Source organism: Thermoactinomyces sp. CICC 10521 (genome assembly GCF_016055135.1).
In the GTDB taxonomy this organism is placed as follows: Bacteria; Bacillota; Bacilli; order Thermoactinomycetales; family Thermoactinomycetaceae; genus Thermoactinomyces_A; species Thermoactinomyces_A daqus.
On the sequence record NZ_JAECVZ010000005.1, the window covers coordinates 1 to 57,113 of the forward strand.

Consider the following 57,113-nt stretch of genomic DNA (forward strand, 5'->3'; position numbering starts at 1 on the left):
TGGTATTGAGCCATTGTGAAACCCTCCTTGTTTGGGAATGTTTGCCAACTACTATTCTAACCGAGGAATTTCACCATGGCTCAATTATTTTTCGCAGCTGCCATTTTTACACAATTATACGGACTTAACTCTGCTTTGATCCTTTTACGTTTCCATCATAGTCAAAGTTATAAAGTAAAATAACTGAATTCGCTTCCTGGTCCAGATGCTCACCGCAAATCCCGATAAATTCAGGAATTATTTTTTCATCATATGAAAAGCTCTTAAGAATAACTCGCAAATCCCTCGATGGTTCATTGTGAAACTCTACTTCTCTAAAATCGTCATCGTAATATTCAATGTTAAAATCCTTCCCGAATTCCGAATTGACCAAATTCCCGTCTTCCGTATAACTTTGCATCACATAGTTTTCGAGTTCTTCAAACGAACTTAAGTTACCAATAAACAATGATACATATCCTTCCTTCTCCAAAGAATGTTCCTCCTTGGCTTTCCTGCTATTTGAAATAAATGCCAAAACAAAAAAAGGGCGATATGGGTCGCCCGGGGAATATAATTATTCAGAATCAGTGGTTTCCAGCAAAACCCGTTTGAAATCCTCATACATATCAAACGCTTCTTTCAATACTTCCCTTAAATCATCGTAATTGCGGAATCCGGCTGCTCTGAAACGTTCGTCTGTACCATCCAATAACTGCTTTAACCAGTTCCATGGATCACCAATCAGTAACTCTCCATTCTTCCAAACTGCCCAGATAAACTCCAAAAGTGCATATCTGAGAGAAATATTGAATTTAAATTGAAAAGGAGGGTATTCCTCTACAATTTGAAAGAAATTTTCCCTTTTGTCATATCGGGCCGGATAACCTAATTCAGTAAATATCCTCAAAGCTTTATCATTATCATAATCAAATTCTTCGTCAAAGTCATATTTCGCAGAAATGTTTTTGTACCTGTTAATAAAATCAATCTTCTCCAATGCTGCTCTGATCTCCGGTGGTAATTGCATTTCTGGTGAGACCTGCACGATTTATTCCTCCCTGAACCTTATTTCAATGCCATATTTACTTTTGGCCAAATCACAAGCAGTCTCTTGGCGGCTTTCCTTCTTTTGATTTACGCGCGAGATTTTTTTCATATGCCGACTAAGGAGTTTTATAACCAGCATCATCAGCAACAGCTGTTCGCTGAGTAACAGTTGTTTTGATCCGTTCATAAAGAGATGGAAAACCCCGGATATCATGGACATTACCTGCTCTACAATGGCTCCCGAGACAAAGCAATTCCGATCAAAGCCAGTATGAAAGGAATAAGTAAAAATTCGCTGTCGTTCATTTTTGACAAAATACCCGCTTTCCGGATCAGTTGTGCTTTCCTTAACCTCTTTAATTTCAATGTCCGTTTTGGGAGTCAATATCTTTTTTCCATAAGCCAATCAATTCTGGATGATTTCATCCTCAAGTTGCTCTTGGTAGGTTCGGGCCTGCGCTCGAACCAGCTTCTTAACATATTTCTTTTTATTTGCATTGGCTTTCACATGTATTGAATCAATAAAGATGACTTCTGGATTGACAAAACCATGATTCATAGCTTCTTGTAAAATGTGATTAAAAATCATTTCAAATAGATCCGTGTCTTGAAAGCGAACGGACTTAATTCTTTCCGAACTGAAAAATGGGGGATTTTTTCTGTGAGTCCATAACCAAGAAACCAACGATAAGCCACATTGGTTTCAATCTCCTTAATGGTTTGGCTCATGGATCGAATGCCAAATAAATATTGGATCAATGCCATTTTAATTAAGAAGACTGATCAACACTGGGTCTCCCATTGTCAAGGCAATAATAGTCTTCAACAAGGTCATAGATAAAGTCAAAATCAAGCTGTCTTCAATCTTTCGAACCTAATGGTCCGCAGGTACTAAAAATCATCTAATGTGATGATCTCAAGTTGGTTTCGACTGCCTTTTCCATGTTTAGATAACAAAAGGAATCCCCCATTTTATAATTTTCTACTAATATGATTCGAAAAAAAGCTTGTCGACCTGTCTGCGATAACAGACTTCGCCGACAAACTTCTGTATTTTAATCTACCAGGAAGTCATTACTCATAACGACTTCCTGCAAATAAAATTGTAGCAACAAAATTCCAATCAATACCCTCTGTGAAATCTTCGCTTGGGTCAGTAATTAGTCCATCCACATCTTCAACCCATGATGCGATCCCATTTAAATAATCTTCAAGGCTTGTATTTACCCAATCATTTGAGTTTTGTTTTAAATCTTTTACCAAAAGAGAAATAAACTTTATAAAATCATCCTTATTCTCAACCTTCTCTAACATATCCTGAATCCCCAATGTTAACTCCTCCTATTTAATAACTTGCGTCGAGCCATCTCCAATTTTTAGTACAACAGATTTACCGTCCACTTTTGTAGTGAATTTCCATGCATCTTTGTAAACCTCGTCTTTTGAAACCCACTGAACTGGAATCTCTTTAATACCTGCAAGTCTTGCTGCCGCTAGCCTTCTATGGTCTAGTGTCCATATGTTACCTTTTCCATCTTGCCAAACCCTTATAGGTGGAAGTTCAAATATCTTAGAAGGGTCTTGAGAGAATGTCTTGGCGTTATTCAGTACTGTATAATCACCGGTTTTATTACTAACAGTACTCTGCATAAATCTGATATCTCTTGGGTTAAGTATTGCTTTACTGTTTGCAACGTTCTCATTTACCCCACCAAACTCATCTTCAATTCTCTTAATTCCTTCTTTACGCGCTTTAGCAAAATCAAATTTAAATTTCGTAGGTTTACCCGTCCCCTTACCCTCGCCTTTAGAAGGAAACTTCTGCAACCACGCACCGAATTCAGTATCTCCAACGGTTATTTTACCAAAACCAATGGTTGGGATTTTCATTCCCGATGCGTCTATACGCCTACCTCAAGTTTCGGGATCGGAATTTCATTGATTTTGGAAAGGATCGGGCCTGTATGGTTAGAAATGGACCAGCCCGTAAGTGCAAAGAATCCACCAAAGACGGTCGCAACAAACGTATTTCGGAGATTCACCTTCCCGGTCTTAAACCAATCAAAAAGAGATTGACCTGCCCCGCCGCCTGCTGCTCCACCCAGAATTTTGGGAAAGGCTTCTCTTAACAAGGAAATCCTTGAACCAAGCCAGGAAACAAAGCCCGATCCGGCAACACTTGAGGATACCCAGGAGCCGATAGCTCCCCCAATGCCTCCGGACAAACCTCCAAAAAACATATCTGAGAGCATTTCTGTTCCAAAAAAATCATTTCCTGAAAGCCAGGAAAAAAGACCACTGATGACAATACCGGCCAGAATCCCTTCTCCCAGCGTTTCTCCTGAGATTACGAGCGCACCAAGCACGAATTCGCTACCAAAAACAATCAAGAGCACAGCCGCAATGGCCAACACGATGATCCCGACCGTTAATCCAATGGTGACGATATTATCCTTAATCCAATTCCATGCAGAAGACAACCCATCTACAACGACTTTTGTGATCTGGCCACAGACCTTACATATCCAGTCCCATGATTCGGAACAGAATTCTTTTGTTTTATTCCAGGCAATGGAGACGGTTTCCTTCGTCCAATTCCATGCTTTTGTAAACCAATTCCCGGATCCGTGCTCTTTTTCCTCTTGGGAAGTTGAAGTGTCGGGAGTCTCTTTCGTTGGTGGCGGCCCTTGCTTGACCTTGTCAAAATGATCATTTACGTGAGGAATGTTAAAACTGTTCCCATCGGCTAAAGCTGAGCCGCCCCCCCAAAATACCCACACAAACAAATGCTAATAGAAAAATAATAAATATTTTTTATTAAATAATTTTCTCAAGTCTATCCCCCCATTCGTTTTGTATTTTTGTATAGTAATTTTTTATGTCAATAGTTAAATAGTAGAAAACAGTTGTTCCTGCAGCACCATAATCATTGACAGTCGTCCAAAACGTAACCGACGATTGATTAGCCAGCATCAACATGGTTGTGCTTATCCATATTCATTGAAGCTTCAAGTTAATCGCAAACACTTTTGTGTTCCTGGCTTGTAGAGCTGAATCTCCATGATAATGAGGTGGCATCTGAGCCGGCTTGAATTGCTTGAAAACTTGCTTTTTTATGGAGGCGCTCTGATTAAAAAGCGGAGAGTGTGTCAAGATAGACTCACAACTCCGCTCTCCATCCCCCGCTCATCGAACTGAGGCACCTGAGGCTTGAGAAACTGTCATCATTCGTTGTTCATTTATAATACCAGGAAACAAGCTAAACCTCTTTTAGCCAATCTCTTTGTCTGAGACAAATCATTCCCAAAACTTCCGGTCCAGTGTCCGGTACTGAATCGCCTCGGCGATGTGTTCCATTTGAATCATTTCGTTACCGGCCAAGTCAGCAATGGTACGGGCCACCTTGAGGATGCGGTCATGGGCCCGGGCGCTTAAGCCAAGGGTGTCGAATGCTTGCTTCAGGATCTGACGGGAGGGAGCATCCAGCCGGCAATAGCGGCTTATATCGTCCGGGCTCATGCTGCTGTTGGAGATCCCTCCCCTCCCTTTGTACCGTTCCCGTTGAATCTCGCGCGCCTGGTTTACACGTTTGCGTATTTCTGCCGAGGATTCTCCTCTGACCGGGGATGACAACGTCTTATAATCCACTTTGGGCACTTCGATGTGAATGTCGATGCGGTCAAGCAGCGGACCGGAAATTTTGGAGCGGTACCGGCCCACCTGATGCGGTGTACAGGTGCAGGAGCGGTCTTCTTCATAACCAAAGTAACCGCAAGGACACGGATTCATCGAAGCCACCAGCATGAACTCCGCAGGAAATGTAAAGACAGCACGGGCCCGCCCAACGGTTACTTCGTGATCCTCCAGCGGTTGGCGCAGCACCTCCAGCGCAGACTTCGAAAACTCGGGCAACTCGTCCAGAAACAGCACACCGCGATGGGCAAGGCTGACTTCACCCGGTTTCGGAATTGCCCCACCCCCGACCAGCCCTGCCTGGGATATGGTGGCCCCGGTCAGCCGTAAGTCCGGCAATACTGCAAATTTTGGTGACTTCCAATGCCTCTTGCAAGCTCATATTGGGTAAAATGGAGGGAATTCTGCGTGCCAGCATCGTTTTTCCCGATCCCGGCGGTCCGATGAGCAAAAGATTATGACCGCCGGCCGCCGCCACTTCCATCGCCCGTTTCACATGGGCTTGTCCCTGCACATCGGCAAAATCATGCGGAAACGAACTTTCTTCCTGCTCCTTGGTTTGCGGTTGCCAATCCGGCTGCCACTCCCCGCGGAAAAATCGGATCGCCTGCTGCAACGATTCAACCGGCAGTACCCTCATTCCGTCGACCAAAGCCCCTTCCTCGCTGTTGGCCAGCGGCAACATCACTTGTTCGATTCCCGCTTCCTTCGCCGCCATCACCATCGGCAAAATTCCGTTGAGCGGCCTCAATGAACCGTCCAAGGCCAATTCACCGACGAGCAACATGCGATCCATGGAAACTTCCGGTTTTAACTGTTCACTGGCGATCAGCACACCAATGGCAATCGCCAGATCAAAACCTGAACCTTCTTTCTTTATATCTGCAGGAGCCAAATTCGTAGTAATCCGTTGCAACGGGAAGCTGACACCGCTGTTTTTTACGGCTGCCCGAACGCGGTCCCTCGCTTCCCTGACTGCCGAATCCGGCAATCCGACAATTTCAAAAGCCGGCAGACCGTTGCTTATGTCGACTTCCACTTCCACGATCAGTCCGTCAATGCCAAATACACTGGCACTTACCATTTTTGCGTACATCTTTATTCCCCCGGAAATATTTGGATACTTCCTTTTTTCGTGCTCTCTCGACAATCTCCTTCTGCTTTTCCGGGATTGTTCAGCACCATCTCCAAAGAAACCCTTGCAATCAGAATTTCCTGTGCTAAAATTATCTATCAATTAGAAAAATAGCAAAGGATGTAGTCATATGGGAAAAGTAAAAATTGAGGATATTATTATTGCCCATCAAACATTGAAAGAAGTGTTAAATAAAACACCTCTGGAGAAAAACACGTTACTCTCGGAGCAATATGGCTGCAATCTTTACCTGAAACGGGAAGATCAGCAAGTGATTCGCTCCTTTAAAATCCGCGGCGCTTATCATACGATTTGCCGCTTGTCCAGCGAGGAGCTGGGACGGGGCGTTGTCTGTGCCAGTGCAGGCAATCATGCACAAGGGGTGGCCTATTCCTGCCACATGCTGAAAATCAGGGGCAAAATATTTATGCCGACGACGACACCCAGACAGAAGATTTCCCAGGTTAAACATTACGGAGGTGAATATGTCGAGATCATTTTGACGGGAGACACCTTTGATGACTCTTTTAACCAGGCGGTCGCGTGCGCCACAGAGGAAAATATGGCCTTTATTCACCCGTTTGACGATTACCGGACGATTGTGGGGCAGGGCACGATCGGGATTGAAATTTTGAACGACATGAATCAGCCTCCCGATTATGTGTTTGTGGCGATAGGCGGTGGCGGACTTGCGGCGGGGGTCAGTTCCTACATAAAAAGCGTAAATCCGGATACAAAAGTGATCGGGGTCGAACCGGAAGGGGCCGCCGGAATGAAGCAATCCTTTGCAGCGGGCGAAGTGGTTCCGCTGGCACAGATCAACCCGTTCGTCGATGGGGCAGCCGTGCAAAAGGTCGGCAATTTAACTTTTAAAATTTGCCAGGAACATGTGGATGACATTGTCGCGGTCCCTGAAGGAAAGGTATGTAGCACCATCCTTCATCTTTACAACCGCCATGCGATTGTGGCAGAACCTGCGGGTGCATTATCCATTGCCGCACTCGATTTTTATAAAGATAAAATCCGGGGAAAAAACGTGGTCTGCATTGTCAGCGGTGGCAATAATGATATCGAACGCATGCAGGAGATCAAAGAACGCTCCTTGATCTATGAAGGGCTCAAGCATTATTTCATCATCAATTTTCCGCAGCGCGCCGGTGCATTACGCGAATTTTTAGATGATGTGCTGGGGGAGAACGATGATATTACCCGCTTTGAGTACACGAAGAAAAATAACAAAGATAACGGCCCGGCCCTGGTGGGAATCGAATTGAAACATCGGGAAGATTATGCCCCTTTGATTGAACGGATGAATAACAAGGGAATCTCCTATCTGGAGATCAATAAAGACGAACAATTGTTCCACCTGTTGATCTGAAAAAGAGCACCTCAAACGCAGAGGTGCTTCAGCTTGTTTCCTTCTTGCCGCTTGTTCCCGGCTCCTTCGTCGCAAAAATTCCGGCAGAAAAACACCCATCCTCTTCACCAGAGTACGGCGTTTCCGATTTCCGCCCGCTTTCCGAATTGGAAGTGCTTCTGTCATGAGCGCCGGTTGCGGTTGATTCTGATCTTCCTCGGCTCTTTTCCCGGAACTTTTGGAACCGTGATCAGCAAGACGCCGTTTTCATAATCGGCCGTGATGTGATCGAGATTGGCATCTTCCGGAAGTGTCACCGTCCGGTGGAAAGAACCGTATCTTCGTTCGGAGATGTACATTCGTTCGCCTTGTTTTCTCTCTTCCTGTGTACGTTCCCCTTTAATCGTCAGTTGACGTCCATGTACTTCAATCTCAACGTCCTTTTCCTCAATTCCGGGCATTTCCGCCTCAATTTGATATTGGTTCCCGTCATCTTTCATATTGATCGCCGGCATCATCGCCATGGGATGCGTCCAGGCAGGGTTCTCAAAAAAGCGTTCAAACGCCCGGTTTATTTCGGAATGGATCTGTGCCAACGGATAAGCGAACGGATCGGGGAAACCTCCACGGTCTCCGTAGCGCTCAAGTTTTCCCATCCTTTTTCCCTCCTTACATCCTTGATCTTCTCTACTATTCATAGTGTGCAATTTCTGTAAAAAAGTTATTCCCAAAAAAGGGATTAAACAAAAACAAACATCACCTTTCGGGGCGAGGGAAGAAAAACCAAATCAATTCAGGAGCGGAGACCAGCAGGAACCCGGGAGAGTCAGGTGAGCGCCGTCATGCTGCGGCAAAACACTTTCACAAAAAAAGACAACCTCTCCTGCCGGAAAAGAGGTTGTCTTCCTTCAAAAAGCTCCTTCAATATGATCGATTTGCAGCGGCAACAACTCCCGGTTCAACAGGACGGAGACGACGTCAAAACGCACCGGCATGTGCCCCAGCTGCTTCCGTTGAATGTACTGAATGGCCAAACGCCGCACTTTCTGTTGCTTGCGCACATCTACCGACTGAAAACCGTAACCGTATTTTCCGCCACAAGTCGTGCGAACTTCCACGATCACCAATTGTCCGTCCTTTTGCGTGATCAAATCCAATTCCCCAAGGCGGCTGGCCCAATTGCGCTCCACAATCTCATATCCTTTATCCCGCAACATGTCCGCAGCCAGCTTTTCCCCCATCCGCCCTACTTCCTTGCGCCGGTCTTTCATCTTTCCTCCCCGGCCATGGCCAGCGTCATCTCATTTTCCGTAAACCATTCACGAACCGGGGCAAAACTGCGGCGATGTAACGGAGTCGGTCCCCATTTCCTGAGTGCCTCCAGATGCTCCGGGGTTCCATACCCCATGTTTTGGTCAAAACCGTATTCCGGATATTTTCGGGCCGCTTCAATCATCCATTCATCCCTGGTCGTTTTGGCAATGACGGAGGCGGCGGCAATCGAATGGCTGAGAGCGTCTCCCTTGACAATTCTCTGCTGATTGATGGAAATGCTGGGAATGGTCACGGCATCGGCCAAAATTATTTCCGGCACCGGTTCCAATTGCCGAATCGCCGTCCGCATCGCTTCATATGTCGCCTGCAAAATATTATGCCGGTCTATGTACGCGACATCGACCAACCCGATGCCGATTGCAATCGCTTTCTGCTCGATCCGTTGTTTTAACACATTTCGTTCTTTTGCCGTCAGCTGTTTTGAATCATTTAAACCTTCCACGGGAAAATCGGCCGGCAAAATCACGGCAGCGGCAACAACCGGACCAGCCAACGGTCCCCTGCCCGCTTCATCCACCCCGGCAATCCATTTTATCCCCCGGGCGCGGCATTCGCGCTCATATTTCCACATCGCATCCAACCGTGCGCGTTCTTTTTCTCTTCGTTCTTGTTCTTTTATGTAGGAACGAGCGAGTTGACGCACACCCGCCCGTGAATCTTGCAACAGGGCTTCAAGCTCCGCTCCGGAAATCGTCTCTTGGGATTTCAGCCAAGCCTTAATCTCCGCTATCGTTCCCTTCATCCGTTTCCTCCTTTTTCTGCAGGTCTTCCGGCAACTCCAACGTAATCTGCCCAAGCCGTCCCGAACGCAGGTCATTCAGGAGAATCTCCGCTACTTTTTCATAGTCGATCTCTCCTCCGCGAATCAGACAACCCCGTTTCCTTCCGATCATCTCCATCAGTTGGACGCCATCCGCAGCGGAAACTTCGTTCAGGTTATAACGTTTGCGCAGTGCTTCCGGATAACGCTCTTTTAAAAAGCGGATGGTATAAAGTGCGACATCTTCCAGAGGCAAGATCTCCTCTTTGATCGCACCGCTGGCGGCCAGGCGGTAACCCACTTCGGGATCATCGAACTTGGGCCACAAAATCCCCGGGGTATCGAGTAATTCCAAGGTTTTTCCCACCCGAATCCATTGTTGCGCCTTGGTTACTCCGGGGCGGTCGCCCGTCACCGTCGCAGTTCGACTGGCCAGACGATTAATCAGCGAAGATTTGCCGACATTGGGAATCCCCACCACCATCGCACGAAATTTTCGCGACTGAATTCCTTTTTTCTCCCTCTGCGCAAACAGGGGCGCCAGCAGACGCTCACTGGCGGGAATGATTTGCTTCACCCCTTTTCCCGTCTGTGCGTCAATCGGCAAAACAGTCAAACCCCGCTCCCGAAAATAATCGATCCAGCGCCCGGTCGCCTTCTCATCCGCCAAATCGCTTTTTGTGAACAGAATTAGCCGCGGTTTTTGTTTGAGAATCTCATCCATCATCGGGTTTCGGCTCGAGAGAGGCAAGCGGCCGTCCAATAATTCGAAGACGATATCCACCAGCTTCAATTTTTCTTCCACTTGCCTGCGCGCTTTCGCCATATGCCCCGGAAACCATTGAATCGTCAACTGTCAGTCACCTTCTTCATTCTACAGACCCGATATTCCCGCTGCATGAACCAGGTTTTCGTAAAGGAGAAAAGAGCTTGATATCACAATCCGGAGCGGATGGTTTCAAGCTCTTTCTGCAGCAGTCTGTTATTTGATTTTTACCATAAAAACTGGATGTGATCAAATGGATAGTAAACAAACTCCGCCCGACCGACGATCTTCGAGATCGGAACAGGGCCGATATCCCTGCTGTCCTTGCTGTTGATGCGATTGTCTCCCATCACAAACACATCGCCGGGAGGCACTTTTACCTGATCAAAATCAAGTGTCCGGTTATCTTCGGATATGTAGGGTTCATTGATCATTTTGCCGTTAATGAAAATTTTATTGTTCTTTGCCTCGATTGTCTCTCCTGGCAGGGCGATCACGCGTTTGATAAAATCCTGCTGTTCCGGGGCGTGAAACACAACCACCTCACCCCGGTGCGGTTCACGAAAGTCGTAGATCAATTTATCCACCATCACCAAATCGCCCGTAAACAAGGTATCCTGCATGGAAGGGCCGGAAACATTAAACGGTTCAAACACAAACATGCGAATGAGAACGGCTAAAATCAGCGCCAGCAAAATTGCTTTTGCCCAATCCAATATTTTCTTTTTGCCGTTTTTCTGATCCGGTTGCAGGGACTGTTCTGAACGAGGGACAAATTCATCCATTTGCTTCCCTCCACTTGGCAGAAACATAGATAGATGCGAAGAAAGGGCTTGAACCCGTCCAAGCCCTTCAAACCCAATGGTATATTAGTGAATTTCCTTAATGCGCGCTGCTTTACCGCGAAGTTTACGCAGATAGTACAGTTTCGCACGGCGAACTTTACCGCGGCGGATCACTTCGATTTTTTCAATGCGCGGCGAATGCAACGGGAATGTACGTTCAACCCCTACACCATAGGAAATCTTGCGCACGGTAAACGTCTCGGAAATGCCCCCGCCACGACGTTGGATCACAACGCCTTCAAATACCTGAATACGTTCGCGTTGTCCCTCTTTTACTCTCACGTGCACACGAAGAGTGTCCCCGGCACGGAATTGGGGGATATCTTTTTTCAATTGTTCTTCCGTAATTTCACGAATGATCGGACGCATGCCTCACAAACCCCCTTTCTCATCAAGAATCTTCAACTCCGCATTTCTCCGCACTTCACGGGCGGATAGACGGAGAATATTGTAACACACGACCTGATTGAATACAATTACTGTTCATGGGAATACTTACGCTCCAATTCCCGCAAAAATGCGCGATCCTCTTCCGTCAGAGCCGCCGTTCTCAACAGATCCGGCCGCCGCTGCCATGTGCGAAGCAAGGATTGCTCACGCCGCCATTGTTCAATCCGGGCATGATGGCCGGATAACAGAACATCCGGTACTTTCATTCCCCGAAATTCAGGCGGGCGGGTATATTGCGGATATTCGAGCAAACCGCTGGAAAAGGAATCATCCACAGCCGAGGATTCATTGCCCAGCACACCGGAAATCAAGCGGCTGACGCTGTCCATGAGCACCATGGCCGGCAATTCGCCGCCAGTCAGAACATAATCGCCAATCGAGATCTCATCCGTCACCAGGTGTTGGCGGATCCGCTCATCATAACCTTCGTAATGGCCGCAGAGCAGAACGAGATGAGAATGGCGTGCCAGCTCCTCCGCCTTTGCCTGGGTGAAAGGCACACCCTGTGGCGACATCAGGATTACAGGTGGACGTTCATCAACTTGTGCGAGAATATCATCAACGGCAGCAAACAGCGGTTCCGGCTTCAACACCATCCCCCCGCCGCCTCCGTAAGGGGTATCATCAACCGTGCGGTGTTTATCGGTTGCATATTCCCGGAAGTTGATGAGATTGGTTGCGATCAATCCTTTTTCATGTGCTCGTTTGATGATGCTCGATTGCAAGAAGCCGGTAAACATCTCCGGAAAAAGGGTGAGCACGTCAAAACGGATCTTTGCCACATTAATCCAATCCTTCCATCCACTGAATAGTAATCTGTTGCCGCTGGAGGTCTACATCCTTCACGATCGGCTCAATATAGGGGAGCAAAATCTCCTTATCCTGATCATCAGAACGAACAACCCACACATCGTTGGCCGGCAGAGGCAAAATTTCTTTAACCTTGCCGATCTTCCTGCCTTCCGTGGTGATTACCTCACATCCGATGATCTGGTGAAAGTAGAACTCGCCTTCCTCTTCGTTGAGCGGAGCCAAGTCCTCTTTTGGAACGACCAGCCGGCTGTTTTTGTAAACTTCAGCCTCGTTAATGCTGTTCCACTCCTGAAACTTCACCAGCAGTGCGGATTTATGCGGACGGCTTTTTTCCACAGTCAGCGGCAAAGGCTCATTAAGATCAGACCGGAGGAGCAACAGCCGATTCCCTGGAGCAAAACGCAGCTCGGGAAAGTCGGTATCGCACAGAACGCGAACTTCACCGCGAATACCGTGGGTTCCGACGATACGGCCCACATTCAAGTACCCGGAGCCGAAATCCCCGCCTTTTCTGTGATTCAAACGATTTTCACCCATACGCGTTGCTTCTCCTTCCATGCTGTTGCCCTTACAACCGTGCGAATCGCTCTGATCACCCGGCCTTGTCGCCCGATCACTTTACCCAAATCCTCTTTCGCCACCGACAGCTCGTAAACGATGCCGTCTTCGGTTGTTCGTTCACTGACGTTTACTTGCTTCGGATGATCCACCAGCGCCGTCACCATGTATTCAATCAGTTCTTTCATCGCTTATAATCCTCCAGGGTATGCCCAGAAGTCTTATTTTTGATGTTTTTGCTCATGCACTTTTTGCAAAATGCCTTCCTGGCGGAACAAGCTGCGTACCGTATCGGAAGGTTGTGCACCGTTAGCGAGCCATTTCAGGGCTTTTTCCTCGTCAATTTTCACCGTGGCCGGTTGAGTTGTCGGATTGTAGTATCCGATCTCATCAATGGAACGGCCATCGCGCGGTGCACGAGAGTCAGCCACAACGACGCGGTAAAACGGGGCTTTTTTTGCTCCCATGCGTCTTAAACGGATTTTCACTGCCATCTTTTTTCACCTCCTGCACAAGGTTTCATCTATTGCATAAACGGAAAACGGAAGCCTCGTTTTTTCCTTTTTCCGCCTTTGCTCATCTGCGAAAATTGTTTCATCATTTTTTTCATGTCATTAAATTGCTTCAACAGGCGGTTGACATCCTGAACCGTCGTGCCGCTGCCGTTGGCAATCCGTTTTCGCCGGCTGGCATTGATGATTTCAGGATTCTCTTTTTCCTGCGGGGTCATCGAGCGGATAATCGCTTCGACCCTGGAAAGCTGCTTCTCATCGACTTGCAGGTTTTTCAACCCTTTGATCTGGCCGGCTCCCGGCAGCATGGCAAGCATGTCTTCCAGCGGGCCCATCTTGCGAACCTGCTGCAGCTGATCCAAAAAATCGTCAAACGTAAATGAGAGCGTGCGCATCTTTCGTTCAAGCTCTTTTGCTTTCTCAGCATCAACTGCTGCCTGCGCTTTTTCAATCAGGGTGAGCACGTCGCCCATGCCCAGGATGCGGGAAGCCATGCGATCCGGATAAAAAGGTTCAAGGGCATCGGTTTTTTCGCCCAAGCCGACAAATTTGATCGGGCACTGGGTAACCGCTTTGACGGAAAGGGCTGCACCCCCGCGAGTATCACCGTCCAACTTAGTCAAAACCACCCCGGTGAGCCCCAGTTCGCTGTGGAACGTTTCTGCCACATTGACGGCATCCTGACCGGTCATCGCATCGACGACCAGCAAAATCTCATCGGGCTCCACCTGCTCACGAATCCGCTTCAACTCGTCCATCATTTCCTGATCGACGTGAAGGCGGCCCGCAGTGTCGATGATTACGTAATCCAAATTTTCTTCTTTCGCCTTGGCGACACCGCGCTGTGCGATGACAACGGGATCCTCTTTATCCCCAAGGGAAAAAACGGGTGTATTTAAATCCGCGCCCAAAATTTCCAACTGCCTGATCGCCGCAGGGCGGTAGACGTCTGCAGCCACCAGGAGAGCGCGGCGGTTTTGCTTTTGCAGATAACGTACCAATTTGCCAGAAGTGGTCGTTTTACCGGCACCTTGGAGACCGACCATCATGATCTTCGTCGGCGGCTTTGCGGATTGAACCAGTTTGCTTTGTTCCCCGCCCATCAGCGCAGTCAACTCTTCATTGACCACCTTGATGACTTGCTGTCCGGGGGTTAAGCTTTTCAGCACTTCCTGTCCGATCGCCCGTTCTTTGACGCGGTCGATGAAACTTTTGACAACTTTAAAGTTGACATCTGCTTCCAACAGCGCCAGACGGACTTCCCGCATCGCTTCTTTCAAATCCGCTTCCGTCACTTTTCCTTTGCCGCGCAACTTGCGCATGACCGATTGCAGTCTCTCTGACAATCCTTCAAATGCCATGGGTGCCCCCTCCTCACATGGCCCTTAATCAAGATCGACCATTTTCTTAATGAGCGGTTCAATTCGCGAACGCGCTTCTGGCTCATCATCCAGGCGCCGCAAAATTTCCTCTGCAATCTGTTGTCGCTCTGTGTGCTTGTGCAAAAGCCCCAGCTTGTTTTCCAAATCCAACATGGTCGCTTGCGCCCGCTTGATCGCCTCAAATACCGCTTGCCGGGAAACACCTTGATGTTCGGCTATTTCTCCGAGTGACCAATCCAACGCATAATACATCTCAAGCAGGGCCCGTTGCTTTTCGGTCAACAGCGAACCATAAAAGTCGTACAACAGATTCATTTCCGTTGTCTGGTCTAGCACGGGAGACACCTCCGCGCACCGTCAAGGCGCTAACCTTTACAGGTGTATACTATACCCCAGGAAAATAATCATGTCAAGGCTTTTTCCTTGATCAATACCCAAAAGGAAGCGGGGGAATGAAAAACCCCCTCTCCCCTCATGCCCGATCGCTCATCCATGCCTGTTGCAAAAAGCCGATTACTCCGCCTGCATCTCTTCTTCCATCGCTTCTTTGAACAAGGCGTGCAAAAACTGATCGGCATCAAAGTCCTGAAGGTCATCCGCTTTTTCACCGAGTCCGACCAGTTTGACCGGCAGGTTTAACTCGTGATTGATGGCGATCACAATTCCGCCTTTGGCCGTTCCGTCCAATTTTGTCAAGACGATGCCCGATACATTGACAGCTTCGCCAAATTGCTTCGCCTGGATCAGGGCATTTTGTCCCGTGGTGGCATCAAGCACCAGAAGCACTTCATGCGGGCCGTCAGGCACTTCCCGTTTCACGACGCGGTATACTTTTTTCAGTTCTTCCATCAGGTTCACCTTGTTTTGCAGGCGGCCTGCCGTATCACAGAGCAGAATATCCGCCTTGCGCGCGCGGGCGGCCTGAATGCCGTCGTAGATCACTGCCGCGGGATCAGCACCTGCCTGATGCTTGATCACATCAACTCCCACACGTTCTCCCCAGGTTTCCAGCTGTTCAATCGCCCCGGCGCGGAACGTGTCCCCGGCCGCCAGCACCACTTTTTTGCCTTCGCTTTTAAAGCGGTGGGCCAGTTTGCCGATCGTGGTCGTTTTTCCGACCCCGTTCACTCCCACAAACAAAATAACGGTTAATCCATCTTCATTCAGGTTTAACTTGCTCTCCCTCTGTTTATCCGACAGCATTTCACTGATCAGTTCCATCAGGAGCGGCTGCAATTCCGAAGGCTCTTTGATTTTTCTCTCCTTCACTTCCGAACGGAGACGCTCCGTCAATTCCATTGTCGTTGTCACCCCGACATCTGCACCGATCAAAATCTCTTCCAGTTCCTCATAGAGATCCTCGTCGATCTTGCTGCGACCGGCGAACAGGTCGGATATGGCCCCGACAAACTGCGTACTCGTCTTCTTCAGTCCGGTCATAAATTTTTGTGTGACCGAATCGGTTTTTTTGGAAACACTCTCTTTTAATTTCCTGAAAAAACTCATCTTGTTCCTCCTAGCTCTGGCTACTGGCAACTTCCATACTTCCATCATACTCTTCCAGCTTCACTGATACCAGTTTGGACACACCCGATTCCTGCATGGTAATTCCATACAGCACATCCGCTCCTTCCATGGTGTGCTTGCGGTGGGTGATGATGATAAACTGCGTTTTGCCAGAAAACTCTTTCATGTAATGGGTATAGCGGGTCAGATTGGCTTCATCGAGCGCTGCGTCCACTTCATCCAAAACGCAGAACGGCACCGGTTTGATGCGAAGAACGGCAAAAAGAAGCGCCAGCGCGGCCAACGCTCTTTCCCCGCCCGACAGGAGATTGAGGTTTTGCAGTTTTTTTCCGGGCGGTTGGGCGACGATGTCAATTCCCGTTTCCAGCAGATTGTCCGGTTCGCTCAGTTGCAAATCAGCGCGTCCGCCGCCGAACATCTTCACAAATACATCTTGAAATTCGGTGCGGATCATTTCAAAACTCTCGAGAAAACGCCGCCCCATCTCCTCCGTCAACTGGCGGATGATTTCATAGAGTTTCTCCTTGGCTTCGAGGAGATCCGCTTCCTGGGTCTTCAGGAAATCGAGTCGTTCCATCAGACGGTTGTGCTCTTCAATCGCTCCCAGGTTTACATCCCCCAACGATGTGATCTGCGATTTGAGAGAGCGAACCCTCCGCTCCGCTTTGGCAGGTTCGGCAGGGACCTCATATTCTTGTTTGGCCCGTTCGTAACTGATCTCATATTCTTCGGCCAACTTTTGCAAAAGATGATTTAACTCCACATCAAGGCGGTTCACGCGCACTTCCTGCTCATGGAGCCGGTTCTCCTGCTTGCGGTAGGATTGGCTCAAGGTGCGCACCTCTTTTTCTTGCTGTTCGCGACGCTGCAAGGTTTCTTCGCGCAACTGTCTCGTTTCGGCCAGCTGGGACTGAATCTTTTCCTTCTGCTGCCGAAGGTCGTTGATCCTCTGCTCCAGTTGGCCCATTTCCTGCTGATTGAATTCCTGCTGAGAGCCCAAAGACTCCCACTCTTTTTTGGCGATGCCCAGCTGCTTGGACGAACGCTTGTAGTCTTCAGCCAGCCGGCGCCCGATTTCCTCCAGGTTGGCCAGTTCCTGCCTTAGCTGCGCCACAGTGACACGAAGTTCGGTCATCCGCTCTCCGGCTTCTTCTTTATCACTGGCCGCTTGTTTGGCCAGATCTTCCGCTTCGCGGATCATTTGCTCCAAGCGGGTTTGTTCCCTGCGTAGTTGCTCGATCTCCTGCTCCAGTCTTTGAAAATGGCGGGTGAGTTGCTCATTTTTCGCCAACGCCTGTTTCCGCTCGGCGGCGATACTTTTCAGTTGCTCTTCCACCGCCCGTTTTTGCACGGCGAGTTCACGCTCCCGTCCATGCAGTTCCTGTTCCTTGACGCGTCTCTCCTCCCCGCGCAGGCGAACCCGTTCCCAATCCTGTTCCAGCTTCTGCTTCCGTTCTCTCAAGGCAGCAAATTGCTGTTGGATTTTTTCACTAACCCGTTCCGCCTCTTTTATCTGTTTCTCCAATTCCTCCAACTGACGGGAACGCCCGAGCAGATTGCTTTTGCTTTGTTGCCTGCTCCCCCCCGTCATTGAACCGCCCGGGTTTACCACATCACCGTCCAACGTGACAATGCGATAGCGGTAAGAAAGCGTCCGCGCCATCTGGTTTGCCTGCTCCAGCGTTTTCGTGACGACGACCAGCCCAAGCAAATTTTGCATCAAGGCGCGATAACGCTCATCCGTCCGGATCAGGTCGGCCGCGATTCCGACAAACCCGGGGACTGACCGGCACCGCTCCAATTCGGCCGCGGAGAGCGAGCGAGCTCTCATGACATCGAGCGGTAAAAAAGTGGCCCGCCCCAGCCGCTTTTCTTTTAAGTAAACTATCCCGCTGCGCGCTGTCGCCTCATCATCCACGACGATATGTTGCAACGCTCCGCCCAACGCTGTTTCCATCGCTGCTTCCATCTCTGCCGGAACCTGGATCAGCTCGGCCACGGCGCCGTGAACTCCTTTAAGGGCCGGAATTCCGCGGTCCCGGGCGCGCAAAACCTCTTTAACCCCCTGCATAAAGCCCTGATGTTCCGCCTCCATCTCTTTCATCCACTCCCATTTGGAACGGAGGCGGTTTAATTGTTGCTCCGCTTGGCGGCTTTGCAGGGTGAGAGCCTTCTCTTCCTGCTCCATCTCGGTGCGCTCCCCGGCCAACGTGCGCACTTCCTGTGCCGCCTGCTTCAGATCCTCTTCCACTTCTTTGAGCTGAACGGACAATTTTTCAGCCTGTTTGTCTTGCTCCTGCCTCTCCTGCACGTACTGCTTCTCCTGCGCCTCCAAGGCGTTAATCCGTTCACTCAGTTCTTCCCGCTGCTCGGATACATATTGTTTTTCACTGGTTAGGGCCGCCAGTTTCTGCCCTTGCAGGTTGTGCTTTTCGGTCAGTTCCAACAGCCTCTTGGCCACATCATCGCTGGAGAGGGAAAGTTGCTGTTTTAAAACGGCCAGCTGGTCTTCCGCATGCCGGAGCGCTTCTTTCTTTTCCTTCAGCCGCTCCTTGACCTTGTTTTCTTCCTCGCGCAGCCGGGTGCATTCGCTTTCCAAAACCCGAATCTGCTCCTGAAGGTGTTGCTGCGTTTCGGTTCGGTTACGGACGCGCTCCATGCGCACTTCTTTCTGGCCTTCCGCTTTCTCCAGTTCTTCGCTGACGGAAAGCAGTTGCGTCTGGACTTCCTCCCATCGCTGTTCCTGCTCCTGCAATTTTCCCTTTAATTCCTCGAGCGCAGCTTCTTTGGTGCTCACTTCCGCGGCCAGCGAAACCTGGTTCTCTTTCAGCTGTTTAACCTCCTGTGCCGCTTGCTGCCACTCGTTATGAATCGCCTCAATTTTATGTACGTATAACCCGATTTCCACATTTTGCAATTCTGTTTTTAATTCTTTAAACCGCTGGGCTTTCTCCGCCTGTTCCGCAAGCGGTTCCACCTGCGTCTCCAGCTCATGGATCAGGTCGTGAATGCGGGCCAGATTTTGCTCCGTGTTATCCAGCTTCTTTTCCGCTTCTTTCTTGCGCGTTTTATATTTGCTGATCCCTGCCGCTTCCTCAAAGATAATGCGGCGGTCTTCCGACTTGGAACTGAGGATCTCATCGATTTTTCCCTGCCCGATCATCGAGTAGGCATCCTTGCCAATTCCCGTATCGAGAAACAGTTCGTGAATATCCTTCAGCCGGCAGCTCTGCCGGTTCAGCAAATATTCGCTCTCACCCGAACGATAAACCCGCCGTGTCACCGTTACTTCCGCATAGTCCAGCGGCAGGCGCCGGTCACTGTTGTCAAAGGTGATGGATACTTCACAATAGCCGACGGGCTTTCGGGTATCGCTCCCGGCAAAAATCACATCCTCCATCTTGTTTCCCCGCAGCGATTTGGCGCTTTGTTCCCCCAGAACCCAGCGAATTCCGTCCGTCACATTGCTCTTCCCGCTGCCATTTGGCCCCACGACCGCGGTGATGCCGGGAACAAATTCCAACTCCGTGCGATCGGCAAACGATTTAAAACCGCTCATCTCCAATCGTTTCAGATACATGAACCACCCTCCTCTCACTTAATCGAGACCTTTTGCTGATTTTTCCATTTCTGCTTCAGCAACAGCCTGTACAAAATCCGGGGAATTGATTTATTTTAGCATAAAAAGAGAAAATCGTTTTTCTATAAAAAAGGAAGCCAGTTCTCGTTGAAAGAAGGCTCCCTTACCGTTTTTGAAATCAATTGGTACGGCTTAGTAAACCCGTGTTCCAAGCGGAGCCTGATGATCCGCCCGGAGCAAGGTAACGCCGCCTTCGGTTGAATCAACCCCCAAAACCAAGACTTCCGACATAAAGTCAGCCACCTGTTTGGGCGGAAAATTAACGACCGCGACAACCCGTTTGCCCACCAATTCTTCAATTGAATACAAATGGGTGATTTGTGCACTCGATTTTTTGGTTCCAATTTCTTCTCCAAAGTCGATCCACAACTTATAGGCGGGTTTGCGCGCTTTGGGAAACGGTTCGGCGCGCACCACCTCCCCGATCCGCATTTCCACTTTTAAAAAATCATCATACGAACAAAATTTCATCCATCCTTCTCTCCCTTCCCAAGCTCAAACCCTTCTTATTCATTCACCCCTGGAGGCTTAATACCTTTCTTTCAGCAATAAACGAACAGTCACCATATTTTCCCGCGACAGCAACAAACGCGGGGAAACAGGCAGGAACTTCTTCGGGAGATTACATTGAAACGCACTCGGATAAAGCAGGCAGTCCATCGACACTGGAACGACAGCATTTTCCCACAGCACGCCTCCGGGCGCAAAGGGGCTGTTTCAAATCATCTCCTGAATGATTCGTTCTCCGCCGCTCCGTGATCGCCTTCATACCACGGATTCCTCCGTATGATCATTGCGGTGCCGTCAAGTTTCATCGCTTCCCTGTTCCTTCTTTTGTCCCCGCTCTTTCCATTCGACAAGCCGGCTCAAAGACTGGCTGATTCTCTCAAGCGATTTCATGATGCGCCATAAAATGACCAGGGCAAGGACTCCGCCGGCAACCGGCAGAATGATCGCAAGCAGCGAAAATAACTGAAACAAATAGGGAGCGATATAACTAAAAAATCGCAAAATTCCCTTCAGCCCCTTTTTGTAGTTTTCATTTTATTTTAAAATAACATATCCCAAAAGAAACAAAAACATTTTGCTGTCCATGCAACGAATTTGTTTCAAAGTGCGTCTGTATACGTGGAAGGGTTTGCCGGACACTTCATGTTCCAATCCGAAAAACAAAAATCACCCCTTAAAAGAAACGGTAACCAGTCTGGATTTTCCCGCTCCGATTTAAGGGGTGTGTTTCATTTCTGTTTGGCTTGCCAATTTTTCAATGCTTCCATTGCAGCGTGTTGTTCCGCTTCTTTTTTCGATCGTCCCGAGCCCCGGCCAAGCGGCTGGTTATCCAAATACACCTCAGCCACAAAATGCCGGTCATGGGCCGGTCCTTGCATATCGACAATTCGATAGGCAAGGGTTCCGAGCCGTTCATGCTGCACGAACTCCTGCAATTGGCTTTTCGCATCCAACATGCTGGCAAGCCATTCTTCATTTATCTTCGGGAACATGAACGTATGCAAAAAGTTTTTGGCACCGTCCAGTCCCTGATCAAGAAACAAGGCGCCAATAAAAGCTTCAAACAAGTCGGCCAAAAGGGAGGGACGGTTGCGCCCTCCCGTCATCTCCTCCCCTTTTCCGAGGCGCACGTAATTGCCAAACCCCAATTCACGCGCAAAAGAAGCCAATGAAGGTTCACAGACAATCCGGGCCCGCATCCGTGTCAGTTCCCCTTCGCTCATCTTCGGGTAGCGTTGAAACAGGTACTCGGAGACAACCAGTTCAAGAACGGCATCACCTAAAAATTCCAACCGTTCATTGTCTGCATGGGTGCCGTTCTTCCGCTCGTGTGCAAAAGATGTATGGGTGAATGCCTGCTGAAACAGTTTTCGATTTTTAAATGCAAAGCCTGTCAATTCTTCCAGGCGCGAAAAATCCATCTCATTCACCCTTTTGCCATTACTTTTCTTCATATTCTTTCAACAAGATCGTAGCGTTGTGTCCCCCGAAGCCAAGCGAATTGGACAGTGCAGTGCGAACGCGTGTTTTGCGCGCTTCATTTGGAACATAATCCAGATCGCACTCCGGATCAGGATTTTCCAGGTTGATCGTCGGCGGGAGAATTTGTTCTTTGATTGCAAGAGCACTGATGATGGTTTCCACGCCGCCTGCGGCTCCAAGCAAGTGACCGAGCATGGACTTGGTGGAGCTGACAGCCAGTTTATAGGCGTGATCCTTGAACGCACCTTTGATGGCCATCGTTTCAAACTTGTCGTTGTATTCGGTCGAAGTGCCGTGCGCATTGATATAATCAATCTCTTCAGGGGCAAGTCCAGCATCCCGCATCGCCATCTCCATGGCCCGTTTTGCCCCTTCCCCTTCCGGAGCCGGGCTGGTTAAGTGATAAGCATCTGCGGTCATCCCGTAACCAACCACTTCGGCGATAATGTTAGCTCCGCGTTTTAAGGCGTGATCCAGCGTCTCCAGCACGAGAACCCCGGCTCCTTCCCCCATGACAAAGCCATCACGGTCTTTGTCAAACGGGCGGCTCGCTTTTTCCGGTTCGTCATTGCGGGTGGACAGAGCCGTCATCGCAGAAAAACCGGCAACTGCCAACGGCACGATCGTTGCTTCGGCTCCACCGGCCAACATCACGTCCGCTTCCCCGCGCTGAAGAATTCTGAATGCATCCCCGACACAATGGGTACCGGTCGAACAAGCGGAAATGGCTGCGCTGTTCGGCCCCTTGGCGCCCAACTGAATCGATACGATACCGGAAGCCATATTGGCGATCATCATCGGGACAAAGAACGGACTGACCCGGCGCGGACCGCGATCCATCAAAACACGATGCTGTTTTTCCAATGTGGCGAGACCGCCGATGCCCGATCCGATGTAGACGCCGACCCGTTCCGCATTCCGGTCATCGATGTTCAGACCGGCATGGCTGACAGCCATCTTGGCAGCGGCGACAGCGAATTGAGCAAAGCGATCCATCCGGCGTGTTTCTTTTTTATCAATAAAATTCAAGGGATCAAAGTCTTTTACCTCTGAGGCAATTTTTACTGCATAATCGCTGGTGTCAAACTGGGTGATATGGCTGATTCCCGACTTCCCTTGAATGAGATTATTCCAGAATGTATCAATATCATTGCCAAGAGAAGAAATGACTCCAAGACCAGTAATCACAACTCGATTTTTCAATCTGGTCCACCGCCTTTCCTCACAATACTGTAGAAAAATGATGTGTATAAAGTCCCGCAAAACACGGGACTTTATCGTAAGTACGGATGGAAAATTTATTTATGTTTGTTGATGTAATCCACTACATCTCCAACCGTCGAAATTTTCTCCGCTTCTTCATCGGAGATCTCCATGTCGAACTCATCTTCCAATTCCATGATGAGGTCGACTACATCGAGGGAGTCTGCGCCCAAATCGTCTTTGATAGATGCCTCCATCGTTACTTCGGACGGATCAACGTTCAGGCGTTCTACAACGATTTTCTTTACGCGTTCCAACGTATCTGCCATATCTCTCACCTCCCTTTCGTATTATACGGAATCGTCAATTGACAAGCAACGAAATTATCCAAAACTAGCTCATCACCATGCCGCCATCCACATGAATCGTCTGTCCCGTGATGTATCTGGCGGAATCCGAGGCCAAAAACTTCACCGTTTCCGCCACATCTTTCGGCTCACCGAAAAAGCCCAGCGGAATGTGGTTGAGCATCTGCTTCTTCAATTCTTCATCCAATACGGATGTCATATCCGTATCGATGAAACCGGGCGCAATCGCATTGACCGTGATCCCGCGGCCAGCCAGTTCTTTGGCCGTTGATTTGGTCAAGCCGATCACTCCGGCTTTGGCAGCCACATAGTTGGCTTGCCCCGGATTGCCCATGACCCCCACGACAGAACTAATGTTGATGATCCGGCCGCTGCGCTGTTTCATCATCGGACGAACTACCGCTTTGGTGGCAAGGAACACACCTTTGAGATTGGTGTTGATCACTTGATCCCACTCTTCCTCTTTCAGGCGCATCAAAAGGTTATCGCGGGTGATCCCGGCGTTATTGACCAGAATATCAATTTTGCCGAAAGTGGACAGCACTTGCTTGATCGCGGCGTCGACTTGCCCGCTGTCGGCCACGTCCACCTGGAGGGACATCCCTTCTTGCCCGGTCTCCTTGATCTTGGCAACCGTCTCTTCTGCTGCGGCGTGATTTCCCGCATAGAAAATGGCCACATTCGCCCCAGCTTCAGCCAAAGTGATGGCGACTGCGCGTCCAATTCCCCGGGAACCGCCCGTCACTACAGCTACTTTCCCTGCAAGCATCGTTCGACTCTCCTTTGTCTATGCGAATACCTTCAATTTTTCGACGGCCTGTTTCAAGCTTTCTTCGTCCTGGATCGAAAGGGTATCTACACGGCGGTTTATTTTTTTCACCAACCCGCACAAGACATTCCCCGGTCCGATCTCAACAAATGTATCCACACCCTGCTCCAGCATATAACGGACGCTGTCCTCCCACAATACCGGGGAAGCCACTTGCTCGACCAGTAGACGGCCGATCTCCGCCGGTTCGGCCACCGGTCTTGCCGTCACGTTGGCAATAACCGGAATCTGCGCAGGGGAGATTTGGATGGATTGCAAATGTGCGGCTAATTGCTCCGCAGCAGGCTTCATCAGAGACGAGTGGAACGGTCCGCTTACGGAAAGCGGAATCACTCTTCTGGCTCCGGCGGCAACCGCCTTTTCTCCGGCATCTTCCACAGCAGCCCGGTGACCCGAAATCACAATCTGTCCGGGACAATTGTAATTTGCCGGCTCTACTACATGATTTTCCTTACTTACCTCTTTACATACCTGATCAAGCAAATCGCGTTGCAAATTCATCACGGCTGACATCGCCCCGCGCCCGGCAGGAACGGCTTGTTCCATATAGGTTCCACGCTTATGTACGGTAAGAACCGCATCAGCAAATGAAAGAGCATTTGCCGCAACCAAAGCCGAGTACTCTCCCAAACTGTGCCCCGCCACAAAATCGGGGACGAGATCCACTTCTTCTCTCAGCATGCTCAACAATGCCACACTGGTGGTCAGGATCGCCGGCTGTGTGTTGGCCGTCAGGCGCAACTCTTCCTCCGGCCCTGCAAAACAGAGGCGGGAAAGCGAAAACCCGAGTACTTCATCGGCCTCGGCAAAGATTTGCTTCGCCCGGGCATTATTTTGGTAGATATCCAAACCCATGCCCACTTTTTGCGATCCTTGGCCAGGAAAGAGAAAAGCGATTTTGCCCATTTGAAAAAACCTCCTTCATACGGTTAGTCAAGCGCCCACTTAAGCACTGTTGCCCCCCAGGTGAGTCCGCCGCCAAAACCGCAGAGAACCAGAGTATCCCCTTTTTTGACTCTTCCTTCTTTCACTGCTTCATCGAGAGCCACCGGAATTGAGGCGGAAGACATGTTTCCGTAGCGGTCGAGGTTGATCACCACTTTATCTTCCGTCAATCCAAAGCGCTTGATCGCCGAGTCGATGATGCGGATATTGGCTTGGTGCGGAACGAGCAGGTCGATATCCTCTTTGCTCAATCCGGCTTTTACGAGCGCTTCATCGGTTGCGTTCCCCAAAACGCGAACGGCGAACTTAAACACTTCGCGTCCGGCCATGGAGATGGTGTGCAGCTTTTGCTGAACCGTTTCAACCGATGCCGGCTGCCGGGAACCGCCTGCTTCAAGTTTCAGCAATTCGCCGCCGGAACCGTCTCCACCCAATTCAAAAGAAAGGAAGCCGTAACCTTCTTCAACCGGGCCCAATACAGCCGCTCCGGCACCGTCACCAAACAACACACAGGTATTGCGGTCTGTCCAATCCGTGATTCTGGACAAACACTCCACCCCGATCACGAGCGCATACTTGTAAACTCCGGTTGCAATAAACTGGGATGCTGTTGCCACACCGTACATAAAACCGGTACATGCTGCAGAAAGATCAAAAGTGGCCGCTTTTTCTGCTTTCAACCGATCCTGAACGAGGCAGGCTGTCGCTGGAAAAGCCATGTCAGGCGTTACGGTCGCCACAATGATCAGATCAATGTCAGCGGCACTGATCCCGGCAGCCTCCAGCGCCTTTTCCGCCGCTTTGACCGCCAAGTCGGAGCTGGCCTCTTCCGGAGCAGCAATCCGCCGCTCACGAATTCCTGTCCGGCTGACGATCCATTCGTCACTGGTATCAACCATTTTCTCCAGATCCGCATTGGTCAGTACTTTCTCCGGAACATAGGCCCCTGTCCCTAAAATCCCTACTGCTCTCATCCTTCCACTCCCCTTTTAATGAGACAGTTCTTCTTCAATTCTCTGGATGACGCCATTTTCGACAAACAGGTGTGCTTGGCGAATCGCATTGTAAAAAGCTTTTTCATCCGAAGAGCCATGGGCTTTAATCACGGGACCCGAGAGACCCAGGAGCGGTGCTCCTCCGTGCTCCTTGTAATCCATATCCCGGGCAAACCGCTTCAGACCCGGCTTCAGGATCGCAGCGGCCAACTTGTTCAGCAGGCTGGCGGTCAGTTCCTGTTTAAAACGTTCGAAAATGGCTTTAGCGACACCTTCCATGTTTTTCAGCAAAATGTTTCCACTGAATCCGTCGCAAACCAGCACATCGCAGGGACGGTAAAGGATGTCCCGCGCTTCCACATTTCCGATGAAAGAAATGGATCTTTCTTGTTCCAAAAGGGAAAATGCTTCCTTGGTCAGCTCTGTTCCTTTGCATGCTTCGGTTCCGATATTGAGAAGTCCGATTTTCGGCTCCTTGAATCCGAGCACCTTATTTGCGTAAATACTTCCCATCTGCGCGTATTGGCGCAAATGTTCCGGTCTGGCTTCGGGATTTGCCCCCACATCCAGCACCAGAATCCCTTTGCCGGTCAGAGTGGGAAAAACGGGAGCCAATGCCGGACGGTCCACACCTCTCATCCGCCCGGTATGGAAAAGACCGGCTGCCATCAGAGCACCTGTATTTCCTCCGCTGATAAACGCATCCGCTTCCCGGTTTTTCACCATCTGACATCCGACGACGATGGAAGAATCCTTTTTGCGCCGTACCGCTTTGACCGGCTCATCATCAGGTTCAATTTGTTCGCTGACCTGGACAAATTGGAGATTGCCAAATGCTTCAGGCAATAGTTTTTCATCCCGACCGATCAAGATAAAGGTGGTATCCGGCCATTGGGAAGCAGCAAGCCGCAATGAATTCACTACCGCTGTCGGAGCATGGTCTCCTCCATGCGCATCAATCGCAATTCGCATCAATGCTCCTCCTCATTCGCTGGAACAAGTTCATCGTCTTCTAGGCGATAAACGTCAAAAATTCCTTGAAAAACGACTTCTCCATTGATTTTCGTTTTTACATCCACCTGTAAACGGGATGCCTTTTTTTTGATTACCGTGGCATGGGCAATGCACTTTTCCCCCAACCTGGCCGGTCGGATAAACCGGATCTCGGCTGAACCGGTAAGTGCCACTTCCGAGTTCACCAGCGCAACGGCCAGTGAATTGGCCTGTGCAAACAGGATGTGTCCGCGGGCGATTTGATTTCGTGCAAAAACATGTTCCTTCTTGATCTCCAAAACGGAAACACCGCTGTGATCCAATTGCAGATCTACGATATCCCCGATCACTTCTTCCACCAATAATGACCGGACACGGTCAAAATGATTCTCCGCCATGTGTTTGATACGCTCGCGCAATTCCGGAATGCCAAGCTCCAAACGATCCAGCCTGATTGTTTGTATGCTGACCTTGCATCGCTTTGCCATCTCTTCATCCGTCAGAAATGGATCGTCCATAAAAGCTTGTTTGATTCGGCGCTGTCTTTCTCTCTTGGACATGCGCACAGCGGAGCCACCACCTTTTTTATTACCATGTATTAATACCAGGTACTAAATCAGTATATAAAAAAAAGGGCGTATTGGCAATATGAAAAAACAAGAGCCAGACCAAGATGCCGGCTCTTGCTTTTACGGCTCCGGCAAATCCATTATTCGTTTGCAACGCCTTCCACTTCAGAGCCTTTGTAATAACCGCACTCTTTGCAGACACGGTGAGAGAGTTTGGGCGCTCCGCATTGCGGGCATTTCACCAAACCTGGCACAGCCAGTTTAAAATGGGTGCGACGTTTGCGTTTGCGTGTTTTCGATGTACGTCTAAAAGGTACTGCCATGCTGTTTCACCCCCTCTAAGAATGTAACACAAGTCGGGGAAGTTTTCATACACCTAAGATTTGTCCTCGAACCAATCCTGCAATGCCGCCAACCGGGGATCGATTTTTTCAATCTGGCAGTTGCAGGTTTCCACATTTTTGTTCGTTCCGCATTTGGGACATAGACCTTTGCAATCTTCCCGACATACTGGAATGTAAGGAAACTGGAGCAGAACTGCCTCCCGGATCATGGGGTCAAGATCCAGCACATTTCCATCAATCAAATGGATCTCTTGCTCCTCTGTTTCTACCGCCCGGTGTGCTTCATCCGTAAAATATTCCTTCCATTTCACATGAATTGGAAGGGTGAATTCCGACAAGCACTTGGAACAGGAAAATGTCGCTTCGGTCGACTGCTCCGTATCGGCTTCGATCAGATGCGGATCCAGGAGCGACACACGGGCTTTTACTTGAACGGGCTCAAGCCGAACCAACCCTGGAACTTCGCCCGGCAAAGCATCCAGCGTTACGGTCTCACGCAAGTCAAGTTGCCCGGCTTTGGCTTGATTTAACTTGTGCAGGGAAATCTGCATGATTCCACTCCTTGTGTAAAAACAGGGTTATTATAAGACACGATTGCAATCCCTGTCAACGTTTTTGACTTGAAAGTCTATGCGGCGGCTTCGGGCAACCGCTGAAGATATTGAACGGCATCGGCCAGAGATTTGACCGGCACCAGCTTCAGATGCAGGCCTTCCTTTTTGATCGTTTCTTTGGCAATTTTTTCATTCTGATCCCCCGGCATCACATCTTCCGGGCAAAAGAAGATTTGGGCATGTGCCCGTTCAGCGGCAACGAGTTTGTGCTGAATCCCTCCGATTTGCCCGACGGTTCCGTCAGCGGAAATCGTTCCCGTACCGGCAATGCGGTGTCCATGAGTCAGATCTTCGGGCACCAACCGGTTTAAAACTTCAAGTGTAAACATCAACCCGGCCGACGGTCCGCCGATCTCGTCGGCTTCAATCCGGACGGGCGGGGAGGTGATCACCTGGATCCGCGGAACCGGAACAATGCCCAGTCCGACATGCGGCTTTTCACCCGGCTGTGCGGGCAAAGTGTACAGGCTCAGCTTAAGGGTTTGTGCTTTTCTGTCCCGAAGGAGGCTGACGACAACGGTGTCCCCCGCTTTTTTGGCGCTCAGGTATTGAACGAGCTGATCGACGGACTCAACCGGCCGCCCGTCCACCTTTTGAATAATATCCCCTTCCCGCAATCCTTGCGGCTGTTTTCGGAGCAGCTGAAATACTTCAATTCCGGTCATTTGGACGCGAACCGGCTTTTTGGCATAGCGAAAAGCAGCGATAATCGCCTGATTTTGTGAGGCAGTCATATTTTCCGCCTCTCTTCTCTGATACTCCTCTTCCGATTCATTCTGCGCCAAAATCTCCGTTTCATGCACCAATTCACCGTGCCCGGTCAGTTTCACATAAGCATAATCAAACAGGTTTCCGTCTTTTAAGGAAACGGTGGTCAGCATAAATGACCCTTTTTCATGCGGCCTGATCCCGCCAACATGCACCATTGGCGACACATCCTGGGCCGAGCCGGGCGCCATGACAAAATAAGGTATACGGACGAGAAAGAGAACCCCGATTATGATAAAAATCAGTGATATAACAACAACTCCGACGATTCTCTTTCCATTCGAGTCTCTATATCCCATCCCATACTTCCTCTCCTTGCCAGTTTCGGATCAGTTCTTTCAGTTTTTTCACTTTGGCTCTCGCTTCTTCTTCTCCTTTTTGAATACATTCCTCCGCCCTCATAAACGCGGTGGGTCCGATATGGCCGACATCGGGATGAAAAACGAAATCGGCCGCCACAATCCGCTGGCTGGTAATCTCTTTCTCCATGATAACTAAAGTTTGTGCAATCACATCAAAAATATTTTCGATCTTCGCTTGATTCACCCGCGGAATCACATCAACGGCTATAACCAGATCGGCCCCCATCTCCCGCACGACGGAAACCGGAACCCGGTCGATCACCCCTCCGTCCACCAACAGTTGGTTTCCGAGGCGAACCGGTTCAAAAATCCCCGGTATCGAGATGCTCGCTCTTACCGCCAGATCTGCAGGTCCTTCCGTGAACACCACGGGTTCCCCTCTTGTCAAATCCGTCGCGATCACCGCTGTCGGGATCGCCAGTTGCTCCAATCTCTTGTTGTGCGTGAGCAGGCGAATCAATTCTCTCACCTTGTCCCCGATGACAAAGCCCATTTTCGGAATCGTCAGATCGAGCCAATGCTTCCGTTTCAGGGAGATCGCCACTTGCTCGCACATTTCCAGATCCAGCTGATTCGCCAGCAGAACCGCGACAATGCTCCCCATGCTGCTCCCGGCAACAAAATCAATTTCAATTCCTTCCTCTTTCAGGACTTTCAATACACCCAAGTGAGCAAAACCGCGCGCTCCGCCAGAGCTGAGGGCCAAACCGATCTTCGGGTGCAAACAGCATTCGCTCCTTTCGTTTCACTGGACAAACCACCGGCATATATTTCCTCCCCCAAGCGTAGACATGTTATTGATGCTGTTGTCCATGAGGAGAGAATGAATATGATCCGACCCTTTCTCCGAAGTCAATTTAAAACGCTGGCACTTGCTTCTTTCGCTTTTTTTATTGCCATCCTGCTCGTCTTGTATCCTGAACAGGCTGTTAAATCATCGCTTAGGGGGTTGACGATTTGGTGGGATGTCGTCTTTCCTGCTTTATTGCCTTTTTTCATAACAGCCGAAATGATGATGGGCTTCGGAGTCGTCCATTTCCTGGGAGTCCTCCTGGAACCATTGATGCGCCCGATCTTTCGCGTTCCCGGGGCGGGCGCGTTTGTCATGGCCGTCGGCTTGATCTCCGGAAATCCCATGGGGGCAAAACTGACGGCCCGTCTGCGCGAACAGGACCTCATCTCCCGCGAGGAAGGGGAACGCCTTGTCGCTTTTACCAGCACTGCCGGCCCCTTATTCCTGTTTGGCGCGGTGGCAGTCGGTTTTTTTGAAAATGAATCGCTCGGCATGATCCTTGCCACCGCTCATTATGCCAGTGCTTTCCTCGTTGGATTTTTGATGCGTTTTCACGAACCGAAAGCCCCGCCCTCCAATCCAAAAGGAAAAAAAACCGGCCTCATCTTCATTCGCGCCCTGAGAGCCATGCACCGGGCAAGGATTCAGGATGGACGCACACTCGGACAATTGATCGGTCAATCGGTGACTTCCGCTGTGCAAACCTTGCTGCTGATTGGCGGTTTTATCATGATGTTTTCCGTTTTAACCCACCTGATCAACTATGTAGGCATAACCAGGCCCCTGGTGCACGGAATCTCCTGGCTTCTCCACCTTTGTTCCCTGTCCGGGGACCTGGCCAATCCAATTTTAGCCGGATTGTTTGAAATCACTTTGGGCTCCCAGCTGGCCAGTGCCGTCGGTCCCACCGTGCCGCTGATCTATAAATTGGCCATGGTCGGCTTTGTCGTCGGGTGGAACGGATTATCGATCCACGCCCAGGTCGCCAGTATGATCAGCCGGACGGATATCCGTTATTTCCCTTACTTTTTGGCGAAAATCCTGCATGGCGTGCTGGCGGCGGTCATCACAGTCGCTATATTCCCGCTTTTCCGGCCGCGGCTGGATGTCGTCGCCGTGAACAGTTCCCTTCTCGGGGAATCGGTTATTCACTCCCCTCTCTGGCAAACATTGAAAGGGATATCGATTATTATAGCGCTATTCTGGGTTTTCTTTCTATTGTTTGCTGAAATCAAAGATCGCTTGCCGTATAATAAAAACCCGCTCAAACGTCAGTGACAAAACGTAGCGGGCAAAAAAATCGGCCAGAGGGGGGAATTTCCCTTTTTATGTGAGCATCATCCGGGGCACGGATCAAGCTTCAAACTTTTCCTGCAAGGCCTTGGCAACATGTTCCGGAACCAAGTCTTTCACATCCGCCCCATAGCGGGCGACTTCCTTGACCATTGCCGAACTGATAAAAGAATACTGATTGCTCGTCATTAAAAAGAATGTCTCCACTTCTTCATCCAGCTTGCGGTTGGTTGATGCGATTTGCAGTTCGTACTCAAAATCGGAGATGGCCCGGAGACCGCGCAGGATAACATTGGCCTCCCGTTTATGCAAATAGTCGACCAGCAACCCGCCAAAGCTGTCCACTTCGACGACGGACATATTTTTGGTCGCTTCCCTGATCAGCTCTTTTCTTTCTTCAACCGTGAACAAGGGGTTTTTAGAGGAATTTGTCAGCACGGCCACAATAATTTTGTCAAACACTTTGGCCCCGCGCTTGATAATGTCCAGATGACCATATGTAATCGGGTCAAAACTTCCCGGATAGACGGCGATTTTCATCTCGTCTCCTCCTTCTTACTCGTTTATCTTTTGGTAGAGAGTGATCCCGGTGTCCCCATAAGCGAGACGACGAATTTGAACAAGCGATCCCAATTCTGCCTCCAATTCCTGATCATTCGGGTGCTCCGCGACGACAATGCCGTCTTTTCCAAGCAACTCCGTCCCGACGATCTCCTTCAGCACGGGGAGCAACAAATTTTTATGATAAGGTGGATCCAGCAGAATCAGCTCAAACCGCCAGCCTTTTCCCTGCAGCATCTTCAGTGCCGCTCTCGCATCCCGCCGGTAGATTTCCACCCGGTCCGCCAGTTTCGCCGCTTCTGCATTCATGCGAACAATATCACAGCTTGTCCGTGATTGGTCAACAAAAACTCCCCGGTCAAAGCCCCGGCTTAACGCTTCCAAGCCAAGCGCACCTGTCCCGGCAAATAAATCAAGCACATTTCCCCCGGCAAAAAAAGGGCCGATTACTTGAAACAGGGATTCTTTGACTCGGTCTGCAGTCGGACGCACATGTTTTCCCGGAACCATTTTCAGGCGCGTCCCTTTTGCCGATCCAGCAATGATACGCATAATGGACACCTATCTCTTCTGTCATTTATTAATAAAATAAAACACGTTTAATCCTACCATAAAGAACAGGCAAATGAAAACGCAAAAAAAACCAAATGCAAGGTATAAAAAATCAAAAGGAGGAAAACATAATAGATGACAGCGTCGATTATGATGTTGTCGAACCGCGGAGAAGACTTACGTTTCCCCATAAGCTCTTCCTCCGGTTTCTCCTCTCCCATTTAGTATTTTTCACAACTCGATTGTGAAAGATACATTGAGGCTCGCGTAACAAGGCGCGAGCCATTTTTTTACTTTCTTATCTGGATCCTCGGCGTGGAATTCTCCTTCTCCTCACGCCATCCAGGGAAACTGTTTCATCGTATGCCGGCGGCCACTCCTCCATGCTCTCTCTGCGATTCTGCCGGGATGTCGCTTCCCTTCTCATCCGGTCCCTCTGTTCTCCCCAGGTATCGCGAAACTCCATCGATTCCGAAAATCTCTCCATCTCCGGATGCGGAGGTCTCCAGGCGGGAGAATACGGGACGTTTCTCCGTCCTTGTCTCTCCTCAGGCGGCCACTCGTCCGGCCTCGGAAACGGCAGGGCATCAGGATGAGGACCCGGTCCAAAAAATCCTCTCGGATCCATCGGGCCCTGCCTCCGCATCGGACCGGGAACAGGCCCGAACAACCAATCATCTTCCCACTCGCTTCTCATCATGCGAGGCGGCATCTCTCTTCTTTCCCGATCGTCAGAAAAATGACGCGGGGGACCCATCGGCTCACCAAACATATCCATTTCGTTAGGATAGAAATATTGGCCTGATTCACGTTCACGATGTTCAGCACTGCGAATTCCTTGCACAGGTTTTTTTCGCACAGGCTGCCTTTTTCTGCTTTTATGCATCATTCTTCCTCTCCCCGATCAGATATTGACCCCATTTTTTAACAGGCACTATACCATATGACGATCACCCTTGCTTTGTCTGTACGGATCACCTATAAGTTCCCGCCCAATTCCCCCAGTTCCGGTAGATGGTGCGTTTGATCATCCGCGCCTCCGTCGGCGTAATCACTTGTTCCACAACCATCGCATCCACCATCTTATCAGACAATTCATATAATCTCGGCGAGTTCTGCAGCTTTTCAAGTTCCTCACGGGTAAAAAAATGCTCGGGAAGCTGTTGGGCATAGGACCATAGCCCCATCACACCGTACTGCATGCGGATGCGTCTCGCTTCGGCGATCAATTGCTTCATTTTCCTCACGCTTACCGCCCGGCGACCAACAGTCTGATTGATGGTATTCACAAGATCCTGATAAAGCGCATCGTTGTTGTTCATTCATTTCCCCCCTGCTTGCGAATAATGTATCTTATGCAGAAGGAAAAGGTCGTGACTTAACAATTAACAAGATTGATACACAAATGTAATCTTATTAAAATATATACTGAATATTCCGTATTATAAAATAATAACAAGGAAAGCAAATGATTATTCACCTGTTTCCGAGAAAGGAGAAGTCAAGGAACATCATGAAATGCTTAAAAAAAATAACCCTGTTTCTCTTCTTCGCTTTTTTGTCCATTGTACCAGTGTTCCCCGACATCGCTTCCGCCTCCTCCCCTTCATTCACCCCCGATCAGCTGAAAGAAATCGCCAAAGCGAAGCAAAAAACCCGGTATGTCGCCACGCACTGGGATGAAATCAAACAAGCAAAGAATCCGGTTTCTGGCTCAGTCTCGATTGAATCCGTCGGGCAGGCAGGGGATATTCTCGTCACTTTGGACGGAACGAGCAGTTCATCCATGTGGGCGGGCGGTCATGCGGGAGTCGTTTCCGACGTGAGCGGATATGTCGTCGAATCGTTTGGCAACAAAGGGGATTTGAACGGTGTCCGGCATTGGCCGAATGACTGGGATACACGCTATAATCAGGTAAAAGGGCTCAGAGTGAACGGAGCCGCTTCCGGGGACTATGCTTATGCCGCTTCATATGCAAGACAGCAAATCGGCAAGCCTTATAACTACAATTTTTTCAATATTACAACAACCGGTTCATTTTATTGCTCCCAACTGGCTTGGCGCGCTTTTTACAATCTGGGTTATGATCTGAACGACGGCGGTGCGGTCTGGCCCGTTGACCTGATTGAAAGTCCGCTCACTTACGCCTTTTATTCAAAGGGTTGATGTCAAACGGGGCTTTTTTTCCTCTTTCGGGTGAAAAAAGGCTCCGCTTTCGCTCATCACAATGAAGGAGGTCGCCATGTTTCGGTTTCGTTTTATCCTGGTGCTGGTGTTGGGATTATTGCTTCTTTCCGCTGCCTGTTCCCGAGACGCACTTCCGCTCCGGCATGCAAGACTGGCTGTGATCTACACCAATGCTGCCAAAAAGGAAAGCGCATTGATGCTGCTGGATGCAAAGGGAGAAGCAATCGGCGAGATCCCGATCAAGGCAATGGGGATCTTTCAAATCGAAAAATCAGACAAAAACGGATTGCTTTTACCCGAGCGGTTTGGCCGGTCTCTCATCATCCTCTCCCCGGAAGGCAAGCTGCGAACGGAACAAACAAAAGAGTTTCCGATCTTTGTCAAACAAAGGGACGGAGTAACTGTGTCCGCCTTTAATACAACACTCCATTCCAACACCCTGGAAATCGTGCAAAACAACCAGCGCAAACAACTTCAGCTTCCCGGATTCCTGCGAACGGCTACTTGGGATGATACATATGTTTATGTATTCTCTTCCTTGATTGAAGCGAAAAGGGCCGTTTTGTATGTGGTCGATCGGCAACGCGGAAAAGTAGCCCAAACCGTCCCGCTCGCCATCGATCTGGCTGATGACCTGAAAATCGTCGGTCACGACTTGCTTATCACCTCAACCGATGAACAGAAAAAAATGGCCGTATATGATCTGGAGAAAAAGCGAATCCGCTATATCGAACTTCCGTTTGCCAAACCGCAGTACATTTTGCCCGTCGCCAATGAAATCTGGATTACCCATAAACAGCAGGCGGTTCTCACTGTTCTCGATCCCGATGCTGATCAGGTGAAACGAACGCTTGCCGTTTCACAACCGATATTTCAAGCAAAACAGGATGCCCAACACCTCTATATCCTGTCCCAGTCTGACAGTGCGGAGACAGCCGGCGTACTTGGCGTCTACGATAAAAAACATTTGCATCAGATAAAGCGGATTTCCCTGCCGCGCAAAGGTGAGATGCGCATTCAGGATTTTGCCTTGCTTCCCTGAGCGAAACCGCGGGCATGGCAGATGGCTGGCCACACTTCTTCAGAAAAAACCCTGTTGCTCAAGTGTCAACAGGGTTTTCGCACTAATCAAAGCTTTTCGATTCAAGATTTTCTTCCTGCAGGTACTCGTAAAGTGCCCTTGTCTCCGGATTGCTCGAAAAGTCAGGGCGGTTGACCAACTCCTGGGCATCGGCACGGGCAATCTCCAGTACACGCAAATCCTCATTCAAATCGGCAATTTTAAACTCGGGCAGACCGCTTTGCTTCACCCCGAGAAAATCTCCCGGCCCCCTCATCTCCAAATCGCGCCGGGAAATTTCAAATCCGTCGGTTGTTTCCGTCATGATCCTCATCCGCTCAACACCCGTTTCCGATTTGGGATCGGCCACCAGCACGCAAGTCGCCGTACCGCCGCCCCGCCCGACCCGTCCGCGCAACTGATGCAACTGCGCCAGTCCAAAGCGGTCCGCGTCATATATCACCATCACCGTGGCATTGGGGACGTTGACTCCCACTTCGACGACCGTGGTGGATACGAGCACCTGAACCTCATTGGCGGCAAAATGGGCCATTACCTCTTCCTTTTCGGCAGAGGACATCCGTCCGTGCAGCAAACCGACACGAATCGGGGCCAGGGCCATTGTCAACTGACCATAAACCTCTTCGGCGTTTTGCAGATCCAGTTTCTCCGATTCCTCAATCAAAGGGCAGATCACATATGCCTGCCGGCCCTTCCGGCACTCTTTTTCGATAAAATTGACAATCCTGGGCCAAATCTCCTTTTTTACCCAATAGGTATCGACAGGCTGGCGCCCGGCAGGCATTTCGTCAATGGTGGAAACATCCATCTCTCCGTAGTACGTGATCGCCAGCGTACGCGGAATCGGCGTCGCCGTCATATGAAGAACATCCGGCACTTCCCCTTTTTCGCGAAGGGTAGCCCGCTGTTTGACACCAAAGCGGTGCTGTTCATCGGTGATCACCAGACCGAGATTGTGAAAGGTGACCCCTTTCTGAATCAAGGCATGCGTTCCGACAGCGATATCAGCCAGGCCCATTTGGATCTGCCCCAAGGCATCCCGCCTTTCCCGGGCCGTCATCCTGCCTGTCAAAGCGACAATTTGCAAGCCCAGCGGGGAAAGCAGCTGCTTGAGCGAGGCAGCATGCTGATCTGCCAAAATCTCCGTCGGCACCATCAGTGCTCCCTGATAACCGCTGAGATAATTGGCGTAAAGGACAATGGCTGCCACCACGGTTTTTCCGGAACCTACATCTCCCTGCAACAGGCGGTTCATCTGAGACGTGGAGCGCAGATCAGCCAAAATTTCCTGCACCACCCGCCTTTGCGCGTTGGTCAGCGGAAAGGCCAGCCGGTCGATAAATTCCTCCACCTTTTCCTCGGCAAAGGAATGGGCGATTCCTGTGTTCTCCATCCGTGCCTGTTTCTTCAGCCACATCATCTTCAATTCATATAAAAAAAGTTCCTCATACACCATCCGGCGGCGCGCTTGCCGGCCTTCTTCCCTCCCTTTTGGAAAATGAAGGAAGTACATCGCCCGCGGCCTGGAAATCAGCTTGTAGCGCCGCCGCAATTCCTCAGGCAGGATCTCCTCAATCCGGTTTCCATAACGGATAAACGCTTCATGAATCAGCTTGCGAAGCCCGTTCACTTTCACGGAACCGGTGACGGAATAAACCGGTTCGAGCCGGCCGACATGCTTTTCCTGTTCCGCTTGGGAGAGAAAGGTGCGATCAACCGTAATCTGCAACCGATGCCGATCCCATTTTCCTGATACAACGATGATTTGTCCCGGATTGATTTTTTCACGCAAATAAGCCTGATTAAACCAAATCAGGTTTACATGAATTCCGTTGACATCAATTTTGGCGGACATGCGCGATTTTTTCTTTCCATACCATCTCACGCTGGGCTGTCCGTAGACAATCCCCCGGACGGTAACCCGCTCATCCTGCTCCGCTCGCGTCAAATCACTGATACGGTAATCCTCGTAGCGGTATGGGTAGTACTCCAACAGGTCGGCGATGGATTCGATTCCGAGCTCGGACAGATTCTCTTTTCGCTGCTGACCGACACCGGGCAGGTTTTCCACTGGAATTTCCGTCAGTTTCATGATTGCTTATTTTCCCGCTCCAAAAATTTTTCGTTCCAGCTCCTGCCCTGTCGGGGTGGCAGCCAATCCGCCCAACGCCGTTTCTTTAAGCGCAACCGGCATCATCTGCCCGATCTTGAACATCGCCCCGATCACCTCGTCGGTCGGAATGATGCTTTTCACTCCAGCCATGGCCATATCGGCTGCAACCATGGCAATCGCCGCCCCCATCGCATTTCGTTTGACACAAGGCGCTTCCACCAAGCCCGCCACCGGATCACAGACGAGTCCGAGCATGTTTTTCAAAGCAATCGCCACCGCTTCCCCTGACATCGTTGGCGTTCCGCCCGCCATCTCCACGACAGCTGCCGCTGCCATCGCCGTTGCCGAACCCACTTCGGCCTGGCAACCCCCGGCTGCACCGGCGATGCAAGCGTTATTGGCGATACAAAACCCGATCGCTCCCGCCGTAAACAAAGCGCGTACCTTTGTTTCCCGATCGGAGCCCAGTTTTTCGGCCGCGGTGGAAATCGCCCCCGGCAAAATGCCGCAAGCTCCGGCCGTCGGTGTTGCCACAATCGTCCCCATCGCTGCATTCACTTCGGAGACTGCCGTCGCTCTTGAAACCGCATTCAGAATGGTCGAACCCGATAACAGAACGGGTGCGTTTTCTTTATATTCGTTGATTTTACGGGCATCGCCGCCGGTCAATCCGCTATGTGAGCGAATCTCTTCGGTCAACCCCCGTTCGATTGCCTGTTCCATTACGGTCAGGTTGTGTTCCATCCCCGCAAAGATCTCTTCCCGCGGACGGTTCATCACTTCGATTTCGTGCAAAATCATGACTTCGGATATTTTGAGTCCTTCCTTTTCTGCTATTTCCACTAATTCAGCTACTGTGCGAAATTTCATTTTTCCCGACCCCTTTTCCCACAGAAAACCGCCGGTCCTTCCTGAGGCGGCGGTTTTTATTCCATCATATTATAAGATCGTTACAGCATGAATCCCAGGCAAATTGCCAATTTTATGTTGCACTTCCATTTCCACCGGCTGATCGGTCTCAATGGACATCAAAGCTTGTGACCCTTTCTCTTTGCGTGACACTTGCATAAACGCAATATTAATCTCGTGTTCGGCCAACACACTTGCAACTTTGGCCACCGCACCATACTGATCCTGGTGCAATACCAGCAAAACCGGATCATTGCCGGACAAGCTCAGTTGAAAACCGTTCAGCTCGACGATTTCCATTTTTCCGCCACCGATGGAAATCCCGACCACTTCAACGCTTCCCTGCTCATCTTCCAGATAGATTCGAGCAGTATTGGGATGATCCGGCACTTCATCCGATTCGACAAAGGTGATCTCGATTCCCTCTTCTTTCGCGATCTCAAGGGCGTTCACAATCCGCTTATCGAATGTATCAAAATCGAGCAAACCGCCGGCAATGGCCACATCCGTACCATGGCCGCGATACGTTTGGGCGAATGATCCGTACAAGGTGATAACGGAGCGCTTCGGCTTGCGGCCAAAAATGGTTCTCGCCGCCCGCCCGATCCGGGCCGCTCCCGCCGTATGCGAACTTGAAGGCCCGATCATCACCGGACCGATAATATCAAATACGGTACGATATTTCATATGAAATCCCAACCTTTTGCGACAACGTTCCCAGATTAAAGCTGCTCCAGCGGCACCAACAGGCATCCGACTGTCCCCGGACCCGCGTGGGTTCCAACCGCCGGTCCGATGTCAACCACAATCTCTTCTCTTACATCATACATCATTTTTACCTTGTTCAGCCAGGTCTTGGCATCTTCTTCCTGATCCGCATGCAGAATCGCCGCATAGACCGGGCCGACCGGAACTTTCTGCTGCAAAAGTTCAAACACTTTGCTGAAGGCCTTGTTTTTGCCGCGCGCCTTGTCAATCGCCGTTACCTCACCATCTTCGCTGATGGAGATGATCGGCTTGATACTGAGAAGCGAACCGACCAGCGCGGCCGCTTTCCCGATCCGGCCGCCCTTCTGCAAGTATTCAAGCGTATCGACCAGCGCCACCAGGCCCTGCTTTTCGCGAACCCGATCTGCCAGCTGCACCAGTTCATCCAGTGTTTTTCCCTCTTTTGCGGCCCGGGCGACCAGCACGACAATCACCCCGAGAGCATAGGCAACCGATTTGGAGTCATATACCATAATCTCCGCATCGGGATACTCTTCCTGGACTATCGCTTTGGCCAGCATGCAGGATTGGTAAGTGCCGCTCATTTTCGAAGAAATATGAAGGGAAAAGATTTGCTTTGCCCCGCTTTGAATCGCTTTGCGATAAAACTCGGCAATCTCCAGCGGCGAAGGTTGGGAAGTGGTTGGCAACTCGGTAATCTCTCTCATTTTTTGATAAAATTGCGACGGAAACAAATCAACCCCGTCCAAATAAGATTGCCCCGCCAGATGAACTTTGATCGGGACAACGGAAATGTCCAAGGCTTCCGCCAGATCTTTGGGAATATCGGCAGTACTGTCGGTTATGATTTTCACCTGCCCCATCAAACACCCTCCTTTCTTTACTCAACGGCAAACAGGTAATAATAAACCGGTTGTCCTCCCTGATGCACTTCAAATTCGATCTCGGGATAGATTTGCGAAAGTGACTCAACCAGTGCATGCGCCTGTTCTTCGGTCACATCCCGGCCGTAGATCACTGTCACCACATCCGCTTCCTCGCCGATCATTTTTTGCAGCAGGGCTTTGGCCGTTTGCACCATGTCCTGGCCGACGATTTCGATTTTGCCCTCTTGAATGCCGAGGAAATCCCCTTTCCTGATTTCCTGCCCATCCACTTGTGAATCGCGGATCGCATAAGTGAGTTCCCCCGAGCGCACCGCCCCAGAAGCCGTCGTCATGTTCTGCTCGTTCTCCTCGTGGCTTCGCTCCGCACTGAAAGCGAGCAGTGCAGCCAAGCCTTGCGGGATGCTGCGGGTAGCGATCACCGTGACGGGTGTATCAACAATTTGGCTCACCTGCTTTGCCGTCAAAACGATATTCTTATTATTCGGCAAGATCACAATATGTTCAGCTTCAATTTTTCTCACTGCATCGACCAGTTCTTCCGTACTCGGGTTCATCGTCTGGCCGCCTTCCACCACCTGATCGACGCCCAATGAACGGAAAATGTCGACAATTCCTTTTCCGGCCGCCACTGCCACAATGCCGTACTTTTTCTTTTCCGCCTTCTGCTCCCCACCGGTCTGCACAGGGGTGGAGGCAGCGCTTTTTCCTTCCGTCACGCTGGCGTATTGTTCGCGCATGTTGTCGATCTTGATGCGGATCAAATCGCCGAATTTCATGGCAAAATTGAGTGCATCCCCCGGGTATTCGGCATGGATATGTACTTTAACCAATTCATCATCAGCTACGACCAACAGCGAATCCCCGAATTGCTCCATGCTTTTGCGGAATTTGGCTTCATCAAACGCTTCGGTTTTGCGTCGCGTCGTTTTCAAATTGATAATAAATTCGGTGCAATACCCGTGTTCGATTTGCGAAGCATCCATTTTCGACTGGGCGTTATCGTGAGCAAGGGAAGCGAGCGATTCCGTGTCGAGTTTCACTTGCGGAGCATCGGGGGCAATCTCTTCACCCTTCAAGGCAGCCAGCATTCCCTCATAGATATAAACCAGGCCTTGTCCTCCGGCATCCACTACTCCCGTCTGCTTCAAAACGGGGAGCATTTCCGGGGTGCGGGCAAGCGTCCGCCGTGCTTCATTCAACACCGTCTCCATGATCACAGCGGTGTCTTCCGTCGTCCACGCTTTTTTCATACCGGCGTCAGCCGCTTCGCGCGCCACTGTCAAAACTGTGCCCTCCACCGGTTTGATCACTGCCTTGTACGCAGTTTCAACTCCCCGCTGAAAGGCATCAGCCAATTGATGAGCGTTGATCTCCTTTTTATCGGAAACAGCCTTGGCAAATCCGCGAAACAGCTGGGACAAAATCACACCGGAATTACCGCGTGCACCCATCAGCAATCCTTTTGAAAGCGCCTCCGCCAGTTTTCCCACCGTGCCGGATGCCGCCTGTTTTTCCATCTCTTTCACACCGGATGCCAGCGTCAAATTCATATTGGTTCCGGTATCCCCGTCCGGTACGGGAAAAACGTTCAAAGCATTGACCGATTCCACGTGTTTATTCAGATTCCCGGCACCGGAACGCATCATTTGTAAAAACAGAGCTGCATGGATTTGCTGTGTCAACAGTGTTCCTCCTTACTCTTCATTGACCAGGCGAACTCCCTGCACATAGATGTTCACCTGACTTACTTTCAATCCGATCATCTGATCCAGCGTATACTTCACCTTGGATTGCACATTGTGTGCCACTTCGGAAATTTTGGTTCCATAGCCCACGATGATGTACAGATCGATCACGACTTCTCCGCTCTCCGTGCGCACTTCGATCCCTTTGCTTAAATTCTCCCTGCCCAAAAGTTCCGTAATTCCGTCTTTTAACTGGCTGCGCGAAGCCATCCCAACCAAGCCGTAGCAGTCCATGGCCGCAATTCCGGCAACCGTTGCAATCACTTCATTGGCCACTTGGATTTGACCGAGTTCCGTCGAAACTTCCAAGCTCATTCCAATTCCTCCCAGATGAGGTTTTCCATGCTTTGCTAGGACAATTGTACAATAATACCTAAATGAATAAAAGCTTAACAACATTCATCATACTGGACTCGCTCTCTCCTTGCAAGTAAAGTTCAGGTATGCTAAAATGTGCTGGTGTTTAGTCCTTATTCCGTTACCGTAAAGAGAAGAGTCCTCCCTTGCCTGAAATGTACCCTGACGGAAGATACTTTCGGCAGGGGATGATGGTATGGAACGAAGAGGAGGTGTAAGAATGGCTCGTCGTTGCTTTATCACTGGAAAACAAGGCCACACCGGAAACAAGGTAAGCCACTCCAACCGCAAAACGAGAAAAAAATGGGGTGCCAACGTACAAAAAGTGCGCATTCTCGTTGACGGCAAACCGAAACGCGTATATGTGAGCACTCGTGCCCTCAAATCCGGTAAAGTGACTCGCGTATAACCGAAAAAGAAAAAAGCACCGATTGGGGTGCTTTTTTTATTTGGCCATTAATCTTTTTTGAATGCCGCTAGCAAAACCTTAACGAAACCGCCCAGGAATTTCGGTAGCTTTATGGTATAGAACTTCACCAACATTCACCCCTTACGCTGCAATGATAAAAGATAATGACCGTGTTTTCTTCATCTTATTTATATTCTATAGAGTTCAATGTGTACCTAGAACAGGAGAAAAAATTGCTTGGGGTGAACGCCATATTCCTTAGCGGTCGCGGCTTTCGACCAGCAGGCATTTTCCCGAACGGATCGAGACCCAGCCGGATCCGCTTGCCAATTCATTGCTGATCCCGCGTGTGAATCCGCGATAAAGCGTTTCATTTTTCAGAGGGTATTTTAGCCCGTCTGTCACAATTCCCGTCACTTCTCTGGAAACCGGAATCAAAGAAATGTAGGGGAATTCTCCTTGCCTCAACTCGATTTTACCCGGGCCGGAAAAAAAGCGGACCCGGTTGCTGGAATGGAGCAAAACCCCCCGGGTCCCACGGGCCTCCAGCCATTCCAGAAGCCCCACATTGGCAAGCAAATGATCGAGGCGGGCTCCACCCAGCGCTCCCAAAATGAGCACTTCCCCTCCGGTTTGGTGCTCAAGCGCCTTTGTGAGGGCATAATGCAGGTCGGTTTCCTCCTTTTCCGCCGGCAATCGCTCCACCTCGATCCCCGACTGCATCAGTTCATCGGCAAACTCCTCACCGGCGGTATCAAAGTCACCCACGGCCAGGTGGGGAGTGATTCCCGCCTGAACCAGCTTTTTCGCACCGGCATCCGCCGTAATGATATAATACTTTTCCGGATCGATCAGGGCGATCTCCTCCGCCGTCAAATCTCCCCCCGCCACCACCAGCACTTTTTGCTTCAACATGATTCACTCCCGCTTTTACGATTGCCGTGTGATCAATTGCGGAGCGGAATATAGGATCAAAAGAACGGCAACGAACGAAATGATCACTTCGGGCAACAGATAGGTGACATTGTAGAGGAATGAATAGAGGTAGACGGACTGGCCTGCCGGAGCGTATTGTTTAAAAAAGACAACCCCGGAAATAAAGTGGGACAACAGGCGAAACGCGCCGGCAAACAAAAGCCCGAAACCGGCCAGTGAAGCTTTCCATTTGCGCGCATAATGTTCGCGAATGCGAAAGAGCCCGGCCAGCCCCAAAGCGGCAAAAGCGATCGGATAATCAAGCGCCGCCTGCACCGGATGGACCACATAACCGCCGGTAATGAGCAGCAACAATCCGGTCAGCAAGCCACAGGACAGTCCTGCTTTCACCCCGCGCCGGAACGAAACGGCGGCGATCGGGATCATCACCAGGGTAATCGAACCGCCGTTTGGCATTTCAAACAGTGTCAGCTTATCCAATACAGCTGCGACCGCTGTCATGATCGCCACTTCCAGCATCGTTACCAATCGTGTGGATGAATTCATGGTGTTTCTCTCCTTCTCACTGCTTAACCGCGGCTTCCCGTCCCAGCACGGCGGATGGCAGCGATGGCGGCCTCGCGGTCTTTTTGGCCAAACACCGCCGATCCGGCCACCAGCACCGTCGCTCCCGCTTCAACTGCCAGCTGTGCCGTCTCCTGATTGATGCCGCCGTCCACTTCAATTTCGAGCTGAAGAGATTGGGCATCGATCAGCCGGCGCAATCCGCGAATCTTGTCGAGTACGTCCGGGATAAACGCCTGCCCGCCAAATCCGGGATTGACCGTCATCAGCAAAATCAGGTCAACATCGCGCAAAATCGGTTCAATCATCGCGACCGGTGTCGCCGGATTCAGGACAACACCCGCTTTCACGCCCTGCTCCTTGATCAGGTGGACGGTGCGGTGCAAATGTCGGCACGCTTCCTGGTGAACCGAAATCAGATCAGCGCCGCTTTTGGCAAACCTTTCAATATATCGGTCCGGTTCCTCAATCATCAGGTGAACATCGAGCGGCAGTTTCGTATGAGGGCGAATCGCCTCCACTACCAAAGGCCCCATCGTGATGTTGGGTACAAAATGACCATCCATCACATCAATATGAATCCAGTCAGCCCCTGCCCGTTCCACGTCGGCAATCTCTTCCTGCAACCGGGCGAAGTCGGCCGACAGAATCGATGGCGCAATCTTGATCATGCTAATACCTCCTCGCCAGCGCATCTTTGATTTCTGCCAAAAACTGCGTATAGTTTTGATAACGCTTTTCGTCGATTTCTTGCTGCTCCAGCGCCGCTTTTACTGCACAACCCGGCTCCCCGGTGTGCAAACAGCCGCGAAACCGGCATTCCGGTGCCCGCTCGCGAATTTCGGGAAAATAATCGCCGAGCTCTGTCGGTTCAAATCCCTGAAAAGTCAATTGGCTGAAACCGGGTGTATCCGCCACTTGTCCGTTTGTCTCCATGGGCAACAATTCCACCGTTCTCGTTGTATGGCGCCCGCGGGCGATTTTTTTGCTCACTTGTCCGGTCAAAAGCTGCATTCCCGGCAACAGATGATTGAGGAGTGAACTTTTTCCCACTCCCGATTGGCCGGCGAACACGGATACCTTTCCGGCCAGCACCGCCTTCAGTTCATCCATGCCTTCTCCTGTGACGACGCTGGTCGCGATTACCTTGTAGCCGGCCGGCCGGTAAATCGCGCTGATCCGTTCAATTTCGCCGTTGTTCTTCAATAAATCCCTTTTTGTGAGAACTATCACAAGATCCAGTCCTTCACGCTCCCCGTGCACGAGGAAACGATCGACCGGCATTTGCTGAAACCGAGGCTGCCGCAAAGAACAAACAACCACCGCCTGATCGACATTGGCGATGGGTGGACGAATGAGTTCATTGCGACGGGGCTGAACGGAGGTCACCACGCCTTCGTTCTGCCCCGTCTTTTCAAACTCGACGATATCGCCGACCAGCGGGGTCAGCTTCTTCTTGTCAAACTTGAACACCCCGCGCGCCCGGCACTGGAGCATATCGCCCCCGTCCGTGCGCACGTAGTAAAACCCGCTGATGGCTTTTACAATTTGCCCGACAGGCATATAAGACCTCCTTTGTCAAAGTTTGATTACCAACCTGGAACCAATTCACACTTTGGTTCATTCGCAATATAACTGTAAACCTTCACGACTCCGCCCTTTTTAATGAAAGTACCCGCTTCCGGCTCCTGCCTAAAGATATGGGCATGACCTACACTTTGCCCGGCCGGATCCGGACATCTGTACAGTTCGACTTTATAGGGCTTATCTGCCAATTTGCTGCTGTGAACGGCAGATTCAAACTTTCCATAATAATTGTCGACTATAGCCCCCTCCACACCTACATAAATTTTCACTTGCGTGTTTGCAGGGTCGTCTACCATCGTTCCGTTCCGTGGCTCTTGATCCCAAATTTGCCCCGGTTGGACTCCTTCTTTCGGTTTTGGTATGATTTTGGGCTCTGGAAAACCGTTGTCCGCCAACCATTTTTTAGCTTCATCCAAGTTCGTGAACAATTCCATTTTCACCGGTTTTCCGGTATTTTCCGTCACCGTCTGATCTTCACTTCCGCCTGAGAATAAGCCCCAGATCGTGTCAAAGCCCCATATGGTCAAAACCAGGATGATGATAATTGTAATGAGGCCAAACAAAAGTTTTTGCCACCAAGGCAGATTGGCTTGCACATTTTCCAGCCAAACGACCGTGCGCTGGAACATGGTACGCTCGCTGTCGTTGGGAGCACTCTTCAGCCGTTCGAGATTGGCCAGCGTTTTGTCACCGAGCGCGTTGGAAGCGACCTGCCCTTTACGCTGACCGCTGCGAATTTCCGGACGCTGGATCGGCGAGTGATAAGAAGGTGGTTCAACAGCGGTTGCCACCGGGGATTCGCCTTCCTCATCCTCCGAAAGCGGAATGGTTTGATAAAGATCGCGCTGTGTCGGTTTGGAACGGGTTCCGGCCCAGTTGGCTTCCAGGCGGGGCCCGATATTGGCTGCCTGCTGGATCGCCTTCAGCATCTCGCGGGCGGAGCTGAAGCGTTTGTTAGGGTCTTTGTCCAATGCGCACAGGATCACTTCCGCCAGCGCATCGGGAATGTTCGGATTGATTGAGCGCGGATCTTCCGGAATCTCCTGCAGGTGCTTCAAAGCAATGCTGATCGCGGAGTCGCCGTCAAACGGCAGGCGGCCTGTCAGCATTTCATACAGGACAATCCCCAAGGAGTAGAGATCGGATTTTTCCCCGATCACACCTCCCCGCGCCTGTTCCGGTGAAAAATAATGGACAGAACCCATGACGGAACCTTCTTGGGTAATCGTAGAGGAACTTGCCGCCCTGGCAATCCCGAAGTCGGTCACTTTCGCTCTGCCATTGGCTCCGAGCAGGATATTATGCGGTTTGATATCGCGGTGGACAATCTGATTTTCATGGGCATGAGCCAAACCGTCGCAGATTTGGATCGCGATGGCGGCCGCTTCCTGCGCCGGGAGCGGTCCCCGTTCCTGAATGTATTGTTTCAGCGTCGGCCCTTCAACCAGCTCCATGACAATGTAATGAGTATAATGATCCTTCCCCACATCATACACATTGACAATATTGGGATGGGACAAGCTCGCGGCAGCTTGTGCTTCCCGGCTAAAACGACGTATAAACTCCGAGTCATTACTGAGGGAATCACTTAACACTTTAATCGCGACATAACGGTTTAACAGCAAGTCTTTTGCTTTGTATACGACCGCCATTCCACCGCCGCCGACACGGCTGACTATTTCGTAACGTCCCCCCAGCTTCTTCCCTTCCATCTGCATGGTCACCTGTTCCTCCTTGAACCCAATTAAGATGTAGCTGACCCACCTGTATGTCTTAGAAGAATTAGGGAAATGTTATCCGCCCCGCCGGCTTCCAAAGCTAATTCGATCAATTTATCGGCTTTTTCGTCCAGCGTCATGGATGTAGATGAGAGGACAAGTCCAATCTCCCTTTCGCTAACCATCGTGGTGAGTCCATCGGAACACATGAGGAAAATATCGTCCTTGCTCCATGGTGTATTTATCAGATCGACTTCGACATCTTCATTTGTACCGACAGCTCGAACGATCATATTGCGCAGGTGATGGTTGCGCGCTTCTTCGGCCGTGATTTGTCCATTCTTTCGCAGAATGTTGACATACGAATGATCCTCGGTCAGTTGATACAGCCCGTTTTTGTGCAGCATGTAGGCGCGGCTGTCCCCAACATGAGCCAGAACCACTTCGTGTTGATCGACGATCGCGGCGATTACCGTCGTGCCCATGCCGGATAACTGGCTGTTCTGCTCGGCCATCCTGAATACTTTCTCATTGGCCTTTCCTACGGCATGCAGAAGCAGATCGCTTTTTTCATCAGTCGAAACATCCAGGTTTTCCGCCCGGAGCACCTTTTCAATGGTGTCGACCGTTTCGCGGCTGGCTACATCGCCAGCTTGATGACCGCCCATTCCGTCGGCGACGATCGCGATCACAGTTCCCGATTTGGTCAAAACCAGGCCTGTGCTGTCTTCATTCAGGTCACGCACACGACCGATGTCAGTGCGCCGTGCAAGCTCCATTCCGGTTACCCCTTTCCCTTTCTAGTATTCCCTGTATTGACCTTTATCAAGAGGAAATCCCGTAGACCGATTCATTGCCGGATCGATTGCTGCCTTTTTTCTTTTGTTGAAAAAGGTATTCATATCATTTCTGTTGAAAAAGGTGATAGGCGAAACGAAATCGTCAGAAAACCGCTGAAGCTCTCCTAGCTCAGACGACTGTGTTTGGCACGAAGTTGTCCACACGCTGCATCGATATCATGCCCGTGTTCCCGGCGAATCGTGGTATTCACATGATAGGAATCCAGGATTCGCTTAAATTCGAAAATTTGCTTTCTCGGTGTACGTGTGTAATTTCGCTCCGGAACATAGTTTACCGGAATGAGATTGACAAGGCAATTCATCCCTTTAAGCAGTTTGCCCAGTTCATGAGCATGTTCGCTTTGGTCGTTTTTCCCGCCGATCAGGGCATACTCAAAAGTGAGTCTACGCCCGGTTTTTTCCAAATAGTACCGGCATGCGTCCAATAATTCCGCCAATGGATAACGCCGGTTGATCGGCATGAGCTTGGACCTGAGTTCGGTATTGGGAGCATGAAGGGAAATCGCCAGGCCTACCTGCCAATTTTCGTCGGCAAACCGGTAGAGATTGGGAACGACTCCGCTGGTGGATACCGTGATATGGCGCTGGCCAATATTGAGTCCGTGCCCGTCATTGATTATGCGAACAAACTTCATCGTCGGTTCATAATTTTCAAATGGTTCACCCGAACCCATCACCACAACCGATTTGACCTTTTCAGATGACGGATCAAGATATTTCTGCGCCATAACCACTTGTGCCACGATCTCGCCGGCGCTCAGATTTCGCTTCAATCCTCCGAGTGTCGAAGCGCAAAAAGTGCAACCGACCCTGCATCCCACCTGTGTCGTCACACAGACGCTGATCCCGTAGTTATGACGCATAATCACGGTTTCAATCGCATGTCCGTCGTGAAGACCGAACAGAAACTTCACCGTTCCATCGCGGGATACCTGAGTCGTAATCACTTGAAGCGGCATCAGGTGAAAGAATTCACTTAATTCTGCACGCATGTTTTTCGGCAAATTTGTCATGTCGCCAAACGAATCGACGCGTTTGACATAGAGCCAATCCATGATCTGGTTGGCTCGCCATTCGGGGTGACCGTGGCGAGTCATCCAATCTTTCCATTCCTGATAAGATAAATCATATGCAAAAGTTTTCACCATTCATTCTCACCAATTCTTCGAAAACTGCCTTACGTCAATAAAAAGCAGGGTTCTCCCTGCATCAAAACTTTTCTTATTATATCATAGTACAATCCAAAAAAAAGGGACAGGTCGTGAAGATTTTTTCGCACCCTCCATGTCCCTGCGCTGTTCATCCCCTAACTGGATTCCAGGCCGATGCGTCTGAGCGTAACTTTGTAATGAATTTGGATCGGTATGTTTGCATATCGGCTTCTCCATTGCATTTTCTCATAGAATTTCGGATAGAAGGCGTGCACATAATTCCCGATCCCCATCACATCGACGCGAAACTCTTTTTGTGAACGCTCGACCAGTTTTTTGGCAATCTTCTCATATTCCCTGGCAACCAATTGGCTCAGTTGTTGGTAGGTTGATTTTTCTGTGATCTGGATCGGACAAGTTTTTTCATTAATTTCTCCTTCTATTTTCACCTGTATGTCAACTTTCCCGTTTTTTACTGTGACCTTTCTGCGGGCATTTTCCGGATGAAAAAAGAAGGTTCCTTCTGCCTTTCCGCAAGGGACGGACAGATCAGCTCCGGAGCGCTGTCTGCGGATATGCATGATCGGGGTGAGCAATCTCTCATCTAATACTCCGACCATGCGATCCCCGCGAAACACAGCCATCCCTTCCCAGTCAAACTGCTCTTTCTGCGCCTTAAACATATTGATCAACGGATTTCGCTTTTGCGGATTGGACAATTCAATCATCACTTGGCCCAGCTCAATCGTCGGGAGTTTTCCTATTTTCACTCCGGTATCGATCTGATCACGGAGGTAATCGGTCGGAATCGGTTCCAATCCGACCTGCGTTTTCATGGCTTCCTTCGCTTTGCCATCGATCACAATCGGCCACATGTGCCTGCGGATTTCCGGGCTGCGGCGCAAAGCGTCCAGATGCCTTGAAATCCCTTCTTTTGCCACATCCTTGCTTAACAGCAACGTTTGCAAATGCCCCAGGAAGATCGGATTGTTTACCTTGCTTTGCAATTCGCTTAAGGCATCTCTCAGCGTTTCCCCCTCAGCGGTGAACGATTGAACGGCGCCGGGGCCGCCTTTTCCCCCGCCGCCGCCACCTCCGCCGACAATTTGCCCGGGACTAGGGACTTGTGCGGTTACCTCATATCCCTTTTTTCCTTTGTCAATTGCCAGGGAGACAATCACCGCCCGCTTTTCAATTTCAATACTGTCCCAACAACCCGTCAGCAAGAACAAACTGAGCAAAACGATAAACCCCTTAGCGCGAAGAAGATATTTCACGCGGCATTTCCCCTTTCTTGCGACGCAGGATGGCAATCACAAGCAGCAAAATGGGCAAACAGTCCGTAAGAAAACCAAAAATTCCAACTCGTTCCGCATATTTGCCCACTTCCCCCATATTTTCTGGAGCCATAGCCATAACATAAAGAACCGGGGCAAAAGCAAAGGCGATCCAGCGGCGATACCGTCCTTTCAGTCGGAAAAATTCGATCACCATCTGCACAGTACAGGCATACAGATTTAACACTGATGTAAATACGAGCACCAGCCAAATCGACAGAATGGCCGACTCCAACCGTTCAAACAGCATGGCATGAAGCCGGATCACTTTTCCTGTTTCCAATACGGGATACATGACCCGAACCAGTTCATCTTTGCCGAAAATGGATAATGTACCCACACATTTTATCCAGTAAAGGACAATAATTGTTCCAATGGCGAATAAATGGGCTTTCCACGCTTTCATCGGTTGTTTGTAAAATCCGGAAAACATCAGGAGCACACTGTACCCGGAGTAAGCAAAAGCGCCGCTTAGCATTGCTTTGGGCAACTGTGAAGTGTTCATTTGCAGCAAAGGCAGGAGATTGGTACTCTCTCCCCGTTGAATGAAAGCAAATATTTCGATGACTAATGGGAAGAAATTCAGCAACATCAATAGCTCATTATATTTGGCCACGATCCCGAATTCACTGCCCGCCGCAATGGCAACCGAAATAAGCAGAACCAAGATTACCGCTTCAATTGGCGTATTCACCAAGACCGCATTCACCATCGCTTCTCCAAATATACGGACACTCATGGAGATGCCCGATACCAAGTAAAGGGCGATGATCAACAAGACAATGATAGTCAGGAATCTGCCCAACCAGTGGCTCCTCCTGCTTCCCAAGATCTCGGGAGCAAACTGGACAATGGTCTGCCCTGGAAACCTCATGCAAAGAGCAGTCAGCAAGGCGATGATAATTCCGACAAAAATCCCGCTGACGATAATAATCCAGCTCATGTCATTACCACTGACTTCCGCCACATCGCGCGGCAAACTGAGTACACCAACCCCATAGATGGTGGAAACAACTATGGTAAAAGCCTGATACACTGTAATACTGTATCTCGTACCATCTGTTAATTGCTGTTGATTCATTTTTCTCCCCCGCCTTGTCTCACAACATCGTTTACCTTGTAAATCTCCGGCCGTTTTTTCATCCAGGGCCACGGAACACGGATCAAAGTATCTTTCAACGCTTTTAAATTAAGCGGTGCAAACGGGGACATATAGGGAACGCCAAATGAACGGAGCTGCACCAGGTGAAGGATGATCAGCATCATGGCGATCATGATCCCGTACAGTCCAAAGGCTGCGGCAAACATCATCATGGGAAAGCGCAACAACCGAACCGAGATGGCAGCGCTGTAACTCGGATTGGCATAGGAACTGATGGTGGTCAGCCCGACGACAATGACAAACGCAGGTGAAATCAATCCGGCCTGTACCGCCGCCTGTCCGATGACCAAACCGCCGACAATTCCGATGGTCGGCCCGATCGGCGAAGGCAAGCGGATACTCGCCTCACGCAAAATCTCCACACTGATTTCCATCGACAACGCTTCCAAAATCGGTGAAAAAGGCACGGTGGCCCGGCCGGCCGCCATGGCGATCAACAGCTTTGAAGGAACCATTTCAGGATGGAAGGAAACGAATGCGATATACAGGGACGGCAGCAAAAGCGCAATAAACAGACTGAGTAAGCGGATAAACCGCAAAAAGGTAGCGATCAGATACCGCTCATAATAATCTTCCGAGCTGTAATAAAACTGGCTGAATACAGCCGGGGCAATCAAAGCATAAGGGCTGCCGTCCACAAGGATGGCAAACTGTCCTTCCAGCAGATGGGCGACAACCGAGTCCGGACGCTCCGTATTTTGGATCAGCGGAAACGGCGTCCACATCTGATCGACTATAAACTCTTCAACATAGCCGGACTCGAGGATTCCGTCAATCTGGATATCCTGAATGCGCTTTTCAGCTTCTTTCACGACTTCTTCATCGCAAACACCTTCGATATAAAGAAGAGCGACAGTGGTCTTGGTTCGTTTCCCTTTGGTAAAGTACTTGACTCTCAGGAACGGATCGCGCAACCGGTGACGGATCATCGACAGGCTGCACACTACGGTTTCACTCATCCCTTCACGGGGGCCCCGCACGACGGATTCCGCATGGGGCTCACTCACACTCCGGGTAGTCCACCCTTTGGTTCCGACCACCAAAGCCTTACGGAAATTATCCAAAAAAACAACCGTATCCCCGGAGAGAATGGCATCAAGTGCACTCTTCATATCTTCGATCTCTTTGACCTCACCCGCCTGAACCAGATGGTTGTACACCTCATCATACAAGTCATTGACTGATTCTCGTTTATCGCTGTATTTCATCAGGGGGCGGATGATAAAGTTGTGATTGATATCTTTTTGCACCATTTCATCGAGATAGACAACCGAGGATTTCAAATCTTTCGGCACATCGATCACAAAGGTGCGCACGACCAGGTCGGAACACTCTTTCAGGATATTCTTGATAAACTCCACATTTTTGGCCTCTGTGTCAAAAATGTGCGTTTCCTCCTGAACCGCTTTGCTCAGCTGGCTTTCATTATGCTGTTCCAGCTTTTTCTGCTTCCTGCGCTCTTTTAAGCGCAAGATTCGATACGACGCTTTCTTCATTCACATCACCATTCATAACCTGCCCGACATGCATGAAAAACATGCAAAATAATACGGAATATGGAAAATGAAGACAAAAAAACCATCCACCTGTTGCGGTGAATGGTTCAACTTGATCACACAGCCTCCATATGCCGGTTCACGCCGCCTTTTTGGTCATTCTCTTCGCTCCGGCTCCTTCCGTCGTCGTCCCGTTTCGGGCCATGTCTTCACGATGGCCGTTTGATCATCCGGGCGATAAAAAAACCGTCGCTCATAAAATGATGCGGCAGGATTTGCAGCCATCCACCGGCGATGATGGCACGCTCCCGCACGAGCGGAAGCAGGTTTTCCTGCCATTTTTCATCGGCAAAAAACTCCGGATGGCGGGATAAAAAGGCCTCGACCTGCTCCTGGTTTTCACGCGGTTCAATGGTGCAGGTGCTGTAGACGAGCACTCCGCCCGGTTTCAGAAGCGGCGCAACTGCTTCCAGCAACTCCTTCTGCATCTGCACCAGCGGGTCGATCATCCTGGCTTCTTTGCTCCATTTGATATCGGGTTTGCGGCGAATCACCCCCAGCCCGGAGCAAGGGGCATCCAGCAGAATGGCATCAAAAGTCTCCCTGGCGATCTCTTTGCCCAGCTCCCTTCCGTCCGCCTTTTTCGGAGTGACAATGGTAATCCCCAGCCGGTTTGCATTGGAAGAGATCAGCTCCAATTTATGCTCATGAATATCACAAGCCAAAATGGAACCTTCATTCTTCATCCGTTCCGCCATATGCATCGTTTTCCCGCCCGGGGCCGCACAAACATCGAGCACCTTCATCCCCGGCCGCGGATCAAGCGCCGGAGCGACCAACATGGAACTTTCATCCTGAATTGAACAGTCTCCTTCCCGGAACAGCAAGGAGAAAGCCGGATTCCCGCCTCGCTCGATCCGGATGCCGTCGGGTGAAACAGGAGAGGGGAGGGCCTTCCCCTCCTGCTGCCTTCCCCATTTTTCAATAAATTGATCCCGCGTCAGGCGCAGGGAGTTGACGCGAATGTTTACTTTGGGCGGAACATGATTGGAAGTGAACATCAGGCGGGATTCTTCTTCACCGTATACTTCTTCCATCCGGCGCACCATCCATTCCGGATGGGAATAATAAAGGGCTTTTTCCTTGATGTTCTTCGGAAAGGCGGAAGGCGTCAGTCTCTCCTTCTGCCGCAGATAGGACCGCATCACTCCGTTAACCAATCCGGAAATCCCCTTATGTCCTCTCTTTTTGGCGATCTGTACGGTTTCGTGAACGGCTGCACGGGAAGGAATTTTATCCAGATAGGCCAGTTGATAAATTCCCAGGCGCAACAGCTGGCCCACCCAGGGCTCCAATGAACCGGTTCCTTTTTTAACCAGGGAATTTAATATCCAATCAAGCGTATTCATCCGCTGAATCGTCCCGTACACCAGCTCGGTCACCAGGCGCTTGTCCCGGTCATCCAGCCCGCTTTTTTCCAGAGCATGGTTTAAGAGAAGATTGCTGTATGAGTGCCTTTCTTCATATTCAATCAGAATATCAAGCGCAACTTCCCGGGCTGTGGCTTTCTTCATTTCCGATCCCCTAACTGTTCTCCAACCGTCATCTGCCGCCCGCGCACGAATTCAGCCACCGGCATCCTGCGTTTTCCCGCCGGCTGCACCTCCTGCAACAGCAAATGTCCGCCTCCGGTCGCGACCAAAATCCCGGCTTCATCAATCTGCACCACTGTCCCGGGTTCGGCCGTAGCCTGTTTTTCAACCGGCTTCGCCCGCCAAATTTTAAACGGCTGATTCTTCCAAGTGGTAAAGGCGACAGGCCAAGGATAAAGGCCTCGCACCTGATTCCAAAGTTCCATGGCCGTGCGTGTCCAATCGATTTTTTCATCATCACGCGTAATATTGGGCGCATAGGTTACCTGACTTTCATCCTGTTTGACCGCTGTTATCTTGCCTTCCAGAAGCAGAGGCAACGTTTCCGTCAACAGTTCAGCTCCGAGGACGCTCAGCTTCTCATGCATGGTTCCGACATCATCATCATCCGTGATCGGAATGGAGCGTTGTGAAATGATATCTCCCGCATCCAGCGCTTTGACCATATACATGATCGTGATGCCGGTTTCTTTCTCCCCGTTGATGATCGCGTGATGGATCGGGGCTCCCCCACGATATTTCGGCAGGAGGGAAGCGTGGACGTTAATGCAGCCGAATTTGGGTTCCTTTAAAATAGCTTCCGGCAAAATTTGCCCGTAGGCGGCTGTGACGATCAAATCCGGCTTCAGCGACAATACTCTTTCCACCGCTTCCGGATCGCGCAACTTTTCCGGCTGGTAAACGGGCAGTCCCAGCTTTTGCGCCGCCATCTTAACCGGGGGAGGAGTCAATTCTTTCTTGCGGCCCTTGGGCCGATCAGGCTGGGTCACCACCCCGATCACATGATAGCCTTCCCGTACCAGCGATTCCAAGGAGGGAACGGCGAAATCCGGAGTTCCCATAAACAAGACTTTGACTTGATCCGTCAATCCTCTTCCTCCTCTTCATCCGGGCGGAACACGCGTTCAGCCACATCAATAAACAAAACGCCGTTCAGATGATCGATTTCATGTTGGAAGGCACGCGCCAGGTATCCTTCCGCCTCGATTTCCACCGGATTTCCGTGGCGATCCTGCCCTTTGACCTTGATCCAGTTGGCCCGGCGCACTTCCCCGAGCAGATTGGGAATGCTGAGGCAGCCTTCCGGCGGAGAAATCTGTTCTCCCTTTTTCTCGACGATTTCCGGATTTACCATTTCAATCAGCCCTTCTCCGACATCGACCACAATTGCCCGCTTCAGGATTCCGACTTGCGGCGCAGCCAATCCAACGCCACGAGCGTCATACATCGTCTCCGCCATATCATCGAG

General features: G+C 50.2%; 63 protein-coding genes and 2 pseudogenes (1 of these 65 running past the window's edge). 5 read left to right on the forward strand and 60 right to left on the reverse strand.

Annotated features, from left to right (window positions below; all coding sequences use genetic code 11):
- Window positions 1-124 precede the first annotated feature (124 nt).
- The 8 genes and pseudogenes from I8U17_RS05125 to I8U17_RS05165 form a co-directional block, all read right to left on the reverse strand.
- Window positions 125-472 (reverse strand): immunity 22 family protein, encoded by a 348-nt coding sequence (locus tag I8U17_RS05125; protein ID WP_198059121.1) that lies wholly within the window; start codon window positions 470-472, stop codon window positions 125-127.
- A gap of 84 nt (window positions 473-556) precedes the next feature.
- Complete coding sequence (locus I8U17_RS05130; RefSeq protein ID WP_198059122.1) at window positions 557-1,027, reverse strand: hypothetical protein; 471 nt, start codon at window positions 1,025-1,027, stop codon at window positions 557-559.
- A gap of 121 nt (window positions 1,028-1,148) precedes the next feature.
- Window positions 1,149-1,986, reverse strand: a pseudogene (locus I8U17_RS18295) (transposase); the annotation flags it as partial.
- A gap of 117 nt (window positions 1,987-2,103) precedes the next feature.
- Window positions 2,104-2,358, reverse strand: coding sequence for a DUF7660 family protein (locus tag I8U17_RS05150; protein WP_181735452.1), 255 nt, complete (start codon window positions 2,356-2,358; stop codon window positions 2,104-2,106).
- A gap of 12 nt (window positions 2,359-2,370) precedes the next feature.
- Window positions 2,371-2,919 (reverse strand): ParB/Srx family N-terminal domain-containing protein, encoded by a 549-nt coding sequence (locus I8U17_RS05155; RefSeq protein ID WP_198059124.1) that lies wholly within the window; start codon window positions 2,917-2,919, stop codon window positions 2,371-2,373.
- Between the two features lie 11 nt (window positions 2,920-2,930).
- Entirely contained in the window at window positions 2,931-3,815 is an 885-nt protein-coding gene (locus I8U17_RS05160) for a hypothetical protein (protein ID WP_152568471.1), read from the reverse strand.
- A 511-nt stretch (window positions 3,816-4,326) separates the two neighbouring features.
- The gene (locus tag I8U17_RS18755; protein ID WP_370589214.1) at window positions 4,327-4,749 is read right to left on the reverse strand and encodes a magnesium chelatase subunit ChlI family protein; all 423 of its coding nucleotides are present in this window, start codon (window positions 4,747-4,749) and stop codon (window positions 4,327-4,329) included.
- A pseudogene (locus tag I8U17_RS05165) lies at window positions 4,723-5,818 on the reverse strand (YifB family Mg chelatase-like AAA ATPase); the annotation flags it as partial. The pseudogene I8U17_RS05165 and the gene I8U17_RS18755, both read right to left, overlap by 27 nt.
- Window positions 5,819-5,987: 169 nt before the next feature.
- Between I8U17_RS05165 and ilvA the strand changes: the two are divergent.
- On the forward strand, window positions 5,988-7,235 hold the full coding sequence (ilvA, locus tag I8U17_RS05170; protein ID WP_033099747.1) for a threonine ammonia-lyase IlvA: 1,248 nt from the start codon (window positions 5,988-5,990) through the stop codon (window positions 7,233-7,235).
- A gap of 161 nt (window positions 7,236-7,396) precedes the next feature.
- On the opposite strand, the gene I8U17_RS05175 is transcribed toward ilvA, so the two are convergent.
- The 28 genes from I8U17_RS05175 to I8U17_RS05310 form a co-directional block, all read right to left on the reverse strand.
- The gene (locus I8U17_RS05175) at window positions 7,397-7,870 is read right to left on the reverse strand and encodes an Hsp20/alpha crystallin family protein (RefSeq protein ID WP_052153967.1); all 474 of its coding nucleotides are present in this window, start codon (window positions 7,868-7,870) and stop codon (window positions 7,397-7,399) included.
- Between the two features lie 252 nt (window positions 7,871-8,122).
- Complete coding sequence (locus tag I8U17_RS05180; RefSeq protein ID WP_033099748.1) at window positions 8,123-8,485, reverse strand: YraN family protein; 363 nt, start codon at window positions 8,483-8,485, stop codon at window positions 8,123-8,125.
- A complete protein-coding gene (locus tag I8U17_RS05185) occupies window positions 8,482-9,291 on the reverse strand; it encodes a ribonuclease HII (protein WP_198055697.1) in 810 nt (269 codons plus the stop codon). Before I8U17_RS05185 ends, I8U17_RS05180 begins: the two co-directional genes overlap by 4 nt.
- Window positions 9,266-10,162 (reverse strand): ribosome biogenesis GTPase YlqF, encoded by an 897-nt coding sequence (gene ylqF / locus I8U17_RS05190; protein WP_198059125.1) that lies wholly within the window; start codon window positions 10,160-10,162, stop codon window positions 9,266-9,268. The genes I8U17_RS05185 and ylqF overlap by 26 nt, the downstream gene beginning before the upstream one ends.
- Window positions 10,163-10,302: 140 nt before the next feature.
- Window positions 10,303-10,860 carry a signal peptidase I gene (lepB, locus tag I8U17_RS05195; protein WP_198055695.1) on the reverse strand — a complete coding sequence of 186 codons (558 nt, stop codon included), beginning with the start codon at window positions 10,858-10,860 and terminating at the stop codon, window positions 10,303-10,305.
- A gap of 84 nt (window positions 10,861-10,944) precedes the next feature.
- Window positions 10,945-11,289, reverse strand: coding sequence for a 50S ribosomal protein L19 (gene rplS, locus I8U17_RS05200; RefSeq protein WP_033099751.1), 345 nt, complete (start codon window positions 11,287-11,289; stop codon window positions 10,945-10,947).
- A gap of 107 nt (window positions 11,290-11,396) precedes the next feature.
- Complete coding sequence (gene trmD, locus I8U17_RS05205) at window positions 11,397-12,143, reverse strand: tRNA (guanosine(37)-N1)-methyltransferase TrmD (RefSeq protein WP_033099781.1); 747 nt, start codon at window positions 12,141-12,143, stop codon at window positions 11,397-11,399.
- Window positions 12,144-12,153: 10 nt separating this feature from the next.
- Window positions 12,154-12,720: a ribosome maturation factor RimM gene (gene rimM, locus I8U17_RS05210; RefSeq protein WP_052153968.1), complete on the reverse strand. Its 567-nt coding sequence runs from the start codon at window positions 12,718-12,720 to the stop codon at window positions 12,154-12,156.
- Entirely contained in the window at window positions 12,702-12,929 is a 228-nt protein-coding gene (locus tag I8U17_RS05215; RefSeq protein ID WP_033099752.1) for a KH domain-containing protein, read from the reverse strand. Before I8U17_RS05215 ends, rimM begins: the two co-directional genes overlap by 19 nt.
- Window positions 12,930-12,962: 33 nt before the next feature.
- On the reverse strand, window positions 12,963-13,235 hold the full coding sequence (gene rpsP / locus I8U17_RS05220; protein WP_033099753.1) for a 30S ribosomal protein S16: 273 nt from the start codon (window positions 13,233-13,235) through the stop codon (window positions 12,963-12,965).
- 29 nt (window positions 13,236-13,264) lie between these two features.
- Window positions 13,265-14,614, reverse strand: coding sequence for a signal recognition particle protein (gene ffh / locus I8U17_RS05225; protein WP_198055693.1), 1,350 nt, complete (start codon window positions 14,612-14,614; stop codon window positions 13,265-13,267).
- Between the two features lie 24 nt (window positions 14,615-14,638).
- The gene (ylxM, locus tag I8U17_RS05230) at window positions 14,639-14,971 is read right to left on the reverse strand and encodes a YlxM family DNA-binding protein (RefSeq protein WP_033099755.1); all 333 of its coding nucleotides are present in this window, start codon (window positions 14,969-14,971) and stop codon (window positions 14,639-14,641) included.
- Between the two features lie 177 nt (window positions 14,972-15,148).
- Complete coding sequence (gene ftsY, locus I8U17_RS05235; protein ID WP_033099756.1) at window positions 15,149-16,141, reverse strand: signal recognition particle-docking protein FtsY; 993 nt, start codon at window positions 16,139-16,141, stop codon at window positions 15,149-15,151.
- 10 nt (window positions 16,142-16,151) lie between these two features.
- Entirely contained in the window at window positions 16,152-19,742 is a 3,591-nt protein-coding gene (gene smc / locus I8U17_RS05240; protein WP_198055692.1) for a chromosome segregation protein SMC, read from the reverse strand.
- Between the two features lie 192 nt (window positions 19,743-19,934).
- Window positions 19,935-20,273: a tRNA-binding protein gene (locus I8U17_RS05245; protein ID WP_033099758.1), complete on the reverse strand. Its 339-nt coding sequence runs from the start codon at window positions 20,271-20,273 to the stop codon at window positions 19,935-19,937.
- Window positions 20,274-20,606: 333 nt separating this feature from the next.
- Window positions 20,607-20,813, reverse strand: coding sequence for a hypothetical protein (locus I8U17_RS05250; RefSeq protein WP_033099759.1), 207 nt, complete (start codon window positions 20,811-20,813; stop codon window positions 20,607-20,609).
- Between the two features lie 227 nt (window positions 20,814-21,040).
- Window positions 21,041-21,766 carry a ribonuclease III gene (gene rnc / locus I8U17_RS05255; protein WP_033099760.1) on the reverse strand — a complete coding sequence of 242 codons (726 nt, stop codon included), beginning with the start codon at window positions 21,764-21,766 and terminating at the stop codon, window positions 21,041-21,043.
- Window positions 21,753-22,997: a beta-ketoacyl-ACP synthase II gene (fabF, locus tag I8U17_RS05260; protein WP_198055691.1), complete on the reverse strand. Its 1,245-nt coding sequence runs from the start codon at window positions 22,995-22,997 to the stop codon at window positions 21,753-21,755. Before fabF ends, rnc begins: the two co-directional genes overlap by 14 nt.
- A 95-nt stretch (window positions 22,998-23,092) precedes the next feature.
- Window positions 23,093-23,326, reverse strand: a complete 234-nt coding sequence (gene acpP / locus I8U17_RS05265) for an acyl carrier protein (protein WP_033099762.1) — start codon at window positions 23,324-23,326, stop codon at window positions 23,093-23,095.
- Between the two features lie 64 nt (window positions 23,327-23,390).
- Window positions 23,391-24,134, reverse strand: a complete 744-nt coding sequence (gene fabG / locus I8U17_RS05270) for a 3-oxoacyl-ACP reductase FabG (RefSeq protein ID WP_198055690.1) — start codon at window positions 24,132-24,134, stop codon at window positions 23,391-23,393.
- 18 nt (window positions 24,135-24,152) lie between these two features.
- On the reverse strand, window positions 24,153-25,100 hold the full coding sequence (gene fabD, locus I8U17_RS05275; protein WP_033099764.1) for an ACP S-malonyltransferase: 948 nt from the start codon (window positions 25,098-25,100) through the stop codon (window positions 24,153-24,155).
- A 23-nt stretch (window positions 25,101-25,123) separates the two neighbouring features.
- Window positions 25,124-26,113, reverse strand: a complete 990-nt coding sequence (locus I8U17_RS05280; protein ID WP_033099765.1) for a beta-ketoacyl-ACP synthase III — start codon at window positions 26,111-26,113, stop codon at window positions 25,124-25,126.
- Window positions 26,114-26,128: 15 nt separating this feature from the next.
- Window positions 26,129-27,106 carry a phosphate acyltransferase PlsX gene (gene plsX / locus I8U17_RS05285; RefSeq protein ID WP_033099766.1) on the reverse strand — a complete coding sequence of 326 codons (978 nt, stop codon included), beginning with the start codon at window positions 27,104-27,106 and terminating at the stop codon, window positions 26,129-26,131.
- Window positions 27,106-27,687 (reverse strand): transcription factor FapR, encoded by a 582-nt coding sequence (fapR, locus tag I8U17_RS05290; RefSeq protein ID WP_198055689.1) that lies wholly within the window; start codon window positions 27,685-27,687, stop codon window positions 27,106-27,108. The genes plsX and fapR overlap by 1 nt, the downstream gene beginning before the upstream one ends.
- Before the next feature lie 149 nt (window positions 27,688-27,836).
- Entirely contained in the window at window positions 27,837-28,019 is a 183-nt protein-coding gene (gene rpmF, locus I8U17_RS05295; protein ID WP_033099767.1) for a 50S ribosomal protein L32, read from the reverse strand.
- 53 nt (window positions 28,020-28,072) lie between these two features.
- Window positions 28,073-28,591 (reverse strand): YceD family protein, encoded by a 519-nt coding sequence (locus I8U17_RS05300; protein ID WP_052153969.1) that lies wholly within the window; start codon window positions 28,589-28,591, stop codon window positions 28,073-28,075.
- Between the two features lie 77 nt (window positions 28,592-28,668).
- On the reverse strand, window positions 28,669-29,721 hold the full coding sequence (locus I8U17_RS05305) for a SepM family pheromone-processing serine protease (RefSeq protein WP_052153970.1): 1,053 nt from the start codon (window positions 29,719-29,721) through the stop codon (window positions 28,669-28,671).
- Window positions 29,711-30,508 (reverse strand): patatin-like phospholipase family protein, encoded by a 798-nt coding sequence (locus tag I8U17_RS05310; protein ID WP_198059126.1) that lies wholly within the window; start codon window positions 30,506-30,508, stop codon window positions 29,711-29,713. The genes I8U17_RS05305 and I8U17_RS05310 overlap by 11 nt, the downstream gene beginning before the upstream one ends.
- A 105-nt stretch (window positions 30,509-30,613) precedes the next feature.
- On the opposite strand from I8U17_RS05310, the gene ylbJ reads away from it, so the two are divergent.
- On the forward strand, window positions 30,614-31,855 hold the full coding sequence (gene ylbJ, locus I8U17_RS05315; protein ID WP_052153971.1) for a sporulation integral membrane protein YlbJ: 1,242 nt from the start codon (window positions 30,614-30,616) through the stop codon (window positions 31,853-31,855).
- Between the two features lie 75 nt (window positions 31,856-31,930).
- Here the strand turns inward: ylbJ and coaD are convergent, their stop codons facing one another.
- From coaD to I8U17_RS05335, 4 genes are all read right to left on the reverse strand, one after another.
- Complete coding sequence (coaD, locus tag I8U17_RS05320; protein WP_198059127.1) at window positions 31,931-32,410, reverse strand: pantetheine-phosphate adenylyltransferase; 480 nt, start codon at window positions 32,408-32,410, stop codon at window positions 31,931-31,933.
- A 15-nt stretch (window positions 32,411-32,425) separates the two neighbouring features.
- Entirely contained in the window at window positions 32,426-32,983 is a 558-nt protein-coding gene (gene rsmD, locus I8U17_RS05325) for a 16S rRNA (guanine(966)-N(2))-methyltransferase RsmD (protein ID WP_198055687.1), read from the reverse strand.
- A 298-nt stretch (window positions 32,984-33,281) separates the two neighbouring features.
- Window positions 33,282-33,869, reverse strand: a complete 588-nt coding sequence (locus I8U17_RS05330; protein ID WP_198055686.1) for a hypothetical protein — start codon at window positions 33,867-33,869, stop codon at window positions 33,282-33,284.
- 88 nt (window positions 33,870-33,957) lie between these two features.
- Complete coding sequence (locus I8U17_RS05335) at window positions 33,958-34,305, reverse strand: hypothetical protein (RefSeq protein WP_033099772.1); 348 nt, start codon at window positions 34,303-34,305, stop codon at window positions 33,958-33,960.
- 191 nt (window positions 34,306-34,496) lie between these two features.
- Here I8U17_RS05335 and I8U17_RS05340 point away from each other — a divergent pair, with 191 nt between their 5' ends.
- Both I8U17_RS05340 and I8U17_RS05345 read left to right on the forward strand, forming a co-directional pair.
- Window positions 34,497-35,150: a YiiX/YebB-like N1pC/P60 family cysteine hydrolase gene (locus I8U17_RS05340; protein WP_198059128.1), complete on the forward strand. Its 654-nt coding sequence runs from the start codon at window positions 34,497-34,499 to the stop codon at window positions 35,148-35,150.
- Window positions 35,151-35,226: 76 nt separating this feature from the next.
- Window positions 35,227-36,213: a hypothetical protein gene (locus tag I8U17_RS05345; RefSeq protein ID WP_198059129.1), complete on the forward strand. Its 987-nt coding sequence runs from the start codon at window positions 35,227-35,229 to the stop codon at window positions 36,211-36,213.
- Between the two features lie 82 nt (window positions 36,214-36,295).
- Here the strand turns inward: I8U17_RS05345 and recG are convergent, their stop codons facing one another.
- From recG to I8U17_RS05375, 6 genes are all read right to left on the reverse strand, one after another.
- Entirely contained in the window at window positions 36,296-38,344 is a 2,049-nt protein-coding gene (recG, locus tag I8U17_RS05350) for an ATP-dependent DNA helicase RecG (protein ID WP_033099774.1), read from the reverse strand.
- A 6-nt stretch (window positions 38,345-38,350) separates the two neighbouring features.
- A complete protein-coding gene (gene sdaAA / locus I8U17_RS05355) occupies window positions 38,351-39,235 on the reverse strand; it encodes an L-serine ammonia-lyase, iron-sulfur-dependent, subunit alpha (protein WP_033099775.1) in 885 nt (294 codons plus the stop codon).
- Window positions 39,236-39,304: 69 nt separating this feature from the next.
- A complete protein-coding gene (gene sdaAB, locus I8U17_RS05360; RefSeq protein ID WP_198055683.1) occupies window positions 39,305-39,961 on the reverse strand; it encodes an L-serine ammonia-lyase, iron-sulfur-dependent subunit beta in 657 nt (218 codons plus the stop codon).
- A gap of 35 nt (window positions 39,962-39,996) precedes the next feature.
- Window positions 39,997-40,866, reverse strand: a complete 870-nt coding sequence (locus I8U17_RS05365) for a DegV family protein (RefSeq protein ID WP_033099777.1) — start codon at window positions 40,864-40,866, stop codon at window positions 39,997-39,999.
- A 17-nt stretch (window positions 40,867-40,883) separates the two neighbouring features.
- A complete protein-coding gene (locus I8U17_RS05370) occupies window positions 40,884-42,575 on the reverse strand; it encodes a DAK2 domain-containing protein (protein WP_370589215.1) in 1,692 nt (563 codons plus the stop codon).
- Window positions 42,576-42,584: 9 nt separating this feature from the next.
- Window positions 42,585-42,950 carry an Asp23/Gls24 family envelope stress response protein gene (locus I8U17_RS05375; RefSeq protein WP_033099778.1) on the reverse strand — a complete coding sequence of 122 codons (366 nt, stop codon included), beginning with the start codon at window positions 42,948-42,950 and terminating at the stop codon, window positions 42,585-42,587.
- A gap of 262 nt (window positions 42,951-43,212) precedes the next feature.
- Between I8U17_RS05375 and rpmB the strand changes: the two genes are divergently transcribed.
- Window positions 43,213-43,401 carry a 50S ribosomal protein L28 gene (gene rpmB, locus I8U17_RS05380; RefSeq protein WP_033099779.1) on the forward strand — a complete coding sequence of 63 codons (189 nt, stop codon included), beginning with the start codon at window positions 43,213-43,215 and terminating at the stop codon, window positions 43,399-43,401.
- 47 nt (window positions 43,402-43,448) lie between these two features.
- Here the strand turns inward: rpmB and spoVM are convergent, their stop codons facing one another.
- From spoVM to def, 14 genes are all read right to left on the reverse strand, one after another.
- On the reverse strand, window positions 43,449-43,529 hold the full coding sequence (gene spoVM / locus I8U17_RS05385; protein ID WP_033100295.1) for a stage V sporulation protein SpoVM: 81 nt from the start codon (window positions 43,527-43,529) through the stop codon (window positions 43,449-43,451).
- A 130-nt stretch (window positions 43,530-43,659) separates the two neighbouring features.
- Window positions 43,660-44,313, reverse strand: a complete 654-nt coding sequence (locus I8U17_RS05390) for a thiamine diphosphokinase (protein ID WP_198059130.1) — start codon at window positions 44,311-44,313, stop codon at window positions 43,660-43,662.
- Window positions 44,314-44,331: 18 nt separating this feature from the next.
- Window positions 44,332-44,883, reverse strand: a complete 552-nt coding sequence (thiT, locus tag I8U17_RS05395) for an energy-coupled thiamine transporter ThiT (RefSeq protein WP_033100294.1) — start codon at window positions 44,881-44,883, stop codon at window positions 44,332-44,334.
- Window positions 44,884-44,906: 23 nt separating this feature from the next.
- Window positions 44,907-45,572, reverse strand: coding sequence for a ribulose-phosphate 3-epimerase (rpe, locus tag I8U17_RS05400; RefSeq protein WP_033100293.1), 666 nt, complete (start codon window positions 45,570-45,572; stop codon window positions 44,907-44,909).
- Window position 45,573: 1 nt separating this feature from the next.
- Window positions 45,574-46,464, reverse strand: coding sequence for a ribosome small subunit-dependent GTPase A (gene rsgA, locus I8U17_RS05405; protein WP_033100292.1), 891 nt, complete (start codon window positions 46,462-46,464; stop codon window positions 45,574-45,576).
- A 26-nt stretch (window positions 46,465-46,490) separates the two neighbouring features.
- On the reverse strand, window positions 46,491-48,200 hold the full coding sequence (gene pknB, locus I8U17_RS05410) for a Stk1 family PASTA domain-containing Ser/Thr kinase (RefSeq protein WP_232330929.1): 1,710 nt from the start codon (window positions 48,198-48,200) through the stop codon (window positions 46,491-46,493).
- A 32-nt stretch (window positions 48,201-48,232) separates the two neighbouring features.
- The gene (locus tag I8U17_RS05415) at window positions 48,233-48,985 is read right to left on the reverse strand and encodes a Stp1/IreP family PP2C-type Ser/Thr phosphatase (RefSeq protein WP_033100291.1); all 753 of its coding nucleotides are present in this window, start codon (window positions 48,983-48,985) and stop codon (window positions 48,233-48,235) included.
- 185 nt (window positions 48,986-49,170) lie between these two features.
- The gene (gene rlmN, locus I8U17_RS05420) at window positions 49,171-50,214 is read right to left on the reverse strand and encodes a dual-specificity RNA methyltransferase RlmN (RefSeq protein WP_033100290.1); all 1,044 of its coding nucleotides are present in this window, start codon (window positions 50,212-50,214) and stop codon (window positions 49,171-49,173) included.
- Window positions 50,215-50,372: 158 nt separating this feature from the next.
- Entirely contained in the window at window positions 50,373-51,494 is a 1,122-nt protein-coding gene (locus tag I8U17_RS05425; protein WP_198059131.1) for a Ger(x)C family spore germination protein, read from the reverse strand.
- Window positions 51,472-52,635 carry a GerAB/ArcD/ProY family transporter gene (locus tag I8U17_RS05430; protein ID WP_033100288.1) on the reverse strand — a complete coding sequence of 388 codons (1,164 nt, stop codon included), beginning with the start codon at window positions 52,633-52,635 and terminating at the stop codon, window positions 51,472-51,474. Before I8U17_RS05430 ends, I8U17_RS05425 begins: the two co-directional genes overlap by 23 nt.
- Window positions 52,632-54,212 (reverse strand): spore germination protein, encoded by a 1,581-nt coding sequence (locus I8U17_RS05435; RefSeq protein ID WP_198055677.1) that lies wholly within the window; start codon window positions 54,210-54,212, stop codon window positions 52,632-52,634. The genes I8U17_RS05430 and I8U17_RS05435 overlap by 4 nt, the downstream gene beginning before the upstream one ends.
- A 209-nt stretch (window positions 54,213-54,421) precedes the next feature.
- Window positions 54,422-55,786 (reverse strand): 16S rRNA (cytosine(967)-C(5))-methyltransferase RsmB, encoded by a 1,365-nt coding sequence (gene rsmB / locus I8U17_RS05440; protein WP_033100287.1) that lies wholly within the window; start codon window positions 55,784-55,786, stop codon window positions 54,422-54,424.
- The gene (gene fmt, locus I8U17_RS05445) at window positions 55,783-56,706 is read right to left on the reverse strand and encodes a methionyl-tRNA formyltransferase (protein ID WP_198055728.1); all 924 of its coding nucleotides are present in this window, start codon (window positions 56,704-56,706) and stop codon (window positions 55,783-55,785) included. Before fmt ends, rsmB begins: the two co-directional genes overlap by 4 nt.
- A gap of 23 nt (window positions 56,707-56,729) precedes the next feature.
- Window positions 56,730-57,113: the 3' portion of a peptide deformylase gene (gene def / locus I8U17_RS05450; protein ID WP_033100286.1), read on the reverse strand. Its footprint extends 93 nt past the window's final position; 384 of the gene's 477 nt are visible here — the last part of the coding sequence; the start codon falls outside the window, past its right edge — the gene reads right to left on this strand; it ends in the stop codon at window positions 56,730-56,732.

Bases quoted from the DNA above. Each gene is read 5' to 3' on its own strand.
- I8U17_RS05280 (WP_033099765.1), bottom strand. From the start codon at position 26,113: ATGAGAGCAGTAGGGATTTTAGGGACAGGGGCCTATGTTCCGGAGAAA.
- I8U17_RS05300 (WP_052153969.1), bottom strand. From the start codon at position 28,591: ATGCAGATTTCCCTGCACAAGTTAAATCAAGCCAAAGCCGGGCAACTT.
- smc (WP_198055692.1), bottom strand. From the start codon at position 19,742: ATGTATCTGAAACGATTGGAGATGAGCGGTTTTAAATCGTTTGCCGAT.
- I8U17_RS05185 (WP_198055697.1), bottom strand. From the start codon at position 9,291: ATGAAGGGAACGATAGCGGAGATTAAGGCTTGGCTGAAATCCCAAGAG.
- rpmB (WP_033099779.1), top strand. From the start codon at position 43,213: ATGGCTCGTCGTTGCTTTATCACTGGAAAACAAGGCCACACCGGAAAC.
- lepB (WP_198055695.1), bottom strand. From the start codon at position 10,860: ATGGATGAATTTGTCCCTCGTTCAGAACAGTCCCTGCAACCGGATCAG.
- rpe (WP_033100293.1), bottom strand. From the start codon at position 45,572: ATGATCAAGATTGCGCCATCGATTCTGTCGGCCGACTTCGCCCGGTTG.
- recG (WP_033099774.1), bottom strand. From the start codon at position 38,344: ATGAAACTGACGGAAATTCCAGTGGAAAACCTGCCCGGTGTCGGTCAG.
- fmt (WP_198055728.1), bottom strand. From the start codon at position 56,706: ATGGGAACTCCGGATTTCGCCGTTCCCTCCTTGGAATCGCTGGTACGG.
- rpsP (WP_033099753.1), bottom strand. From the start codon at position 13,235: ATGGCAGTGAAAATCCGTTTAAGACGCATGGGAGCAAAAAAAGCCCCG.
- ftsY (WP_033099756.1), bottom strand. From the start codon at position 16,141: ATGAGTTTTTTCAGGAAATTAAAAGAGAGTGTTTCCAAAAAAACCGAT.
- I8U17_RS05330 (WP_198055686.1), bottom strand. From the start codon at position 33,869: ATGCATAAAAGCAGAAAAAGGCAGCCTGTGCGAAAAAAACCTGTGCAA.
- I8U17_RS05215 (WP_033099752.1), bottom strand. From the start codon at position 12,929: ATGAAAGAACTGATTGAATACATGGTGACGGCGCTGGTGGATCATCCG.
- I8U17_RS05155 (WP_198059124.1), bottom strand. From the start codon at position 2,919: ATGAAAATCCCAACCATTGGTTTTGGTAAAATAACCGTTGGAGATACT.
- I8U17_RS05175 (WP_052153967.1), bottom strand. From the start codon at position 7,870: ATGGGAAAACTTGAGCGCTACGGAGACCGTGGAGGTTTCCCCGATCCG.
- I8U17_RS05375 (WP_033099778.1), bottom strand. From the start codon at position 42,950: ATGAGCTTGGAAGTTTCGACGGAACTCGGTCAAATCCAAGTGGCCAAT.
- acpP (WP_033099762.1), bottom strand. From the start codon at position 23,326: ATGGCAGATACGTTGGAACGCGTAAAGAAAATCGTTGTAGAACGCCTG.
- I8U17_RS05180 (WP_033099748.1), bottom strand. From the start codon at position 8,485: ATGAAAGACCGGCGCAAGGAAGTAGGGCGGATGGGGGAAAAGCTGGCT.
- sdaAA (WP_033099775.1), bottom strand. From the start codon at position 39,235: ATGAAATTTCGCACAGTAGCTGAATTAGTGGAAATAGCAGAAAAGGAA.
- rlmN (WP_033100290.1), bottom strand. From the start codon at position 50,214: ATGGTGAAAACTTTTGCATATGATTTATCTTATCAGGAATGGAAAGAT.
- I8U17_RS05435 (WP_198055677.1), bottom strand. From the start codon at position 54,212: ATGAAGAAAGCGTCGTATCGAATCTTGCGCTTAAAAGAGCGCAGGAAG.
- rimM (WP_052153968.1), bottom strand. From the start codon at position 12,720: ATGGGTGAAAATCGTTTGAATCACAGAAAAGGCGGGGATTTCGGCTCC.
- ylbJ (WP_052153971.1), top strand. From the start codon at position 30,614: ATGATCCGACCCTTTCTCCGAAGTCAATTTAAAACGCTGGCACTTGCT.
- I8U17_RS05245 (WP_033099758.1), bottom strand. From the start codon at position 20,273: ATGAAATTTTGTTCGTATGATGATTTTTTAAAAGTGGAAATGCGGATC.
- fapR (WP_198055689.1), bottom strand. From the start codon at position 27,687: ATGTCCAAGAGAGAAAGACAGCGCCGAATCAAACAAGCTTTTATGGAC.
- I8U17_RS05345 (WP_198059129.1), top strand. From the start codon at position 35,227: ATGTTTCGGTTTCGTTTTATCCTGGTGCTGGTGTTGGGATTATTGCTT.
- sdaAB (WP_198055683.1), bottom strand. From the start codon at position 39,961: ATGAAATATCGTACCGTATTTGATATTATCGGTCCGGTGATGATCGGG.
- rpmF (WP_033099767.1), bottom strand. From the start codon at position 28,019: ATGGCAGTACCTTTTAGACGTACATCGAAAACACGCAAACGCAAACGT.
- I8U17_RS05305 (WP_052153970.1), bottom strand. From the start codon at position 29,721: ATGGGATATAGAGACTCGAATGGAAAGAGAATCGTCGGAGTTGTTGTT.
- rsmB (WP_033100287.1), bottom strand. From the start codon at position 55,786: ATGAAGAAAGCCACAGCCCGGGAAGTTGCGCTTGATATTCTGATTGAA.
- pknB (WP_232330929.1), bottom strand. From the start codon at position 48,200: ATGGAAGGGAAGAAGCTGGGGGGACGTTACGAAATAGTCAGCCGTGTC.
- fabG (WP_198055690.1), bottom strand. From the start codon at position 24,134: ATGCTTGCAGGGAAAGTAGCTGTAGTGACGGGCGGTTCCCGGGGAATT.
- I8U17_RS05415 (WP_033100291.1), bottom strand. From the start codon at position 48,985: ATGGAGCTTGCACGGCGCACTGACATCGGTCGTGTGCGTGACCTGAAT.
- fabD (WP_033099764.1), bottom strand. From the start codon at position 25,100: ATGGGCAAAATCGCTTTTCTCTTTCCTGGCCAAGGATCGCAAAAAGTG.
- I8U17_RS05430 (WP_033100288.1), bottom strand. From the start codon at position 52,635: ATGAATCAACAGCAATTAACAGATGGTACGAGATACAGTATTACAGTG.
- rsgA (WP_033100292.1), bottom strand. From the start codon at position 46,464: ATGCCTGTCGGGCAAATTGTAAAAGCCATCAGCGGGTTTTACTACGTG.
- I8U17_RS05335 (WP_033099772.1), bottom strand. From the start codon at position 34,305: ATGAACAACAACGATGCGCTTTATCAGGATCTTGTGAATACCATCAAT.
- rsmD (WP_198055687.1), bottom strand. From the start codon at position 32,983: ATGCGTATCATTGCTGGATCGGCAAAAGGGACGCGCCTGAAAATGGTT.
- coaD (WP_198059127.1), bottom strand. From the start codon at position 32,410: ATGAAAATCGCCGTCTATCCGGGAAGTTTTGACCCGATTACATATGGT.
- I8U17_RS05365 (WP_033099777.1), bottom strand. From the start codon at position 40,866: ATGGGGCAGGTGAAAATCATAACCGACAGTACTGCCGATATTCCCAAA.
- ffh (WP_198055693.1), bottom strand. From the start codon at position 14,614: ATGGCATTTGAAGGATTGTCAGAGAGACTGCAATCGGTCATGCGCAAG.
- plsX (WP_033099766.1), bottom strand. From the start codon at position 27,106: ATGCGAATTGCGATTGATGCGCATGGAGGAGACCATGCTCCGACAGCG.
- rnc (WP_033099760.1), bottom strand. From the start codon at position 21,766: ATGAAGAAAAGTAATGGCAAAAGGGTGAATGAGATGGATTTTTCGCGC.
- ilvA (WP_033099747.1), top strand. From the start codon at position 5,988: ATGGGAAAAGTAAAAATTGAGGATATTATTATTGCCCATCAAACATTG.
- I8U17_RS05340 (WP_198059128.1), top strand. From the start codon at position 34,497: ATGAAATGCTTAAAAAAAATAACCCTGTTTCTCTTCTTCGCTTTTTTG.
- thiT (WP_033100294.1), bottom strand. From the start codon at position 44,883: ATGAATTCATCCACACGATTGGTAACGATGCTGGAAGTGGCGATCATG.
- rplS (WP_033099751.1), bottom strand. From the start codon at position 11,289: ATGCGTCCGATCATTCGTGAAATTACGGAAGAACAATTGAAAAAAGAT.